Annotated in this window: 45 protein-coding genes, 3 tRNA genes, 3 rRNA genes, 1 pseudogene and 1 riboswitch (1 of these 53 cut by a window edge); of the genes and pseudogenes, 21 read left to right on the forward strand and 31 right to left on the reverse strand. The window is 45.2% G+C overall.

Going from position 1 to position 57,671, the window contains the following annotated elements; genetic code table 11:
- The first annotated feature begins 128 nt into the window (after positions 1 to 128).
- Entirely contained in the window at positions 129 to 1,079 is a 951-nt protein-coding gene (gene coaA / locus JK628_RS22260) for a type I pantothenate kinase (RefSeq protein WP_202287047.1), read from the forward strand.
- A 6-nt stretch (positions 1,080 to 1,085) separates the two neighbouring features.
- On the opposite strand, the gene birA is transcribed toward coaA, so the two are convergent.
- From birA to JK628_RS22305, 9 genes are all read right to left on the reverse strand, one after another.
- Positions 1,086 to 2,048, reverse strand: a complete 963-nt coding sequence (birA, locus tag JK628_RS22265) for a bifunctional biotin--[acetyl-CoA-carboxylase] ligase/biotin operon repressor BirA (protein ID WP_202287048.1) — start codon at positions 2,046 to 2,048, stop codon at positions 1,086 to 1,088.
- Position 2,049: 1 nt separating this feature from the next.
- The gene (murB, locus tag JK628_RS22270; protein ID WP_202289929.1) at positions 2,050 to 3,102 is read right to left on the reverse strand and encodes a UDP-N-acetylmuramate dehydrogenase; all 1,053 of its coding nucleotides are present in this window, start codon (positions 3,100 to 3,102) and stop codon (positions 2,050 to 2,052) included.
- Positions 3,103 to 3,185: 83 nt separating this feature from the next.
- Entirely contained in the window at positions 3,186 to 4,760 is a 1,575-nt protein-coding gene (locus tag JK628_RS22275) for a methyl-accepting chemotaxis protein (RefSeq protein ID WP_202287049.1), read from the reverse strand.
- 712 nt (positions 4,761 to 5,472) lie between these two features.
- Positions 5,473 to 5,549: transfer RNA gene (locus JK628_RS22280), tRNA-Asp, on the reverse strand.
- Positions 5,550 to 5,654: 105 nt separating this feature from the next.
- Positions 5,655 to 5,770 (reverse strand): 5S ribosomal RNA (rrf, locus tag JK628_RS22285).
- Between the two features lie 171 nt (positions 5,771 to 5,941).
- Positions 5,942 to 8,846: ribosomal RNA gene (locus JK628_RS22290) — 23S ribosomal RNA — on the reverse strand.
- A gap of 391 nt (positions 8,847 to 9,237) precedes the next feature.
- Positions 9,238 to 9,313: transfer RNA gene (locus JK628_RS22295), tRNA-Ala, on the reverse strand.
- 64 nt (positions 9,314 to 9,377) lie between these two features.
- Positions 9,378 to 9,454 (reverse strand) — tRNA-Ile (locus JK628_RS22300).
- An 89-nt stretch (positions 9,455 to 9,543) separates the two neighbouring features.
- Positions 9,544 to 11,086: ribosomal RNA gene (locus tag JK628_RS22305) — 16S ribosomal RNA — on the reverse strand.
- The 16S, 23S and 5S rRNA genes sit together here with 3 tRNA genes alongside, the layout of an rRNA operon.
- 741 nt (positions 11,087 to 11,827) lie before the next feature.
- Between JK628_RS22305 and JK628_RS22310 the strand changes: the two genes are divergently transcribed.
- Complete coding sequence (locus JK628_RS22310; RefSeq protein ID WP_202287050.1) at positions 11,828 to 12,286, forward strand: RNA recognition motif domain-containing protein; 459 nt, start codon at positions 11,828 to 11,830, stop codon at positions 12,284 to 12,286.
- A gap of 1 nt (position 12,287) precedes the next feature.
- Here JK628_RS22310 and murI read toward each other — a convergent pair whose 3' ends face one another.
- The gene (gene murI, locus JK628_RS22315; RefSeq protein ID WP_202287051.1) at positions 12,288 to 13,094 is read right to left on the reverse strand and encodes a glutamate racemase; all 807 of its coding nucleotides are present in this window, start codon (positions 13,092 to 13,094) and stop codon (positions 12,288 to 12,290) included.
- A 185-nt stretch (positions 13,095 to 13,279) separates the two neighbouring features.
- On the opposite strand from murI, the gene trmA reads away from it, so the two are divergent.
- A complete protein-coding gene (gene trmA, locus JK628_RS22320) occupies positions 13,280 to 14,377 on the forward strand; it encodes a tRNA (uridine(54)-C5)-methyltransferase TrmA (protein ID WP_202287052.1) in 1,098 nt (365 codons plus the stop codon).
- A 54-nt stretch (positions 14,378 to 14,431) separates the two neighbouring features.
- Here trmA and fabR read toward each other — a convergent pair whose 3' ends face one another.
- The gene (fabR, locus tag JK628_RS22325; RefSeq protein ID WP_202287053.1) at positions 14,432 to 15,046 is read right to left on the reverse strand and encodes an HTH-type transcriptional repressor FabR; all 615 of its coding nucleotides are present in this window, start codon (positions 15,044 to 15,046) and stop codon (positions 14,432 to 14,434) included.
- A 140-nt stretch (positions 15,047 to 15,186) separates the two neighbouring features.
- Here fabR and JK628_RS22330 point away from each other — a divergent pair, with 140 nt between their 5' ends.
- From JK628_RS22330 to mnmH, 3 genes are all read left to right on the forward strand, one after another.
- On the forward strand, positions 15,187 to 16,293 hold the full coding sequence (locus JK628_RS22330; RefSeq protein WP_202287054.1) for an acyl-CoA desaturase: 1,107 nt from the start codon (positions 15,187 to 15,189) through the stop codon (positions 16,291 to 16,293).
- Positions 16,294 to 16,443: 150 nt separating this feature from the next.
- Positions 16,444 to 17,481 (forward strand): selenide, water dikinase SelD, encoded by a 1,038-nt coding sequence (selD, locus tag JK628_RS22335; protein ID WP_202287055.1) that lies wholly within the window; start codon positions 16,444 to 16,446, stop codon positions 17,479 to 17,481.
- On the forward strand, positions 17,481 to 18,578 hold the full coding sequence (mnmH, locus tag JK628_RS22340; RefSeq protein ID WP_202287056.1) for a tRNA 2-selenouridine(34) synthase MnmH: 1,098 nt from the start codon (positions 17,481 to 17,483) through the stop codon (positions 18,576 to 18,578). The genes selD and mnmH overlap by 1 nt, the downstream gene beginning before the upstream one ends.
- A gap of 46 nt (positions 18,579 to 18,624) precedes the next feature.
- Here the strand turns inward: mnmH and JK628_RS22345 are convergent, their stop codons facing one another.
- The 3 genes from JK628_RS22345 to nudE form a co-directional block, all read right to left on the reverse strand.
- Entirely contained in the window at positions 18,625 to 20,286 is a 1,662-nt protein-coding gene (locus JK628_RS22345; RefSeq protein ID WP_202287057.1) for an MFS transporter, read from the reverse strand.
- A 98-nt stretch (positions 20,287 to 20,384) separates the two neighbouring features.
- Positions 20,385 to 21,200 carry a 3'(2'),5'-bisphosphate nucleotidase CysQ gene (cysQ, locus tag JK628_RS22350; RefSeq protein WP_202287058.1) on the reverse strand — a complete coding sequence of 272 codons (816 nt, stop codon included), beginning with the start codon at positions 21,198 to 21,200 and terminating at the stop codon, positions 20,385 to 20,387.
- Positions 21,201 to 21,241: 41 nt separating this feature from the next.
- Positions 21,242 to 21,796, reverse strand: coding sequence for an ADP compounds hydrolase NudE (gene nudE, locus JK628_RS22355; RefSeq protein WP_202287059.1), 555 nt, complete (start codon positions 21,794 to 21,796; stop codon positions 21,242 to 21,244).
- 366 nt (positions 21,797 to 22,162) lie between these two features.
- On the opposite strand from nudE, the gene yrfG reads away from it, so the two are divergent.
- On the forward strand, positions 22,163 to 22,840 hold the full coding sequence (gene yrfG / locus JK628_RS22360; protein ID WP_202287060.1) for a GMP/IMP nucleotidase: 678 nt from the start codon (positions 22,163 to 22,165) through the stop codon (positions 22,838 to 22,840).
- A 62-nt stretch (positions 22,841 to 22,902) separates the two neighbouring features.
- Here yrfG and JK628_RS22365 read toward each other — a convergent pair whose 3' ends face one another.
- The 12 genes from JK628_RS22365 to gspC all read right to left on the reverse strand — a co-directional run bounded on the left by JK628_RS22365 (position 22,903) and on the right by gspC (position 34,553).
- Positions 22,903 to 23,661: a type II secretion system protein N gene (locus JK628_RS22365; RefSeq protein ID WP_202287061.1), complete on the reverse strand. Its 759-nt coding sequence runs from the start codon at positions 23,659 to 23,661 to the stop codon at positions 22,903 to 22,905.
- 9 nt (positions 23,662 to 23,670) lie between these two features.
- Positions 23,671 to 24,147, reverse strand: coding sequence for a type II secretion system protein M (locus JK628_RS22370; protein ID WP_202287062.1), 477 nt, complete (start codon positions 24,145 to 24,147; stop codon positions 23,671 to 23,673).
- A gap of 1 nt (position 24,148) precedes the next feature.
- Positions 24,149 to 25,339 (reverse strand): type II secretion system protein GspL, encoded by a 1,191-nt coding sequence (gene gspL, locus JK628_RS22375; RefSeq protein ID WP_202287063.1) that lies wholly within the window; start codon positions 25,337 to 25,339, stop codon positions 24,149 to 24,151.
- A gap of 44 nt (positions 25,340 to 25,383) precedes the next feature.
- Positions 25,384 to 26,364: a type II secretion system minor pseudopilin GspK gene (gspK, locus tag JK628_RS22380; RefSeq protein ID WP_202287064.1), complete on the reverse strand. Its 981-nt coding sequence runs from the start codon at positions 26,362 to 26,364 to the stop codon at positions 25,384 to 25,386.
- A 14-nt stretch (positions 26,365 to 26,378) separates the two neighbouring features.
- Complete coding sequence (gspJ, locus tag JK628_RS22385) at positions 26,379 to 27,086, reverse strand: type II secretion system minor pseudopilin GspJ (RefSeq protein ID WP_202287065.1); 708 nt, start codon at positions 27,084 to 27,086, stop codon at positions 26,379 to 26,381.
- Positions 27,067 to 27,438, reverse strand: coding sequence for a type II secretion system minor pseudopilin GspI (gene gspI, locus JK628_RS22390; protein ID WP_202287066.1), 372 nt, complete (start codon positions 27,436 to 27,438; stop codon positions 27,067 to 27,069). Before gspI ends, gspJ begins: the two co-directional genes overlap by 20 nt.
- A gap of 44 nt (positions 27,439 to 27,482) precedes the next feature.
- A complete protein-coding gene (gspH, locus tag JK628_RS22395; protein ID WP_443019980.1) occupies positions 27,483 to 28,076 on the reverse strand; it encodes a type II secretion system minor pseudopilin GspH in 594 nt (197 codons plus the stop codon).
- A 1-nt stretch (position 28,077) separates the two neighbouring features.
- On the reverse strand, positions 28,078 to 28,512 hold the full coding sequence (gene gspG, locus JK628_RS22400) for a type II secretion system major pseudopilin GspG (protein ID WP_202287068.1): 435 nt from the start codon (positions 28,510 to 28,512) through the stop codon (positions 28,078 to 28,080).
- Positions 28,513 to 28,582: 70 nt separating this feature from the next.
- Positions 28,583 to 29,806: a type II secretion system inner membrane protein GspF gene (gspF, locus tag JK628_RS22405; RefSeq protein WP_202287069.1), complete on the reverse strand. Its 1,224-nt coding sequence runs from the start codon at positions 29,804 to 29,806 to the stop codon at positions 28,583 to 28,585.
- Positions 29,807 to 29,809: 3 nt separating this feature from the next.
- A complete protein-coding gene (gene gspE, locus JK628_RS22410; RefSeq protein WP_202287071.1) occupies positions 29,810 to 31,381 on the reverse strand; it encodes a type II secretion system ATPase GspE in 1,572 nt (523 codons plus the stop codon).
- Positions 31,374 to 33,551 (reverse strand): type II secretion system secretin GspD, encoded by a 2,178-nt coding sequence (gene gspD, locus JK628_RS22415; RefSeq protein WP_202287072.1) that lies wholly within the window; start codon positions 33,549 to 33,551, stop codon positions 31,374 to 31,376. The genes gspE and gspD overlap by 8 nt, the downstream gene beginning before the upstream one ends.
- 84 nt (positions 33,552 to 33,635) lie before the next feature.
- Positions 33,636 to 34,553, reverse strand: a complete 918-nt coding sequence (gene gspC, locus JK628_RS22420) for a type II secretion system protein GspC (protein ID WP_202287073.1) — start codon at positions 34,551 to 34,553, stop codon at positions 33,636 to 33,638.
- Positions 34,554 to 34,823: 270 nt separating this feature from the next.
- Here gspC and hslR point away from each other — a divergent pair, with 270 nt between their 5' ends.
- From hslR to JK628_RS22455, 7 genes are all read left to right on the forward strand, one after another.
- Positions 34,824 to 35,222, forward strand: a complete 399-nt coding sequence (gene hslR, locus JK628_RS22425) for a ribosome-associated heat shock protein Hsp15 (RefSeq protein WP_202287075.1) — start codon at positions 34,824 to 34,826, stop codon at positions 35,220 to 35,222.
- 15 nt (positions 35,223 to 35,237) lie between these two features.
- Positions 35,238 to 36,098: an Hsp33 family molecular chaperone HslO gene (hslO, locus tag JK628_RS22430; protein ID WP_202287077.1), complete on the forward strand. Its 861-nt coding sequence runs from the start codon at positions 35,238 to 35,240 to the stop codon at positions 36,096 to 36,098.
- Positions 36,099 to 36,306: 208 nt separating this feature from the next.
- A complete protein-coding gene (locus tag JK628_RS22435) occupies positions 36,307 to 37,863 on the forward strand; it encodes a phosphoenolpyruvate carboxykinase (protein ID WP_202287079.1) in 1,557 nt (518 codons plus the stop codon).
- A gap of 215 nt (positions 37,864 to 38,078) precedes the next feature.
- Entirely contained in the window at positions 38,079 to 38,504 is a 426-nt protein-coding gene (locus JK628_RS22440; protein WP_202287081.1) for a hypothetical protein, read from the forward strand.
- On the forward strand, positions 38,501 to 38,710 hold the full coding sequence (locus tag JK628_RS22445; protein ID WP_202287082.1) for a helix-turn-helix transcriptional regulator: 210 nt from the start codon (positions 38,501 to 38,503) through the stop codon (positions 38,708 to 38,710). Before JK628_RS22440 ends, JK628_RS22445 begins: the two co-directional genes overlap by 4 nt.
- Before the next feature lie 603 nt (positions 38,711 to 39,313).
- Positions 39,314 to 40,036, forward strand: coding sequence for a helix-turn-helix domain-containing protein (locus JK628_RS22450; protein WP_202287083.1), 723 nt, complete (start codon positions 39,314 to 39,316; stop codon positions 40,034 to 40,036).
- A gap of 188 nt (positions 40,037 to 40,224) precedes the next feature.
- Positions 40,225 to 42,087: a M14 family metallopeptidase gene (locus JK628_RS22455; protein WP_202287085.1), complete on the forward strand. Its 1,863-nt coding sequence runs from the start codon at positions 40,225 to 40,227 to the stop codon at positions 42,085 to 42,087.
- A gap of 74 nt (positions 42,088 to 42,161) precedes the next feature.
- Here the strand turns inward: JK628_RS22455 and JK628_RS22460 are convergent, their stop codons facing one another.
- Positions 42,162 to 42,965, reverse strand: a complete 804-nt coding sequence (locus tag JK628_RS22460) for a class I SAM-dependent methyltransferase (RefSeq protein WP_202287086.1) — start codon at positions 42,963 to 42,965, stop codon at positions 42,162 to 42,164.
- A gap of 258 nt (positions 42,966 to 43,223) precedes the next feature.
- On the opposite strand from JK628_RS22460, the gene JK628_RS22465 reads away from it, so the two are divergent.
- Positions 43,224 to 43,979: a hypothetical protein gene (locus JK628_RS22465; RefSeq protein ID WP_202287088.1), complete on the forward strand. Its 756-nt coding sequence runs from the start codon at positions 43,224 to 43,226 to the stop codon at positions 43,977 to 43,979.
- A gap of 1,107 nt (positions 43,980 to 45,086) precedes the next feature.
- Entirely contained in the window at positions 45,087 to 45,875 is a 789-nt protein-coding gene (locus JK628_RS22470; RefSeq protein ID WP_202287090.1) for a hypothetical protein, read from the forward strand.
- Positions 45,876 to 46,303: 428 nt separating this feature from the next.
- Here JK628_RS22470 and JK628_RS22475 read toward each other — a convergent pair.
- Both JK628_RS22475 and JK628_RS22480 read right to left on the reverse strand, forming a co-directional pair.
- Positions 46,304 to 46,561, reverse strand: a pseudogene (locus tag JK628_RS22475) (GIY-YIG nuclease family protein); the annotation flags it as partial.
- 11 nt (positions 46,562 to 46,572) lie between these two features.
- A complete protein-coding gene (locus JK628_RS22480) occupies positions 46,573 to 48,756 on the reverse strand; it encodes a S9 family peptidase (protein WP_202287092.1) in 2,184 nt (727 codons plus the stop codon).
- A gap of 139 nt (positions 48,757 to 48,895) precedes the next feature.
- Positions 48,896 to 49,152: riboswitch (FMN riboswitch) on the forward strand.
- A gap of 188 nt (positions 49,153 to 49,340) precedes the next feature.
- Between JK628_RS22480 and ribB the strand changes: the two genes are divergently transcribed.
- Positions 49,341 to 49,979, forward strand: coding sequence for a 3,4-dihydroxy-2-butanone-4-phosphate synthase (ribB, locus tag JK628_RS22485; RefSeq protein WP_202287094.1), 639 nt, complete (start codon positions 49,341 to 49,343; stop codon positions 49,977 to 49,979).
- 389 nt (positions 49,980 to 50,368) lie between these two features.
- On the forward strand, positions 50,369 to 53,590 hold the full coding sequence (locus JK628_RS22490) for an EAL domain-containing protein (protein WP_202287095.1): 3,222 nt from the start codon (positions 50,369 to 50,371) through the stop codon (positions 53,588 to 53,590).
- 92 nt (positions 53,591 to 53,682) lie between these two features.
- On the opposite strand, the gene ftnA is transcribed toward JK628_RS22490, so the two are convergent.
- On the reverse strand, positions 53,683 to 54,207 hold the full coding sequence (gene ftnA / locus JK628_RS22495) for a non-heme ferritin (RefSeq protein WP_202287097.1): 525 nt from the start codon (positions 54,205 to 54,207) through the stop codon (positions 53,683 to 53,685).
- A 382-nt stretch (positions 54,208 to 54,589) separates the two neighbouring features.
- On the opposite strand from ftnA, the gene moeA reads away from it, so the two are divergent.
- The 3 genes from moeA to JK628_RS22510 all read left to right on the forward strand — a co-directional run bounded on the left by moeA (position 54,590) and on the right by JK628_RS22510 (position 57,282).
- The gene (gene moeA / locus JK628_RS22500; RefSeq protein ID WP_202287098.1) at positions 54,590 to 55,834 is read left to right on the forward strand and encodes a molybdopterin molybdotransferase MoeA; all 1,245 of its coding nucleotides are present in this window, start codon (positions 54,590 to 54,592) and stop codon (positions 55,832 to 55,834) included.
- A 44-nt stretch (positions 55,835 to 55,878) separates the two neighbouring features.
- Positions 55,879 to 56,649: a molybdopterin-synthase adenylyltransferase MoeB gene (moeB, locus tag JK628_RS22505; protein ID WP_202287100.1), complete on the forward strand. Its 771-nt coding sequence runs from the start codon at positions 55,879 to 55,881 to the stop codon at positions 56,647 to 56,649.
- Between the two features lie 198 nt (positions 56,650 to 56,847).
- Complete coding sequence (locus JK628_RS22510; protein ID WP_202287102.1) at positions 56,848 to 57,282, forward strand: DUF333 domain-containing protein; 435 nt, start codon at positions 56,848 to 56,850, stop codon at positions 57,280 to 57,282.
- A gap of 169 nt (positions 57,283 to 57,451) precedes the next feature.
- Here JK628_RS22510 and JK628_RS22515 read toward each other — a convergent pair whose 3' ends face one another.
- Positions 57,452 to 57,671, reverse strand: partial view of a hypothetical protein gene (locus JK628_RS22515; RefSeq protein ID WP_202287103.1) — the 3' end only. The gene runs 503 nt beyond the window's last position; the window shows 220 of its 723 coding nt (coding positions 504-723); its start codon lies beyond the right edge, outside the window; its stop codon occupies positions 57,452 to 57,454.

The following is a 57,671-nucleotide window of genomic DNA, read 5'->3' on the forward strand; positions in this document are numbered from 1 at the left end:
TACCGCCGTAACGTTTACTTTTAAAGCGATCAAATTAATTTGATTAACATTGGCTAAAGGACTCCCCTGTTGCGGTTGTCGATAATAAATTCATAGTGTAATGTGCCCCCTTAATGGAGAACTTCGCAATGATGCAAAACAATCAAATTCATAAAGCACTTTATCTACCTTTTGAGCGCCAGCAGTGGGCTGAATTGAGAGAGTCGGTGCCTTTAACGCTCAGTGAAAATGATTTAGCTGACTTACGCGGTATCAACGAGAAAATATCACTGTCAGAAGTCACTGACATTTATCTCCCTCTGAGCAGATTGCTAAACCTCAATGTTGGTGCTAAACAGCAACGCGGCTTGGCACTTAATGAGTTTCTAGGTCGTGTTCCACCAAAAAGGCCTTACATTATCAGCATTGCTGGCAGTGTTGCCGTAGGGAAAAGCACAACAGCTCGTATTTTGCAGGCCCTGCTAAGCCATTGGCCCGAGCACCCAAAAGTGGATTTGATGACGACTGATGGTTTCTTACATCCGTTGGCGGAACTTAAACGCCGTGGCTTAATGCAGCGTAAGGGGTTTCCTGAGAGTTATGATATGAAGGGCTTAGTTGAGTTTATCTCCGCAGTTAAAGCAGGGGAAGCGGCTGTAAGCGCACCGATATACTCTCATATCACTTACGACAGAATACCCAATCAATTCCAATGGGTCCGCCAACCCGATATCCTCATCATCGAAGGTTTAAATGTATTGCAGACCGGGCAAGACTCTGCGGTAGACACTAGACGCCCCTTTGTATCTGACTTTGTCGACTTTAGTATCTATGTTGATGCAGAAGAGGAATTACTAAAGAAATGGTATATCGAACGGTTTTTACAATTTAGAACTGGTGCATTTAATGAAGAAAGCTCTTACTTTCACCATTACTCTCAACTAAGTGATGCCGAAGCGACTGCCATTGCATCGAAAATATGGGACAGTATTAACGGCCCCAACCTAACCCTGAATATCCAACCTACGCGCGAAAGAGCCCATCTTATTTTGCAAAAAGGACAAGATCACCTAATGGATCAAGTCCTATTGAGAAAGTAAAGCGGGTTAATTAAGCTTTCGCAGACTGATTTCACCGCCAATATAGCTTTTTAATCCCGCTGCTGTCTCCAGCACTACGGCACCCTGACGATCAATGCCTCTACAAATACCATGAACCTCATCCGCGCCTATGATTAACCTAATCTCTTGACCGTTAAAGAGATCAGCCTCTCCCCAGCGAGCTTGAAATGGCACTAACCCCTCGTGTTGAAATTTGCATAAGTCTTGCTGCAGTTGCTTCTGTAATAGGGCTAACAAAGCGGTTTTATTTGGCATACTTTCAAGTGAGCTCAGATCACTCCAGGGTTGATCAATCGATTTTCCTTGCTGTTCGCTCATCGCCATGTTCAAACCAATTCCGATAACAAGATTACACTCACTATCGGTCTGGCCACTCATCTCGATCAGCACTCCAGCTAACTTCTTACCAGCCAAGTAGATATCGTTTGGCCACTTAACTCCTATGTTGGCAACATTTAATTGCTTAAGCACTGACACTATTGAGCATGCAACCACCAAACTGAGCCCCATCGCCTGAGCCATACCCTGTGGGAACTGCCAATACATGGAAAAGTAAAGATGACAACCATATGGAGACACCCAAACACGCCCTCTTCTACCTCGGCCTGCGGACTGATATTCGGCAACACAAATATCACCAGAATCGAGTTCATCGGCATGCTTTAGGATGAAACCATTGGTACTTGTGATCTCATCAAAATAGAAACATCGCTGCTTTATCGCGTTTTTTAGCGTGCTTTCATCAACTAAAGAGAGTGGACTGCTTAACTTGTAACCCTTTCCCTTTACACTAAAAATATCAACGCCATACTCTTCCAATCCACTGATATGGTTAGCGACCGCCGTTCTCGACACTCCAAGTTTTACAGCCAACGCTTCACCCGACACAAAACACCCATTAGAAAGTTCCGCTAAGATGCTGCGTTTACGATTCCATTGCTCTGCCATACTATAAACTCCTTTCTCCAGTCGCGGCGATTATTCTAGGTTCAACTTCTAACTTCACACCAAATAGCGCTTCAACGCAATTAACAATATGCTTCGCCAACGCTAAGATATCATCACTAGTCGCATCATCTCTGTTTATTAATACCAGAGCTTGATTTTGGTGAACAGCCGCACCGCCAATTTGATACCCTTTTAAGCCTGCAGCCTCGATTAACCAACCGGCAGCGATTTTTGTATGAACCATCCCTTGTGGATATCCTACAATACCTGGGAACTTATCAACTAGAACACTAAATTGTTCGTTAGTAATCACCGGATTTTTAAAGAAACTACCAGCATTCCCCACCTTTTTAGGGTCCGGTAACTTCGCCATTCGTGTTTGGCATATACAGTCGAAGACTTCTTTCGGTGTCACATCGGTATTTTTCAGTGCTTTAAGAGGCCCGTAATCCAATTTAGGCTGCCATGCTTTAGCAACCTTAAATCCCACTTGAGTGATCACAGCTTTACCTAGTAATTGTTGCTTAAATATTGAATCTCGATAAGCAAACTCACAATCTTGTGCATTGAGTCGGATACACTCACCATTAGAGAGGTCTATGTACTCAACCCACTCACATAGATCATTTAGCTCAACACCGTAAGCACCAATATTTTGAATCGGTGCGGCGCCTACCTTACCCGGTATAAGCGCAAGGTTTTCGAATCCTGCGATACCTTGTTCTAAGCAAAAGCAAATCAATTCATGCCAATCTTCACCGGCTGCGACCGATAGAAGGTAATAACCTTCAATGGTAGTCACTTCAACTCCTCTCGTGTTGACCAGCACCACAGTGCCCTCGAAATCATCACAAAAAATGACATTGCTACCGCCACCAAGGACCAGCATAGGCTCTTTCGCTTGGTAAAGTGCTAAGCAGCAGGAGATTAACTGCTCAGTAGTTTTAACAACAATAAGCTCTCGGCAAGTATGTTCAAGGCCAAAGGAATTATGCGATTTTAGGGAGACGGAATGAGTCACGGAGGCAGTCTTTTTATCGGAGGAAAGGAGCATTGTAACGTAAACGGGTAGCACTCAGAAGCCCCTACCTCTCAAGTTAAATTCTTCCAATGAGAGATAGGACTGACGCATTGCCATTAGTTATTACGATTTATCGTTTTCTCCCAAAACTGTCGAGACAAAAAGCTTGTCTTATTCGCTAATCGATTCATTTGATCGCATTTTATCTGTGCCTCTTCGGTGCGTTGCAAGTTAACATTAGACAGGTCATTGATAGTCACAATCGATTGACTAATATCAGCAGCTACCGAAGTTTGTTGACTCATTGCTGCAGCATTTAACTCTGACATCTCATGGATCCGCCCTATAGAGTCACGTAATTTGTCAAACGCGCTATCTGCATCCCCAGCTAACGCCACGGAAAGATCCGCTTTCCTTTGTCCGGCATCCATCGCATTTGCAGCGATTTGAGTACTCTTTTGGAACTTGGTAACGATGCTACTAATTTGCGCTGTTGATTCACTGGTGCGTATAGAGAGCTGTCGAACCTCATCAGCCACAACGGCAAATCCGCGACCGGACTCACCAGCTCGTGCGGCTTCAATCGCTGCATTTAACGCCAATAAGTTAGTTTGCTCTGCGATCCCCTTAATTTCACTTAAAACGGAGGCTATAGCATGGCTATCTTGCTCTATAGAATCGACAACAGTAGAAAAATGCACGACTTCCTTGCGAAGTTCACCAATTGAAGTCACGACTTTTAATAGATGGTCATGGCCTAACTCTGCAGATTCAAGGCTGGTGTTAATCTCTTGTGCAGCCTGTTGAGTATTGTCATTTACCTCTGCAAAACTTGCACTCATCTCCTCCATGGCCGCTGCAACCTGATTAGTCTGAAGACTCTGGCTATCAGCACGATCGTGTGTTTCAACAATTGTTTGCATCAACGACTCACTTTCGGTGCTTATCGACGATGCAGAATCAGCCATCCTGCCAACAACCCCACCGGTTTCGGTGATCAAGTAATTAAGTGCCAGATCCAGTTTACCGATTTCATCTTGGCGTCCACAAAAAATGCTGCGTGCGATCGGGTCATCCATTATTTCAGTGGATTTATCCACAAGGTTTCGCAACGGCTTAGTCAAAGCGTAAATACCAAAACCACCAATCAAAGTCCCCAGAACAGCGACAACCACAGTTGGTAATATTATGGTCGCGAACGCACAGGTTATTGCAGTCAAAGCGCACCATATACTCAACCTAGCCACAAACCCGACTAATGGCATTTCAAGTTCTGCAACATTAGGACTTTGATTCAGTTTTGTGTATATCTTTTCTGCTGACGCAATTTGTTCAGTAGTCGGTTTTCGTCTGATAGATTGGAATTCGTGCAACTGCCCTTTTTCAAATACTGGCGAAATGTACGCATTAGTCCAGTAATATTTACCTGTTATGGTCCGGTTTTTTACCAGCCCCATCCAAGTCTTACCGGCATTAACACGTTGCCAAAGCGATTGAAAAACCGCCGCTGGCATATCTGGATGTCGAACAATATTATGCGGCTTGCCTCGTAGCTCACTTGCCTCACACTCTGACATGCTAGCAAAGACTTCATTAGCATATTTTATATTGCCTTTTAGGTCTGTAGTCGATAACAAAATGCAATCTTTGGTCATCGGTTGTTCAATATTAGATTCGGACTGCTGGCGCATTGCGATACCTTCCTTTATTGTTAGGATCGTATATTGACAAAACTAACAATGGGTTAGCTTGATTTAAATCAAATAAGTCACATCGCAGATCAGAGCTACATCTCAAATAGATAAATAATTAGACGTTGATTTGTACATTAAAAGCACTACAAACACCGATTGGAAACTGATAAATAGGATAAAAATAGTATTTTCTCTGTCTATTTTCGTCGATTCAATCAACTTCAGTTAGATATGGCAGTAAAAATACCCTAGACCCTAGGTTTATAATGTTGTCCTCTACATAATTAAAACCACCTTGCTAAAAACCCGAATAAAATGCTCAGGCACTTTTAAAATTCGCCACAAAAAATCCCCTACACTGCCGTAGAGGCTTTCGTCTTTGTGTTGGCGGAGTAGACGGGACTCGAACCCGTGTGCCTTCGGCACGCGAGACAGGCCACTTTCCGCTTAATAAAGAAGCTAACCAACTGAACTACGGCTCCTTTAGCTTTATCTTATCCAAACGAAAAAAGCCCCTACATTGCTGTAGAGGCTTTCGTCTTTGTGTTGGCGGAGTGGACGGGACTCGAACCCGTGTGCCTTCGGCACGCGAGACAGGCCGCTTTCCGTTTAATAAAGAAGCTAACCAACTGAACTACGGCTCCTTTAGCTTTATCTTATCCAAACGAAAAAAACCCCTACATTTCTGCAGAGGCTTTCGTCTTTGTGTTGGCGGAGTGGACGGGACTCGAACCCGCGACCCCCGGCGTGACAGGCCGGTATTCTAACCAACTGAACTACCACTCCTTTAGCAAATTGCCGAAGCATTTCACTAAATTCTTTATAGTCTCTGATATGTCACTATCAGTAGACTTTGACTTCACTTTCTAGAAAGTGGAAATCAAATTAGGCGCCTGGAAATGACCTACTCTCACATGGGGAAACCCCACACTACCATCGGCGATACTGTGTTTCACTTCTGAGTTCGGAATGGGATCAGGTGGGACCACAGCTCTATGGTTTCCAGACAAATTTGGTTATTACTTTCAGCTTTTAAAAAGCTAAAGGTAAAAAGTTTAGAAAGCTGTTACTCGCTACCGCAAGTAATATTAAATTATTGAGTCTTACACACACATTAAGTGCTTCTAATTCTGGTTTCTGTCGAAACATCAGTCTCATACAAAACCCATCAGGGTTGTATGGTTAAGCCTCACGAGTCATTAGTACAGGTTAGCTCAACGCCTCACAACGCTTACACACCCTGCCTATCAACGTCCTAGTCTCGAACGGCTCTTTAGAGGAATTAAATTCCTAGGGATGACTCATCTTAGGACTCGCTTCCCGCTTAGATGCTTTCAGCGGTTATCGATTCCGAACGTAGCTACCGGGCAATGCTATTGGCATAACAACCCGAACACCAGCGGTTCGTCCACTCCGGTCCTCTCGTACTAGGAGCAGCTTCCTTCAATCATCCAACGCCCACGGCAGATAGGGACCGAACTGTCTCACGACGTTCTGAACCCAGCTCGCGTACCACTTTAAATGGCGAACAGCCATACCCTTGGGACCGACTTCAGCCCCAGGATGTGATGAGCCGACATCGAGGTGCCAAACACCGCCGTCGATATGAACTCTTGGGCGGTATCAGCCTGTTATCCCCGGCGTACCTTTTATCCGTTGAGCGATGGCCCTTCCATACAGAACCACCGGATCACTATGACCTACTTTCGTACCTGCTCGACGTGTATGTCTCGCAGTTAAGCTGGCTTATGCCATTGCACTAACCGTACGATGTCCGACCGTACTTAGCCAACCTTCGTGCTCCTCCGTTACTCTTTGGGAGGAGACCGCCCCAGTCAAACTACCCACCAGGCACTGTCCCGAACCCCGATTCAGGGGCCGCGGTTAGAACATCAAAACTACAAGGGTGGTATTTCAAGGTTGACTCCACTTCATCTAGCGACAAAGCTTCAAAGTCTCCCACCTATCCTACACATGTAGGTTCAATGTTCAGTGCCAAGCTATAGTAAAGGTGCACGGGGTCTTTCCGTCTAGCCGCGGGTATACGGCATCTTCACCGCAATTTCAACTTCACTGAGTCTCGGCTGGAGACAGCGTGGCCATCATTACGCCATTCGTGCAGGTCGGAACTTACCCGACAAGGAATTTCGCTACCTTAGGACCGTTATAGTTACGGCCGCCGTTTACCGGGGCTTCGATCATGAGCTTCTCCGAAGATAACCCAATCAATTAACCTTCCGGCACCGGGCAGGCGTCATACCGTATACTTCCTCTTGCGAGTTTGCACAGTACTGTGTTTTTGATAAACAGTTGCAGCCACCTGGTATCTGCGACTGCCAACAGCTTAGGGAGCAAGTCCCATCACCGTCGGCAGCGTACCTTCTCCCGAAGTTACGGTACCATTTTGCCTAGTTCCTTCAGCCGAGTTCTCTCAAGCGCCTTGGTATTCTCTACCCAACCACCTGTGTCGGTTTGGGGTACGATTCCTACTAACCTGAAGCTTAGAAGATTTTCCTGGAAGCATGGCATCAACTACTTCAGTCCCTTAGGACCTCGTCATCAACTCTCAGCATTGCAATTTAATGCGTATTCCCGGATTTGCCTAAGAATACTGCCTACAGCCTTAAACGCGGACAACCAACGCCGCGCTAGCCTAGCCTTCTCCGTCTCTCCATCGCAGTTAGCAGAAGTACAGGAATATTAACCTGTTTCCCATCGACTACGCCTTTCGGCCTCGCCTTAGGGGTCGACTCACCCTGCCCTGATTAACATTGGACAGGAACCCTTGGTCTTTCGGCGAGGGAGTTTTTCACTCCCTTTATCGTTACTCATGTCAGCATTCGCACTTCTGATACGTCCAGTGTGGGTTACCCCTTCACCTTCAACCGCTTACAGAACGCTCCTCTACCGCTTGCTAGTAAACTAGCAAACCCATAGCTTCGGTGTATTGCTTAGCCCCGTTAAATCTTCCGCGCAGGCCGACTCGACTAGTGAGCTATTACGCTTTCTTTAAATGATGGCTGCTTCTAAGCCAACATCCTAGCTGTCTAAGCCTTCCCACATCGTTTCCCACTTAGCAATAACTTTGGGACCTTAGCTGATGGTCTGGGTTGTTTCCCTTTTCACGACGGACGTTAGCACCCGCCGTGTGTCTCCCGTATAGTACTCATTGGTATTCGGAGTTTGCAAAGGGTTGGTAAGTCGGGATGACCCCCTAGCCTTAACAGTGCTCTACCCCCAATGGTATTCGTACGAGGCGCTACCTAAATAGCTTTCGAGGAGAACCAGATATCTCCCGGTTTGATTGGCCTTTCACCCCCAGCCACAAGTCATCCGCTCATTTTTCAACATAAGTCGGTTCGGTCCTCCAGTTGATGTTACTCAACCTTCAACCTGCCCATGGCTAGATCACCGGGTTTCGGGTCTACACCTTGCAACTAAACGCGCAGTTAACACTCGGTTTCCCTACGGCTCCGCTATTCGCTTAACCTCGCTACAAAATGTAAGTCGCTGACCCATTATACAAAAGGTACGCAGTCACGGTCTCAAGAACCGCTCCCACTGCTTGTACGTATACGGTTTCAGGTTCTATTTCACTCCCCTCACAGGGGTTCTTTTCGCCTTTCCCTCACGGTACTGGTTCACTATCGGTCAGTCAGGAGTATTTAGCCTTGGAGGATGGTCCCCCCATGTTCAGACAAGATGTCACGTGTCCCGTCCTACTCGTTTTCACGTAAAGTTAGTTTTCATGTACGGGGCTATCACCCTGTGCCGCTGTGCTTTCCAACACATTCCACTAACACCCTCTACGCTTAAGGGCTAATCCCCGTTCGCTCGCCGCTACTAGGGGAATCTCGGTTGATTTCTTTTCCTCCGGGTACTTAGATGTTTCAGTTCCCCGGGTTTGCCTCACAACACTATGTATTCATGTTGTGATACTCACTTATGTGAGTGGGTTTCCCCATTCGGACATCGTTAGCTCAAATGCTTGTTACTAGCTCGCCAACGCTTTTCGCAAGTTACTACGTCCTTCATCGCCTCTGACTGCCAAGGCATCCACCATATACGCTTAGTCACTTAACCATACAACCCAAATAAGTCTCTATGAGAAATAATCGTTGCTTCAAGCGGGTAAGCTTAAAACAGTCGTATCGTAACTAATGGTTTCTACTTTCGCCAAAATTAGAATTTTTAACTCGTAACCGTTAAGTCACAAGCCAAGACACTTAATGTTTAAGTGTTTAGAACTCAATTTTTAATTTCGCGCTAATCCTATAAATAACAATACGATAAATCGTAGCTGCTATCCCTTTCAGATTAACACTATCAGCTTTCCAAATTTTTAAAGAACGGGCTTAAAAAAGCCAAAGATAAAGTTTTCGTTTATCTTTGGCATCTCTATCCAATGCATGCCTCACTTATCAGCTAGAAAAGTAAGTCTACTAAATCATCAAATGATAATTAGCAAAGTAAATGGTGGAGCTATGCGGGATCGAACCGCAGACCTCCTGCGTGCAAGGCAGGCGCTCTCCCAGCTGAGCTATAGCCCCATTTACATGCAGTCAAACAAAATACGTTAATACAAAATCTTCATTTAGGAGAAACAAAAGATTTTGGTGGGTCAGAGTGGACTTGAACCACCGACCTCACCCTTATCAGGGGTGCGCTCTAACCAGCTGAGCTACAGACCCAACGTATATTGCTCTTTCTTTATAACAAGCATATCTGTGTGAACACTCAAACGTATTTGCATACTTCAGATGTGAGTTAGTCGTATAGGTAAGGAGGTGATCCAGCCCCAGGTTCCCCTAGGGCTACCTTGTTACGACTTCACCCCAGTCATGAACCACACCGTGGTAAACGCCCTCCCGAAGGTTAAGCTATCTACTTCTGGTGCAGCCCACTCCCATGGTGTGACGGGCGGTGTGTACAAGGCCCGGGAACGTATTCACCGTAGCATTCTGATCTACGATTACTAGCGATTCCGACTTCACGGAGTCGAGTTGCAGACTCCGATCCGGACTACGACCGGCTTTGTGAGATTAGCTCCACCTCGCGGCTTTGCAACCCTCTGTACCGGCCATTGTAGCACGTGTGTAGCCCTACTCGTAAGGGCCATGATGACTTGACGTCGTCCCCACCTTCCTCCGGTTTATCACCGGCAGTCTCCCTAAAGTTCCCACCATTACGTGCTGGCAAATAAGGATAAGGGTTGCGCTCGTTGCGGGACTTAACCCAACATTTCACAACACGAGCTGACGACAGCCATGCAGCACCTGTCTCATAGTTCCCGAAGGCACACCAAAATCTCTTTCGGCTTCTATGGATGTCAAGAGTAGGTAAGGTTCTTCGCGTTGCATCGAATTAAACCACATGCTCCACCGCTTGTGCGGGCCCCCGTCAATTCATTTGAGTTTTAACCTTGCGGCCGTACTCCCCAGGCGGTCTACTTAATGCGTTAGCTTGAGAACCCAGTGTTCAAGACACCAAATTCCGAGTAGACATCGTTTACGGCGTGGACTACCAGGGTATCTAATCCTGTTTGCTCCCCACGCTTTCGTACATGAGCGTCAGTCTTTGTCCAGGGGGCCGCCTTCGCCACCGGTATTCCTTCAGATCTCTACGCATTTCACCGCTACACCTGAAATTCTACCCCCCTCTACAAGACTCTAGTTTGCCAGTTCGAAATGCAGTTCCCAGGTTGAGCCCGGGGCTTTCACATCTCGCTTAACAAACCGCCTGCGTACGCTTTACGCCCAGTAATTCCGATTAACGCTTGCACCCCTCGTATTACCGCGGCTGCTGGCACGAAGTTAGCCGGTGCTTCTTCTGCGAGTAACGTCACAGCTACTGGTTATTAACCAACAACCTTTCCTCCTCGCTGAAAGTACTTTACAACCCGAAGGCCTTCTTCATACACGCGGCATGGCTGCATCAGGCTTTCGCCCATTGTGCAATATTCCCCACTGCTGCCTCCCGTAGGAGTCTGGACCGTGTCTCAGTTCCAGTGTGGCTGATCATCCTCTCAGACCAGCTAGGGATCGTCGCCTTGGTGAGCCATTACCTCACCAACTAGCTAATCCCGCCTAGGTTCATCCAATCGCGGAAGGCCCGAAGGTCCCCTCCTTTCCCCCGTAGGGCGTATGCGGTATTAGCAGTCGTTTCCAACTGTTATCCCCCTCGATTGGGCAGATACCTAGGTATTACTCACCCGTCCGCCGCTCGACACCTCAGGAGCAAGCTCCCTTGTGTTTCCGCTCGACTTGCATGTGTTAGGCCTGCCGCCAGCGTTCAATCTGAGCCATGATCAAACTCTTCAATTAAAGTTTTTTGCTTTACTCGGTTAAGAGCAAAGCGGCTCAATGAATTATACTGTTTTTCAAATATCCGAAGATATTCGAAGTTTACATATTGCTATGGTCACTCAGTGGTTCATTGAGTTAATATTTTTGATTGCCGACATTCCGAAGAACAGAAGGCAATTTCGAATAACTCAACACCTGTGAGTGCCCACACAGATTTGCTTGTCATATTGTTAAAGAGCGTGACATCAATCTTTCAGATGTCGCCGAAGACGCTAGGTCGTTGGCTTGAGGAGGCGTATTCTACACTCTCCAGTGTCGGCGTCAAGAGCTTATTTTAAGAAGTTTTTCAAGCGATGATTTCTTAATCAGAAGTCATAACCCGAAGCCCTTAAAGCGCTTGTCACCTGAATCAAATCTCCGAAGAAGTTTAACTCTCTAACACTGCTGCAAGTCCCGTACAACCTAAGCTGTTGGCCTGCTGTGCCGTGTCAGTGGGTGCGAATTATAGGGAATTCCTGAGCAAGCGCAAGGGCTTTTTTAAAAGAAAATGATCGCTTGCCGATCTTTTCACCAAGACGTCCATTTATGTGTATAAATCGTGCTTTTTATGATGATAATTGCGCCTATAAAGGAGAAGAATGTAGATAAAGTTCATTTTTTCAGCAACACACTAGTGTATTGGTTAATAATTCATTACCATAAGCAAGTTATTAACAGTAAGTTATCGATTCATTCATTTACACTTCAGAGACTATATATATGCAGAAGTCATTCTTTATCGTTTTAGCCGTTGCCATTATTGGTGCATTAGCTATTTTTCAGATCGCTCCAGATCTAAACGCTGCCATTGCTTTCTTTACTGGCGCTATCATCGCAAGCGTTATCTTTTCTATTCAATCTAAATCAGGGACGTCTGCTGCTACCAGTAACGAACCTTACACTGGCCCTACTATGACTTTATATGTAGGTAACCTGCCATACCGTGTTCATGAAGGTGAAGTGAAAGCTTTATTTGGTGAGTATGGTCCGGTCAACTCTGTTCGCTTAGTCCGAGATCGTAAAACAGGTCGCCGTAAAGGCTTCGGTTTTATCGAGATGTCAGAAGCTGGCGCTAAGAAAGCTATGTCTAAGTTAAACGAATATGATTTTCAAGAAAGAACACTAAAAGTTCGTGAAGCTAAATCTCAAGATTCAGATAAAGCAGAAAGCCAGGCATAGCCTAGCTAAGGCGTGTTGAGGAGCGAGGTTCGACTTTAGTGAACCCCTCTTCAACTAACCTTGATCTCAGCCCCAGCGCAATATCGTCCGCTGTATACACCGCTCTGTAATCCGTATCCCTATTACCCTTTGATTTACTAGCCCTTACATCTACTAGTAAATACGCGACCCGATCTGCTACCGCTTTACCCGAATCTAGCAAAGCAATGTGATTACCCAACACCTGTCTAATTTCCGGCGCCAGTATTGGAAAGTGAGTACAGCCTAACACCAAGGTGTCGAGTGCAGACTCTCGGATAGGCCCGAGTAGTAAAGCAAGCTTTGCCATATCGACCCTTGCTCCAGCTAATTTAGCTTCCGCCAACATGACCAGTTCGGACGAACCGAATAGATCAACTCTGCACTCCTCAGCAAATGCTTCAATTAGCTCCTTAGTATAAGGACGTTTAATCGTACCTGGCGTAGCAAGCAATCCGATATGTCGCTGTTTTGACATTTTTGCAGCTGGTTTAATTGCCGGAACCACGCCAACAATAGGAATAGATAACTGTTTCCTTAGTATGGGAAGCACTAGGGTACTAGCAGAGTTACATGCAACGACGACTATAGCCGCGTTAATCTGCTTTGCTTGTTCGCAGATAAGCGACACACAGCCAGTGATAAGTTCTGACTCTTCTAACTCGCCATAAGGCAGACGCGCATTATCAAATAGGTAGCAGCAGTCATGATCAGGTATCACTTTTCTGATCTCATCCAGAATGGATAATCCACCAATTCCAGAGTCAAAAATAAGAATAGGTCCAGACAAATGCGTTCTCCACTATATATGTAAATGCGTTCATATCACTGCCAAGTAGGGTCAGTTTCGGCAGAATTGGCTATATTGGTTAGAATTTTCCCACAAGCTTGGCTAAATCGGAAGCGAGAAACTGGACATCCCTGCTATCTAGTATAATATTCCGCCCCTAATTTAATGCTCACGGTGATCAAAATATGAATTTAGCAGCAATGAATCCTTCAACCTATGATGTGCAACTCGAAGCCAAGCGCGTCAAGCTAAAGCAGCTATTTGCCGATTTTGATACTCCAGAACTAGAATCGTTTGGTTCTGAGCCTGCCCATTATCGTATGCGTGCTGAGTTTAGAATGTGGCATGAAGGTGAAGACCTCTACTACTATATGTTCGATAAAGAGCTTAATAGTAAAGTGCGTTGCGATCAGTTCCTACCCGCCAGTGAACTTATCAACAAAATGATGCCTGTTTTGGTTGAACTATTAAAGCCTAACACTATCTTGCGTCATCGCTTGTTCCAAATTGACTTCCTGTCGACTCTCAGTGGCGAAATCTTAGTATCACTGCTTTATCACAAACAACTCGATAGCGAGTGGGAAGAGCAAGCTAAAATTTTAAAGCACACACTAAGTAGTCAGTTTAACGTTAACTTAATTGGTCGCGCTCGTAAGCAAAAGCTAGTTTTTGATAAAGACTTTGTCATCGAATCTCTTACCGTTGCTGGCGAGCAGTTGCAGTATCATCAAATTGAAAATAGCTTTACCCAGCCTAACGGCAAAGTATCAGTCAAGATGCTTGAATGGGCGATTGATGCAACGAAGAACAGTAGCGGTGATCTCCTAGAGCTTTATTGCGGTAACGGCAACTTCTCTATCGCACTGGCACAAAACTTTGATCGAGTACTAGCAACTGAACTCGCCAAACCATCGGTGGAGTCGGCGCAATACAATATCAAAATGAACAATGTTGAAAATTTGCAGATTATTCGAATGTCTGCGGAAGACTTTACTGACGCTATGGCGAAAAAGCGTAGCTATCGACGCCTAGCAGGTATCGATCTTGATGGTTACAACTGTAATACTATTTTCGTTGACCCACCTCGCGCAGGACTGGATGACAATACGGTTAAATTAGTACAGGGTTATGAGCGTATCGTTTATATCTCATGTAATCCAAATACACTGTTAGAGAATCTAAAAGAGTTGAGTAAAACGCACAAAATCACTCGATTCGCCCTATTTGATCAGTTCCCGTATACCGATCATATGGAGTCTGGTGTTTTTCTAGAAAAGAGATAATACCCCTAACAAAAAACGGCACCCAATTGGATGCCGTTTTTGTTATTGTGCTCGCTACTTATGCTCTCTTTTACTCTGTAGCGCATCTGCACCTTTAGCAATCATATGCAGTTGAATCACTAATCGGTCAGCCAACACTTTGCGGTCTGTGCGTTTCATATCTAGTGCTGCAGCTCCAGCATTAAAAACCAAGGTAACCAATGCTTCGGCTTGCGCATGCGCTAAGTCAGGCGCTCTATTGGCTGTTGCTTCGGTGTAGTGCGCTAATTCAGAAATAAAGTGCTCTATCTCTCTCGCCACCGCGCCTCTAAATGGAGCTGAAGTACCAGAGCGCTCATGCAAAAGAATGCGAAACACGTTTGGGTTCGATTCCATCACTTCCATAAAGGTCTCAACCGAAATACGGATGACACTGCCACCCGCCTCTGCTCGTTGACGGCCTTTACGCATCATTTGTCGTAAAGTAAGTCCACCCTCATCAACCATGGTTAAACCAAGCTCATTCATATCTTTAAAGTGACGATAAAATGAGGTCGGAGCAATATTGGCTTCGCGCGCGACTTCGCGCAAACTCAGGCTAGAAAAGCTACGTTCAGCACTCAACTGATTAAACGCTGCATCGACAAGTGCGCGTCGAGTCTTCTCTTTCTGTTGTGCTCTTATGCCCATGTTGAACCTACTCACAAAAATTATGTTTCGAATAGTAACGCTTTTTCAGATAAAACGCAGCATCAACAAACTTGACCCCAGATGTTATCCAAGTTAAATTAGCGTACAGCTGTACGCTCAACTTGAGATTATAAACAATAATGAAAAAACCTCCTCTAATTTGGATGAATGTGAGTCTATTTAGCATCACATTCGCCAGCGCTGTAATATTCGTTCCTTGGTATGGGATCGCCCATGGTTTTGATGCCATAGAGTGGGTAGCCTTTATCGCACTGGCTTTTGCTAGTGGCTTGTCGATCACTGGCGGCTACCATAGACTCTGGTCTCACCGCACATACAAAGCCCATGCTTCAGTACGCTTCCTCTATGCCCTTGGAGGCGCTTTGGCGCTACAAAATAGTGCGCTACATTGGTCATCAGATCATCGAGTTCACCATAAGCATGTCGATAACAATGACAAAGACCCCTATTCCGCTAAAATGGGGTTTTGGTATAGTCATATCGGCTGGATGCTACGTGAATATCAATCTCAGCGTTACCATGACTACAAAAATGTGCGCGATCTACAGAATGACAAAATTGTGATGTGGCAGCATAAATACTACCTACCGTTACTGATCATCATGAATTTTGGCCTGCCTATTTTACTTGGTTGGTTAAATGGCGACATCCTCGGCATGTTACTCCTCGCGGGTTTGCTGCGCTTAGTGGTGGTGCATCATTGCACTTTCTTTATCAACTCGCTTGCCCACATTTGGGGGTCACAGCCTTATACCGATAAAAATACTGCACGTGATAACGGCTTTATCGCCCTACTAACCTACGGCGAGGGTTACCATAACTACCATCATATTTTTGAGAACGACTACCGTAACGGTATTCACTGGTGGCAGTATGATCCAACCAAGTGGTTAATTGATGGCCTAGCATTAGCTGGCCTGACCCATAGTCGACGTGTTGTGCCGCAAGAGCGCATTGAAAGTGCTCGCTTACAGATGCAGTTAAAGCGCACTCAAAATAAGGTCGCTCATCTACCAAATAGCGACGAAATAGTCGAAAAGCTACAAGCTGAATATGAAACACTTAAAGCCCATTTAGCTGAATATTACGATGCCAAAAAGGTATTACTCGAAGCCAAGCGTAAACAATTGGCTAATAGAGACCTTATGGCGGAAGTCAAAGCCCTCAAACTTCAATTTAAACAACAACAGAAGAGTTGGCACAACCTTACCGCAAGCTTTGGTTAACATTGAAGCCACTCTATCGAGTGGCTTTTTATTACACTTATGAGCAAGATACCCCCTCAGCATCAACTTCCCTAGCGACTTCATTGAAGTCATCGGGTGATGGGTCTATGATGATCGGCTAATTAGCTTCTTTTAGGGCGTTTCAAGCTCATGTCAGATCAACAAATCAAACTTACCGAGTATAGTCACGGCGCAGGTTGTGGCTGCAAAATTTCTCCTAAAGTGCTTGGCACAATACTAGCAACTCAATTGCCAGTATTTGACGATCCTAAACTGCTTGTCGGTAACCAGACTCGTGATGATGCCGCCGTTTACCAACTGAATGAAACTACTGGCATTATTAGCACCACAGATTTCTTTATGCCGATTGTAGATGATCCATTCACGTTCGGGCGCATCGCTGCGACCAATGCAATCAGCGACATCTATGCGATGGGCGGAACACCGATGATGGCAATTGCTATCTTGGGCTGGCCAGTCAATAAATTACCCGCTGAAGTCGCACAACAAGTAGTGGATGGTGGCAGACAAGCCTGCGCAGATGCAGGTATTATGCTGGCAGGTGGTCACAGTATCGATTCGCCAGAGCCTATTTTTGGCTTGGCCGTCACCGGACAGATACCGCTGGAAGAGCTTAAAAAGAACAATACCGCTAAGGTTGGAGACAAGTTATATCTAACTAAACCGCTTGGTATTGGCATTCTAACGACTGCGCAAAAGCAGAAGAAGCTGGCAGATGCAGATCTTAATACCGCTGCAGATGCTATGTGCCAGCTCAATATTCTTGGCCCTGCTATCGCCAAGATCCCTCAGGTCAACGCATTGACTGATGTTACCGGGTTTGGATTAGCTGGACATCTTCTAGAGATGTGTCACGGTGCAGATCTTGGTGCCAAAATTGATATCAGCCTGCTGCCACTATTACCGAATGCACAACAATATTTAGCAATGGGCTGTATCCCTGGAGGAACCCACAGAAACTTCGATAGTTATGCTGAGCACCTACCTCCGTTAACGGATGAGCAGAAAGCGATTATTTGCGATCCTCAGACAAGTGGCGGCTTACTGATTTCAGTTTCAGCTGACGGCGAAGCCGAGCTACAAAAATTACTTGGCGATAACGGCGTAGAACCTATCTGCATCGGCCAACTTGTCGAAAAAACAGCAACGACTGTGGAGCTTATCTAATGCCACTCAACATTGTGAGCGCAACTGAATACCGACGAATACTCGTCAGTGATCATCCTATAATGGATGCGCGAGCACCTGTTGAATTTGACAAGGGCGCTTTTCCAGCCAGTAGCAACCATCCGCTAATGGAAGATGAGGAGCGAAAACTTGTTGGCACCTGTTATAAAGCTAAAGGCCAAGAAGCTGCCATTGCGCTTGGCCACTCGCTAGTAACCGGAGCGGTTAAACAGCACAGGCTTGATGCTTGGCTGAGCTATTTTAGCCAAAACCCTAATGCTTACCTGTACTGCTTTCGTGGTGGCCTGCGATCTAAATTAACCCAGCAATGGTTGAAAGAGGCAGGCATTGATGTCCCCTTTATTGAAGGGGGCTACAAAGCGATGCGTCAGTTTTTGATTGAAACCATAGATAATGCACCAAGCCAAAAGCCGATGTTAATCCTAAGTGGGATCACCGGCAGCGGCAAGACTGATTTTTTATTGCAACGCAATGATGCCGTCGATCTAGAGGGTATTGCCCACCATCGTGGCTCAAGCTTTGGCCGTTACCATGAACCTCAGCCAACACAAATTAATTTTGAGAACGCACTTGGGGTAGCACTGCTAAAACATCAAGATAGCGATGCCAAACATCTGCTACTTGAAGATGAAAGTTTTCTTATTGGTCGCTCCGCACTGCCAAAGCCTTTCTATCATGGGATGCAAGCAGCTAGCATTGTGGTGTTAGATGAGCCATTAGAAGCCAGACTACAACGCTTGCTTAACGAGTATGTACATAAGATGCATAGCGGCTATATTGAGCGTTTAGGTGAAGAAGCGGGATTTAATGCATTCGCAGAATACCTTGCATTAAGTATTAGTGGTATTAAAAAACGCCTTGGCGGAAAACAGCATGATGAATTCCAAGCCATCATCACTAACGCACTTAACATTCAACAAAGCCGTGGCGATAGCACTGCGCATCTTGAATGGATTGAATTGCTGCTAAATAAGTATTATGACCCTATGTATCAATATCAAATTGATAAAAAAGCGCAGCGTATTCTATTTAAAGGCAACCACGCTGAAGTTCACCAGTGGTTAGATGCAATCTAAAAAGCATCAATCGGTTATCAGCCAAAGATTGCAGGTAACCGATTGCTCATACCGAAAAGCTCACTTCTATTTCTCCTCTTAGCCCACTGCCTGACTTATGTTCGATACTACACTTAATTGTTTTAGCGTTTTCTATGGAGGGCTGAGCTTGGACGCCCGCGATGCAGACCAATACTGGTGCAACTCCTGAGCATACAGCACCTTCCCACGGACGCTGATTAATAATGTAGCCCAGCAAACCGGTTTGTGGTGGGTTTTGTGGTTCGATCACGAAGTACACAGATCGATTAAACATGCCGTGAATAGCGAGTAAACTTTGCCAATTGAGTGAGACTGATTCGACAACTAACGGAATGCTTTTATCCTGCAGTAACGGGGTAACTTGAGCCTTATTAAACACTGTCACCCGATTCAACACGCGGCGCACAACATAACTCATTGCGCTGACCACAAGCTCAGGCCAACAAACAAAAAACAGCAAAAGCACCAACATATTACCCCAGGCAAGCAGTAAAAATAGTTGCTCTATATTCCACTGCAATACATTTAAGACTAGCATCGCAAAAATGGCTGATGTCACCATAAAGAGTGCATTGATGATGTTGTTACTGGCAATAGCTTGCGCGCACTCTGTTTCGTCAGCACGAGCTTGAATATAGGTATATAAGGGCACAATAAACAGACCACCGCCAATGCCTATCATGAATAGATCAAACATGAGGCGGTAATGGCTAACCTCGGCGATAAAGGCGCTGATATCAAATACCGGATCTGACGCTAAAACCACGGGTAACGCGCTATACAGATCAATACCAAAGTAGCCCAGCATAATAATACCGATAGGGGCGACACCTAATTCGACCCGCTTAAATGACAAACGCTCACAAACAAAAGAGCCGATGCCTATGCCTACGGAGAACAGTAGTAGTAACAGAGACACCACGGTTGGATCTGCATTAAGCGTGATTCTGCTAAAGTTGGGGATCTGGGTTAAATAGGTTGCCCCCACAAACCAAAACCAACTAATAGCCAAGATTGCAAACCAGATATCTTTGTTTTTTCTCACCTTACGAATGCTAGCAACTGTCGCCGAGATGATCGAAAATTTGGGTTTTACACTATTGTGCGTCGGCACATTTGGGATCATCCAACTGGCAAGCATACCAAGCAGAGCCAGCATCAAGACGCTGCCAGCTGCCCAATAAGTAGCATGATCACTCGCAACAATCAGCCCCGCTGACAACGTGCCGCTTAAGATGGCTAAAAACGTGCCCATCTCTACCCAAGCATTGCCCGAAACAAGCTCATTTTCTTGCAGGACACGTGGCAGTAATGAGTACTTAACGGGGCCGAAGTATGCCGACTGCGTTCCCATAAGAAACAGCAAAAGCAACATAATAAGAAAACTATGGGAGAGTATGGCGAACACAGCCGCCGACATAATCAAAAATTCGAGAGCCTTAAGGCGACGAATAAGTACCGCTTTATCAACACTATCGGCAACCTGGCCCGCATGAGCGGAAAATAGTAAAAATGGCAGAATAAACAAACCCGCAGCAAGGTTTACAAATAGATGAACATCTATCGGTAGAGCCTCCACTTGCGAGTAACTCACCATCAGTAACAGCACATTTTTAAATACGTTGTCATTTAGTGCCCCTAAGCACTGAGTCATAAAATAGGGCAAAAATCGGCGACTAAATAACATAACGTTCCTTTTGAAAAGACTGGCGCTATTTTAAGCTCAAATAGAACGCTTCCAATAAAAAAGCCATCACACTGTGATGGCTTTAGGCTACTGCTGACTTAGCTCTCAGCAGTTAGGATCTCGTCCCAGGCTAAATTCGGTGAACCCACAACAATAAAATTTGGATTTTCTAAACTTTCACGCTCATTATAGCTAAGGGGCTGCAGCTCAAGATCCATAATCTGTCCGCCCGCTTCCTCCACAATAATCTGCGCAGCACCTGTGTCCCACTCTCCAGTGGGGCCAATACGAACATAACTATCAGCGCGGCCTTCTGCCACCAAGCAACTCTTCAATGCAGCTCCGCCAAGCACCACAAGCTCACAGTGTTTATTTTGGTTAAACAACTTAATGACTGATTGAGGATCTTGGCGCCGACTTACCGCTAATCGCAACGGGCTATTATCATCTTTGTTGATCTGACGACTACTGATACGTAGATCATTACCTTTGACCCGCTTATAAGCACCTAATCCGGCGATAGCGTAATAACACACCTCAGTCATCGGCGCATACACCACGCCAACAATTGGACGGTTGTGCTCGACCAGTGCGATGATGACCGAGAAATCACCACTGCCCGCAATAAATTCACCGGTACCATCGAGTGGATCAACCAACCAATATCGTTGCCAGTCACAGCGCTCTGTAAAAGAGATATCCGCATCCTCTTCCGATAGCACCGGGATATCAGGGGTGAGCTGGTTCAACGCTTTGATAATAATATTATGCGCTGCAATATCAGCCGAAGTAACTGGAGTGTTATCTGACTTTATCTCGCGTTCATAATCACCTTGCTGGTAAATATCACGGATTTTCTTACCCGCCATAGTGGCGATTTCAATAACTTGATCGATGTAACTCTCTGGCTTCATAACTACTCCAACAGCCTCACTACCTGGATATGTTTGTTGAACTACTTTAGTTGTAGATGCTTTTGCGCCAAAAATAAAGCACTTACACTACGTGACTCAGAAAAATCCTGCTCTTGTAATAAACTCAACCACTGCTCAAGTGGCCATTTGACCAACTCTATCGGCTCGGGTTCATCCCCTTCTAGCTCATTTTGATAAAGATCTTCAGCCAGAAATATCTGCATTTTACTGGCAAAATATCCAGGCGCTAAGCTTAACTCCATCAAATGAGTCAGTTTTTTTGATCCAAAACCAATCTCTTCCTGCAACTCTCGGTTGGCAGCCTCCGCAGCGGTTTCACCCGGGTCGATGAGTCCTTTAGGAAAACCAAGCTCGTAACTGTGCGTACCCGCGGCATACTCTCGCCCTAGCAACAGCTGCTCTTGATCCAGCACTGGGACCACCATGACCGCACCACGGTTATTTCCTTTCATCCGCTCGTACTGACGTTCGACTTGGTTAGAAAACCTTAAATGCACCTGTTCAATTTGAAATAGTCTGCTCTTGGCGACGACTTCAGCATGCAATATTTCTGGTTTAACGTTCTTTTGAGTCATACACATCCCAGTGTTGATGCAGATAAATTAGCGAGATCAGCGATACCAATTCCAATAAGTATGTGGCCAATTCAGAGCTTTCTCAGGGCTTTCAATACTAGGCGCATTGCTGAAGAAATGGTTACTTCCTTTTGAGACAATGCAACGCTGGAGTGGACGTCCTGAGAAGCTCACATCGTGCGGGTTTTAAATCTCTTTATGCTGCGCAAGTGGCTTTCGAAATAGAATAACTATTAACAACAATCCACTTGCTTGCCTACTGTGATTTAAATTCCCGCTGAATGACCAACTATTTATTGGAATTGGTATGACAATATTACTATTCTATCCCCAATCTACAACCTGAATTTTTAGGATCAGCAAACTATGTTCCCATGGCGCGAAATTGATACCGTACTACTCGATATGGATGGCACCCTGCTTGACCTCCATTTCGATAACCATTTTTGGCTAAGCTTGATCCCCAAAGCACTCAGTGAACAGCGCAATATCTCCGAGAAAACCGCAATGGAATGGGTTGAGAAAAATTACCAAAACGTAGAGGGTACCTTAGACTGGTACTGCTTAGACTACTGGGAGCAGAAGATGGGGTTAGATATTATGACCCTACATGAAACACTCGTAGATAGGATCCAACTGCGCCAAGATAGCTTACCGTTTCTGTATGCTTTAAAACGAGCGGGTAAAAACCGTATTTTGGTCACCAATGCTCATCCTAAGGGCTTAGCGCTAAAACTGCAGCATACCGACTTAGCACTAGGGCTCGATGAGATGATCTCTAGCCATGATACGGGTTACCCAAAAGAGCATCCGCTGTTCTGGCAGCAACTATTTAGCCGTTTCAACTTAGATCCAAGTCGTTGCTTATTCATTGATGACAATGAAGCGATTCTGGCGGCCGCTAAACTAGCTGGAGTGGGTTATCAATTGGGTGTTGCCAATCCAGATAGTAACAAGCCCAACAAACAGTTTAGCGACTTTCCGGCCATAGCAGACTACCACCATCTGTTAGACGATTTACTTGCCGCTGAAAACCTTAATTAAGTGGGCTTATCCGATCAAAAAAAGGCACTTAAAAGTGCCTTTTTAATCATTAACAATACTGTTTAGATAGGTAACCGACCTTGATAAGTTATTGGGTAGTAGCCTTGGCTATCTTTTTTACCTAAAAACCCCAGTGCTTTTTTCAAATCATCCGGCTGAGTATTCACTTCTCGTATCTTGGCATTTACCTGCATCATCTTATTATCAGCTAATACGATGGTGCCATCTAACCCCAACCCATTAAGCTTTTCATCTGTGGCTAACTGCACATTGCCATCGATGCAACTTAAGCCTAATGCGATGTCACCGAGTGGGTAATTACCAAACTGATTGGTTACTTTTACCTTATTTAAAAACAGCTTACCAACTAACTGCTCGCACCAAGGTAATCCTTGACCAAAAGTATCAACTAACGCACTAACATCACCATTGATCTTGGTTTTAAACGGTAAACGTGTATTACCAAGTAAAAAATTACTTGGCGCTTCAAAACGTAAACCACTGACATCAAGCCCGCCAAACGAATAAGCGACAACAGCTTTGCCGTTAACAGCACTGCTACGGGTACCGATACTAATGTCTGCCTTAATCGCTCCAGTCAATAATGACGCGATACTTAAATCCCAATGAATCAGTTCAACTTGGCGCTTTTTCACGCTAAGCATATCAATGCTACCAGACCAAACTGTACCCGACACCCCGCTGATAACAATGTTTGCAGGGATTGGTGCCAACTTAACTGCCATACTCGCAGGAAACAAGACCACTAGGAACACCAAATAGATGAAAAAACCTAGCACTATTTTTTTAACTAATTTCACAACTACATCCTACTTGGATAACTGAATTCGGCGAACATTTACAAAACCAGGCGTATCAGACTCAGCCAAATCGAGACTCTCTAGAGACAACCCCTGATTTTGAACCAACTCACTAAGGTAGCTAAGCAAGGTGTCGAAAGGAACTTCGTCCATCCATACTTGGATTTTATTTCCTTGCGGCTGCATCCGGGTAATGGTCAAACCAAAACTGCCTGCAGTTTGGTTAACCGCGGCACTTAAGCTGCCCTTAAAAGCGCTAGCTTGACCAGTCTGTTTCAAGCCTTCGATACGGTTAGCTGTTTGCTTTACATAATTGAGAGTACTAAGTTGCCCTTCAAGATTACGCTGCGCCTCAGTTTCGGCGTTAGCGATTGGGGTCCAAATACCCCAATACAAAATGCCGATCAATAACACTACGCCACACGCACTGACCATCTGTTTTTCACGCAGAACCAGTCCAGCCCACCATACTTTAATGTTATCCATCTTATTTGCTCCTTATGGTTAAGGTGCTAGTGACTTCTGATTCACCGCTATTCATTGCACCGCCATCGAGCTTGTATGAGCGGGAAATTATCTCTTTAAACTTTTCAATCTGATCGTAACTCTTAGCCTTAACCTGCATGCGGATCTCGCTACGACCACTGTCAAAGCGTAATGAGGTTGGTTTTAAATCCGTGACTTGAGAAAATGCTGTTTTTGTTCCTTCCAGCATCGCAAAAAATTCACTACCACTGCCGCCACCTTGCATCTTACGTACATAGCTTTCCATTTGAGCACGCAGGTTAACGACGCGAGAACTGCCCGGAATAACCTGTTTATAGATCTGTTCGCTCTGCACCTTTACCGCATCAGCTTTAGTATTCATCTGATGGATATTGAGCCCTTTATTGACCAGCGCCAGCACCACCACAACAGCAAATACCACGACGGCATTGCGCCATAGACTCAAGTGCTTGCCATATTCGCGCTTAGGTTGATAAACGCCAGACAATAGGTTCATTGGCGCATTGAGTATACCTCGAGCGAGCACCAGCATAGGCAGATCGAGCGGCTGCTCTTTAACCTCGGCTCCTGTCAACGCCAATTCGGTATAACCAGCAACTGTGGTTGCCTCTGCACTATCGGCTAACAATAGTGGCAAAGCCAAATCTAACCAGTCTTTGTTTAGACTGACACCGCTACCCTCTCCCGTTCTAAGCAAAATATCTTGGCCAAAGGTAATCGCGGCCCAGTTACATTCCGCCAGCGGCAGTGCTAAGCAATCAGGTACGATACATTTGGCTTTAAGGCCTGCGTCGGCTAGCCATTCAATCCAATTTTGCATCTGCTCATGGGCGACAACCGCAATACTGAGAGCATCACCTTGACGTGGCCCGACAACAAAATGCAGTTCATCAACATCTTGTGCCAAATTTTCTTCCAGCATAAAAGGTAATGCTTTAATCGCTTGACGCTGCCCCTTTTCCGGCAGGTTTACCGTGGTTAATGTGATGCTAGATGCTGGGACTAAAACGTCAACCGCACGGTTACCCGCTCTTTCAGTAAGCGTTGACAGCGCACTGGCATCACTGAGCTCGCCAGAACCTATAATTTCTTGCTCCTGTTCAGACCAAATGAGCCACGAACATGGTTGCTCAAATGATTGTCCTAAACGGATGAATAGTCTTTCACTCACTGTTCTGTCTCCACGAGTCTCTTTAACTCATTAAAGGACTGTTGTTATTTTTGTCCGCCAAACTGCCGGGATAACACTTCTAATTTTTTGCTATCGCCTTTGAGCACACTTTCAAGCCTAAATACCGCGCTATCAACCTTGGCCCCCGCTTCCAGCAAAAAATAACTACTGGTCACGCCAAAGCTTGATTTTAGCTGTGCATCACTGGCTAAACTGGTGATAGAGGAGTTTTCCCAAAACTCATCTATTGTTTCAAAACCGTCACCAGGGCGCTGGTTAATGATGCTTTCGGCTTCACCCACCGAAATTTTATTATCGAGCATGCCAGCAATTAAAGCGGCGTGCTCGACAGGCACAGTATTAACATTTAGCACCTGGGTGTTATTACCCGGTACAGCACAAACGTAAGGCGCTATTTTCAGATAGATATCTTGAGTAAAGCCCATCACGGCGCGCAGTTCACTCTTGTGGCTCATCAAGGTATTAGCCGCGCGATAAGGGACATTACGCGACTCATACTCGGCATCTTCAGCACCGTATGGCCCAGCAGTCATATCCTCATCGATATAATCTTTCAAGGTGTGCGCTAAGCGCTCGGCGGCAAAATCATCCATACCCAATGCGACTAACAAGCCCTTAAACTGCACCGCAGGCAAAGGCATTTTGGGTTGACCATTTTCTACTTTCTTGGTCATTTGTGACAACGCATTTAGGTTAAAACATGACTGCATATCACTAATTTTACCGGCTATCTCACCCTTTTCAGCGGGGAAAATCACATCGGCTTGCGCCCAATACTGCTGCATATGCACAGTATCTGAATCGTCCAAATCTTGTTTCAGTACTTTCTTGGCTATCTCTTCGGCGGATATGGCGTACCAAAACGCTTGATCGTATTGCGCTAAATTTATCGTGCGTCTGACAGACAACTGGTTGCGAGAGGTGATATTGGTGGCAATAATTGCCACCATAGCCACAATCAATAACACCACAATGAGTGCAACGCCACCTTGTTTAGTCGGCATAGTAGATGACCTAATCAACCTTTTTTGCCCTCTTCGGAACTGTCATCGCCGTTGCTGCCATTATTTCCACCGCTGTTACCATTAGAGCCACTAGAACCACTACCTGCAGGCGCACCTAACGGCAGCAAAAACTTACGCTGCACCTTGCCTAGGTCTTCAAACTCAATTTCCATGGCTATCGCCTTGGGCAGATTGGTAGCGTCTGTCTTGCGCTCCCACTTATCTTCAGTGAAAAAAGCGTACTCCACAGAGATAACCTTTTCCATTATTACGGTTTTAATCGGTTCTGCACCTACTTCAGGTTCTGGGTAGGGGTAATACCAACGCTGCAGTTGCTCGTCAATCACCACATAAGCAACTGACTGCAAGCTGCCTCGAGGCAACATTCCATCTGGGTTGAGCCAGCCCAACCGGAAGAAAACCAATGACTCAGATTCGGAGTCGAGCATATTGTCACCGGCCTGAAATACTGTGGTAGCACGCCCCCCTTCGAGCAGTCTTGGCGTACGAGCCACCATCTGATTTAGATCGCGCTCAATGATCCCAAAACCTTGTTGCATCGCTTTTAATTTGCCCGCGAACTCGCGAGTCACAACGTCGTTTTGTAATACCGTGTGCAATACCGTATTTGCGGCAAGCCCTAACATGGCAAAAATTGCAATGGCGATCAGCATCTCTAGCAGCGTAAAGCCACGATTAGATCTAGTCTGATTTAAGGACATAACTGCTCACCTCAGCAATGACACGATCAAAACGCTCATCGTCACTGATGGTTATTCGTATCATTCTAAAATTATCATCGGTTGTCTTAACAACCTGTTTGCGCCAGTACCAATCTTTGCCCGCTAACTGTTCTTGACCATCTTTACGACCAATATCAGGAAACGTTGGCTCTAAACGAGCTTCAACCATTTGGTTATGCGCTACCCACTGTGCCATGGTGCGCTCTTCCAAGATCGGCATATTGGCCATCTGCTCGCCTAAACTCTTGGTAATTGATACCGCGGCAATAGAAAAAACCGCCAAAGCGACAATGACTTCAAGCAGGGTCATACCGCGCTGCTTATTAAACATAAGCACTTATGCTATTGCTAGTGTTTGTAAATTGCAGTGAATAGCTAGAGTTCATCATCTTCATGATCCAATTTTAATCTCCCCAACACATCGCCGACCACAACCACTTCGATCTCTTTATCCATTTCATTCTTAGTCACAAATGACAGCTCAAAGGCACTCATTTCGCCACTTGGGAACAGCAAGATTTGCGGCTCCGGATATTTCTTTTTATCGTCAGCTGACTTTTCAATCAGAGGTTCATCAAACCAGCTGTCATCCTCTTCGTCGTCTTGCACTAGCGGTAAACCATCCAGTACAAGATGCAACTCAATCCCAGGCTCCATCTGTTTTGCAGATAAAAGTCGGTCTTGCTCTAAGCGTTTCCATTTACCCTCTTCGTCGTAATAGACATATTCATAACTGTCTTTTTCGACCACAATGCCGATGAATTGGCCACTGAGTACTGTTTCATCTAGCACCATCTCTGCTGACATCATAAATTGCACCGCCAGACGTTCGAGCCCTTTCTGTTGGCTGGCGCCGCCCATACTTAAGGTCACAGCTGACGCCGCTAACCCCATCAGTAACACAACGAGCAACACCTCCATTAAGGTGAAGCCCGCTTGACGTGCTCGAGCAACGCGTGGCAATGTCATATTATTGGAAGTTCTGCAGATTCCAGTTACCAATATCATCTTCTGTACCGGCCTGACCATCAGGTCCTACACTGAAGATATCTAACTTACCATTTTCACCCGGACTTAGAAGCAGGTAGTCATTGCGCCATGGATCTTGTGGTAAACGCTTAACATAGCCATCTTCACGGTAGTTACGTGGCTCTGGCGACATATTTGGCTTCTGCACTAATGCTTCAAGACCTTGCTCTGTCGATGGATAGATACTGTTATCTAATCGATACATATCTAGCGCATTTTCCAGCGCGATAATGTCTGAAACTGCTTTTTGTTGATCGGCTTTATCTTTGTTGCCCATCAAGTTAGGCACAACCATTGAGGCCAAAATACCTAGAATAACGATAACCACCATCACTTCTAAAAGCGTAAAACCTTTTTGTTTACTACGAGTTTGCATTAAAAAATGTCCTTTAACTGAATGACTTAAATATCTCGCGATATGGCAATGCCAACATCGAAAATTTACGTTAACCACCGATAAGATTATTCAGCGCTAAAATCGGCTGAAGAATCGCTAACACAATAAATAGAACTACCGCTGCCATGCTAACAACCAACATAGGCTCAAAGACACCAAGAGCAATGGTAACATTTGACTCAAACTCACGATCTTGGTTATCTGCAGCTCGCTCCAACATCTGTTCGAGTTGGCCACTTTTTTCACCCGAGGTAATCATATAGAGCATCATTGGCGGGAAAAGTTTAGTATTTGCTAAGGCAGTACCCAAACTCGTGCCCTCGCGCACCCGCAGAGTGGCTTCTTCGACGGCGGCTTTTACTCTTACATTAACCAATACATCACTCGCAATACGCATGGCATCAAGCAGTGGCACCGAACTCGCGGCTAAAATACTTAAGGTACGCGCAAAACGAGCGGTATTTAAACTCTTACTGACTTTACTGATCACAGGCAAGCGCAATAATAGCGTATCGTATTTCATTCTATTGGCTGGTACCACGAGTAAGCGCTTCAATAACACAAACATTCCGATAAGCAGCCCAAGAACCAGCAAGCCGTAATCTCGGATGAAATCTGACGCACTAATGAGTAACTCAGTGGTCCACGGTAGCTCTTGCCCCATATGCTCGAACTGACCAACGACCTGTGGCACCACGGCCGCGAGTAAAATGGCGATCACGCCAACCGCAACAACCGTTAACACGACCGGGTAGATCATCGCTTGAGTCATCTTACTTTTCAGTTGTTGACGACGTTCGGTATAGTCAGCAAGGCGGTTTAAGACCACTTCTAAGTGACCCGATTTTTCGCCTGATGCCACCATAGCGCGATAGAGTTCATCAAAAATATGCGGAAACTCCGCCATGGAGTCGGCTAGGCTGTAACCCTCAACAACACGTGAACGAACCGCCATAATCATGCTGGCTAAACGATCTTTTTCACATTGTTGACCAACCGCTTTAAGCGCCTCTTCTATCGGCAAACCCGCGGCGACCAAGGTGGCAATTTGACGGGTAAGCAGGGCCAATTCAGACACAGATATGCCGCGTTTAAAAAAGCTCGCGCCAGCAGATTTAGCTTTACTCTCTTTTTCTACCACTGGTGTTATTTCCAGCGGCATCAAACGTAACTCTCTTAGTTGGCCTCGGGCATGCCTCGCGGTATCAGCTTCAACAACACCTTTTTGTTGCTTGCCGGCCTTATCTAATGCTTTATATTCAAATGCTGGCATCGGTTATTCCTCGCGAGTAACACGCAGCACTTCTTCAAGGGTCGTTTTCCCTAGCAGTACTTTACTCATACCATCATGACGAATACTTGGTACCGTTTTGCGAATATGCTTCTCAATCGCTAACTCGCCGCGACCGGTATGGATCAATTCACGCACACTATCATCGACAGTGAGCAGTTCATGGATCCCCGTACGACCGCGATAACCATTATGACCACACTCTTTACAACCTTTAGCGCGGCAAATGGTGCGTGGGTCATCAAGTGCAATACCCAGCAGCTCTCTTTCACGCTCGTCAGGTACATGCTCCTCTTTACAGTGCTTACATAAGGTTCTAATCAGTCGCTGCGCGAGTACGCCCAGCAAGCTCGACGACACAAGAAAAGGCTCAACACCCATATCTTGTAAACGTGTAATAGAACCTGAAGCAGTATTGGTATGCAGTGTTGATATCACCATGTGACCGGTCAACGAAGCTTGTACTGCAATTTGTGCCGTCTCTAAATCTCGAATTTCACCAATCATCACCACATCGGGATCTTGACGCAAGATAGCACGCAGACCGCGAGCAAATGTCATATCAACTTTGGTGTTGACCTGCGTTTGACCAATACCCTCTAACTCGTACTCAATAGGATCTTCGACAGTTAGAATATTGGTATCAATGGAATTGAGTTCAGTTAGGCCTGCATACAGGGTGGTACTTTTACCCGAACCTGTAGGCCCTGTGACCAAGATAATACCGTGGGGTTTGCGGATAAGTTCATCGAACTGCACTCGGACATCTTCAGTCATACCCAGCTGAACCAGATCTAAATTACCGGCATTTTTATCGAGTAGACGCAGCACCACACGCTCACCATGGCTTGATGGCATGGTCGATACACGAACATCGACTGCACGGCCTGCGATACGCAGTGAAATACGACCATCTTGTGGTACCCGTTTTTCAGCAATATCTAATCGTGCCATGACCTTAATACGCGATACTAACAGTGACGATAGTTTGCGATTTGGCTTTAGGACCTCTTTTAAGATACCGTCGACACGGAAACGCACGACCAGCTGCTTTTCATAGGTTTCGATATGGATATCGGAAGCTTCTTCTTTAATGGCTTCCGACAGAAGTGCGTTAATCAGTTTAATGATCGGTGCATCATCGTCACCCTCTAGCAAGTCCTCTGTTTGAGGTAACTCTTCAGCCAGGGTAAACAGGTCCATCTCGTTACCAATATCTTCCATCATCTGCTGCGCTTCTGATGAATTGGCTTGATAAGCTTGGGTTAAGCGTGTTTCAAACGCTGCCTCCTCTAGCTTGATCAGTGGTAACGACTTGCCGCTGTATCGACGAGCTTCCAACAGCGCCGATAAAGGCGTACCTGTTGTATGGTAGAGCGATAAAACACCATTCTCATCTTTATCTAATGCGGCATTAAATCGATGCGCAAATGCAAAAGGCAGCCGCTCCTTGCTGGTCGAATGAAAAACTTCGTCAGCTTCCGCTTCAGACACCAATCCAAGTTCATTTGATACTTGTGCTAGCTCATCAGCCGCTTGGATATTATTCTCACTCATCTGCTGAATCTTCATCAGTAGTTTGTTCTACTTCAGCTGCCTCGTCTGTGGTTTCGGCTTTCTCTGCGTCAGCATCTTTGCTCTCAGAGATACGCTTTAAGGCAGGGTCGGTTTCACGCATTTTAGTATCTAGCCCCTTGCCTGCTTTATAGCGATTCAGCACTTCATTCACCTCTTCAGGTAGATACGCCTCTTGATCCCACTCTTCTAGAATTGGTACATCGGTATTTGGCATTAAGTTAACACCACGTGCTTGCTGTTCAAGTTGCAGCGCACGGAAGTAGTTATACTTACGGCCTGCGATGCCTTCCATGGTGATACCGTCACGAATAATCGTTGGCTTAATAAACACCATTAAGTTGGTCTTTTTCTTGCCACTTGAAGATGACTTAAATAGATGACCAATAATAGGGATATCGCCCAAGAATGGCACTTTTTGCACCGACTCTTGTACCTCTTCTTTAATCAAACCACCCAGTACCACTATCTGGCCAGAATCAGCCATTACGGTAGTGGTTAAGCGGCGAGTAGCAAACGTTACATCGACACCTGTTTTACCGTTAATACCTGAGACCTCTTGTTCGATGGTGAGCTTAACCGCATTACCTTCGTTAACTTGAGGGATCACCTTTAGCTTAACACCGACCTCTTTACGCTCAACGGTTTGGAATGGGTTACTGTTGCCATTACTAGAGTTTTGGCTGCCCGTAAGGATCGGCACCTCATCACCGACAATGAATGAGGCTTCTTGGTTATCAAGAGTAGTAATTGACGGTGTAGCGAGTACATTGGACTTGGTATCACTCGACACAGCTTGAACCAGTGCACCAAAGTCGCCCATTGCCACGCCCCAAGCCATACCATTCACTTTACCTAACGCTTGTGCCAGCAGGGTAATATCACCTTGTGTATCTGGGTTATCAGTACAGGTTTGAGTATCACCAGAGCCTGTACATGTTTGCGATGCTTTTTCAGGCTGCGCCTGCCACACACCGGCGCCAATCTCACCAATGGTTGGGCCTAAGTTGTTAAACTGTGTTCCACCGCCGGCGGCTGTTGCCCACTGCACACCGAAACCAACATCATCACCTTCGCCGACTTCAACAATAATCGCTTCAACCAATACTTGCGCACGGCGGATATCTAATTGATTGATCACACTCTCGATGGTCCGCATCTGATCAGGTTCAGCACTAATAACCAGTGCATTGGTATCGTTATGCGCCATGATATTGATTTCATTACGACGCTTGCTACCACTTTGAGCTGAGCCGCCTTTCTCTGCAACGAGTTGATCGGCAAAACCGGTTAGCACTTCAACCAAATCTTCCGCTTTGGCGTAACGCAAATAGCGAACTTTAGTATTGCCGGTACTTGCTTGCTCGGCATCCAATTGTTTAATGAGTTTAACCACACGTTGACGACTCTTTTCGTCGCCACTGACGATCACGCCGTTGGTACGTTCATCAGCAACAACTTTAGGCGCCTGACCAGGCATTTGTGCTTGATTAGCCGTTGAACGATAAAGGGTGTCGATTATACGGACAATTTCGCCCGCTGAAGCAAATTCTAGTTTGACCACTTCAACTGCGGTATCACCTTGCTTGTCGACCCGACGTACAATTTCAACTAACTTATTAACAACAGCGGCACGACCTGAGATCATCAATACGTTTGATGGGTCGTAGTTGACAACATTACCACCGCCGGCATTATCATTCAGCTGACGCAGGAGTGGTGCGAGCTGCTTTGCTTCTGTGTTATAAAGTGCAACGATGCGGGTGACCATCTCATCACCCAAGCCAGGTGCATTATCATCTGCGACTCGAATAGATGCTGTTTTAGCATCTTTATCTTTGATGACCTTGATGATGTTGTTGTCCATTTCAACAACGGCATAACCATAGACTTGCAGTACGTTGAGGAAAAATTGATAGTATTGATCGTCATCTAAAAGATCATAACTTCTAACATTAATTTTGCCGCGAACGGTAGGATCGACAATAATAGTGCGATTCAAATTCTTACCAACAATGTTGATAAACTCTTGAATATCTGTGCCCTTAAAGTTAGCCGCATATTGCTCAGACCAGGCAAGCTGTGGCGCTAATAATGACGCTCCCATAACCATACCGGCGATTAGTCTGCGTCTAATCCTTTTATTATTCATTGTAATACGTCCCCTAAAACCTTTAATTGCGGCAAGCTCAATTAATTATTGCAGCAGCCTTTATTGTTATTGGTTGCTACTCTTTTATTGCGGCAAGCTAAACATAATTTCAATCAGTTGACCTTCACGCTCAACCATTAAGGCAACTTCAGTCATTTCTGGTAGTTGCCCCATAACCTCTAACGCCTGACTCATATTAGTCAAGTCGTAACCATTAATCGACTTTGCCAAATCATTGGGTTTGAATCCTGCCTCGATAAATAATTTTCTGTCTTTACCAGGGTTGAGTCGATAGCCCGCAAGCTCTCCACCACTTTTAACTGGAGAGATCGATAAATAATCGGTAATTTTGCTGGGATCAGCCAAGATCTGCTCGCGTGATGCACCTAACTCACGGGCCACTTCACGGTTTTGGCGTTGATCTATCCTTTTACCCTTAGGTAAGCTCTTGGCTTCTTGCAGTTGCTGATTAGCGTTGCTGTTGGTGTTGTACTCAAATCCATCCAACATAAGGGTTTCGTATCGTCCACTGTTAGTGATGATAATACGATCGGCATAGACCTCTTTTAATGAAGCCGATGTGCCTTTAATTTTATCGCCTAAGCCGTAGGTATCTTGACTACCACCAGATGCAATGACCGCTAAGCCCTTTTGCTCAGTCGTTGACGCGACGACACCAGTCAACTGAATTGACAGTGAGGTTTTAGGTGCATCGGTAATCACTTCTACTTTAGGAGCCACTTTAGGTTTGGTTGAAGCACTATCGGCGCGCCCAAACAACCCTAATTGTTGCAAAGCAGAAATATTTACCGCACCCGAGGAAGTCGAAGAGGCAGGCGTCGGCGTCCAGCGAGAAACTGCTGAATTATCAGGAACTAACTTCCATGTGATCTGTGCCAATAGCAACAGCACTAGCACAACACCTAGACCAAATATCGCTGAGCTAACGGGTTTTTGAGGCACACCCGCCGCTTTGGTTAAAAACTTATCTAATAAATCCATATTTATGTGGACCCTCTGCACAGGCCTCTGTTCTGATTATGATAATTTAGCAAATCCTGACTCATGCTAACCCACACTGCACCCTGCAACAAGCCCATAACAGCAGCAATGTTGGCGGTATTAGGCCAAATATGCTAACTTTACGCGCCTTAAAAGGGTGTGAAGCTTGCCACTCTTTTGCGAGTAGAGGCGTAAAGATTTGTATATTAATACTCAGCTTGTGAACTTCCCCCTACTTTAATAAAGGTTAATCTACCACTGGAGTCGCTCATGAACGGCAACGAGCAACAAGCATTAAAAGTCCGCTTAGACAAATGGTTATGGGCTGCACGCTTTTATAAGACTCGTGCCATCTCAAAAGAGATGATTAATGGTGGTAAAGTACACTACAACGGCCAACGTACAAAATCGAGCAGATATGCCGAGGTTGGCGCCACCATTAGATTAAGGCAAGGGTATGACGAAAAAGAGATCGTCATAGTAAAAATATCCGAACATCGCCAGAAAGGGTTAATCGCGCAAACCCTTTATGAAGAGACACCGCAAAGTATAGCGAAACGTGAGACATACGCCGAACAAAGACGCTTGAATATTCTTCATAATCCGGCACCCGACCAGAAACCGGATAAGAAACAGCGTCGCCAAATAATGCGCTTTAAAGAAAGTTAACACTGGAATACCGAAATGACTAAAGACAATTTATATCGCTACCTGTTTGAAAACGCCAGCGTGCGTGGTGAACTGGTACAACTAGAAAAGAGCTACCAAGAAGTGATTGCCGCCCATGACTATCCGTTGGCAATTCAACTTCTGCTGGGCGAATTGATGGCAGCAACATCACTACTAACGGCGACCTTGAAGTTCAGTGGCGATATTAGCATTCAATTGCAAGGTGATGGCCCAGTATCGTTAGCCGTAATCAATGGTAATAACCTGCAGCAGTTGCGAGGCGTGTCTCGCTGGACTGGCAACATTGCTAATGACACACCAATACAAACCCTGTTTGGCAAAGGACACATGGTTATCACCTTAACGCCAGATGACGGCGAGCGTTATCAAGGTGTGGTAGCACTCGATAAAGAAACACTAGCCGAATGCTTAGAAACATACTTCGAACAATCAGAGCAGTTACCAACTAAAATAAAGCTGTTTGCCGATACCCAGCAAGCAGCGGGAATGTTCCTGCAGGTGTTACCTACTGACGGTGACCATAATGAAGAGTTCGAACACTTATCTGTATTAACTGAAACTGTTAAACAAGATGAGCTCTTTTCGCTTGAAGCAGAAGAGGTACTGCATCGCCTCTATCACGAAGAGGAAGTACTACTATTTGACCCGGTTGCAATTACATTTAGTTGTACTTGCTCAAAAGAGCGTAGCGCGCAAGCGATTCGCACCGTCGCTAAAGAAGAGATTGATTCGATTATTGCCGAGCAAGGTAAAATCGAAATGGGTTGCGAGTACTGTAACAGTAAATACATTTTTGACGCCATAGATGTTGAAGCAATTTTTGCCAATGCAGCAAGCAGTGACGTCACTCAGTAAGTATTAAATCTATTAAGGCGCTCATTGAGCGCCTTTTTTATGATTAAACTCTTATATCTCTTTATCGAAAAATGCAGCATTAGTCGTCCCCCCATCACTTTTTGAGCTTTTTTTTGATCTTGTGCACATATTCAATTGCGCATACGTTACAATCGCTTCAAACAAAATAGCTGGCGCCATAGACCGGCATACCCAAACGACCCTACAGATGGAGACCTTACACATGGCGGATGGATCTAACCGCGAGTACCTTAACCTTTCTACAGGCCAATTAGTCGAGCTTGCGCTAGCGCGTGGCGAAGGTGAATTAACGGCAAACGGTGCTTTAGTTGCAAAAACTGGCGAGCGATCTGGTCGTTCACCCAATGACCGTTTTATCGTCAAAGAATCTAGTTCAGAAGCTGATATAGAGTGGGGAGCAGTCAACAAACCATTTGCAGCTGACGCATTTACAGCCCTTTGGAATCGTGTTGAAGCATATCTAGCGGATAAAGACACCTTTGTATCGAATCTAGAAGTTGGTGCAAGCAAAGAGCACTATCAGCCTGTGACTGTAACGACTGAATATGCATGGCACCAGCTATTCGCCCGCAATCTTTTCATCATTCCAGAAGAGTTTAATGCGGCAGATAAGCCGACTTGGCAGATCATCAATGCACCGGGGTTTGAGTGTGTTCCTGAGCGCGATGGCACCCATTCTGATGCAACCGTTATTTTGAACTTTGCTGAGCGTAAGGTACTGCTTGCAGGCCTTAAATACGCTGGTGAAATGAAAAAATCTATGTTCTCAGTGCAAAACTTCCTTCTACCAGCGAAAGGTGTATTACCAATGCACTGTTCGGCTAACGTAGGCACTGACGGCGATACCACGCTGTTTTTCGGTCTATCTGGCACAGGTAAAACCACACTTTCTGCCGATCCTAAACGCTTCCTTATCGGTGACGATGAGCACGGCTGGGCACCCGGTGGCGTCTTCAACATTGAAGGCGGTTGCTACGCTAAATGTATCGACCTTAGCGAGAAGAACGAGCCGGTTATTTGGGATGCGATTCGTTTTGGTACTGTGCTGGAAAACGTCGTGACTGATGAGAACCGTGTACCTGATTACACTAACTCTTCATTGACAGAAAATACTCGCGCTGCCTACCCGCTTGAGCACATCGCTCAACGTAAAGAGGAGAACTGCGGTGCAGAACCTCATGCCGTAGTGTTCCTAACTTGCGATGTGTCAGGCGTGTTACCGCCAGTGTCTAAGCTGACTAAAGAGCAAGCTGCATACCACTTCTTGTCAGGCTATACCGCTAAAGTCGGCTCTACTGAAATGGGCTCAACAGCAGCCATTCAGTCAACGTTCTCAACTTGTTTCGGTGCACCATTCTTTCCACGTCCTGCTGGCGTATACGCAGAGCTGTTAATGAAGCGTATCGAATCCTTCGGTAGCCAAGTTTACTTGGTTAATACCGGCTGGACAGGTGGTCCACATGGTATCGGTAAGCGCTTTGATATCCCGACGACTCGTGCCATTGTCGATGCGATCGTCAGTGGTGAGCTAAAGGATGTTGAAACTGAGTATCTTGAAAAACTAAACCTACATGTACCAGTCGCTATTCCTGGTGTAGACAGCAACTTACTCAACCCAGTTAATACATGGGAAGATAAGCAGCAGTATGCAGAGTTTGCACAGCACCTAGCTGAAAGTTTCCAAAAGAACTTTGAAAAGTACCAAGTGCCTGATTCTATCAAGAATGCAGGACCAAATGCTTAACGCTAGCCTCTAGTATAAGTACTTAAAAATCCCAGTTTAGCTCAGCTAAATTGGGATTTTTTTTACTCTAGATCTCCCTTACTTAACAGCTAATGACAGTCCCAATAAGTAAAGCTTAGCGAACTTTAAGTAAAGCAAGCTTGACTTTGATATCAAACAAGCCTAACTTTAAGTCAAGCCTGCTTTACATTGAAATCAGAAAAGGAACTGTAGCGATGAAAAAAATATTAGACACAATCTGCGTCAAAGGGTTGCCAAAACGTGATATTAAAAATGCTAATCTGGTTAACTTATTAGCACTGCTGTGGGCCGTCTCCCTTTTGATTGGCACCTACCTTGCTGAAGAAGGAGTACTAGATAGCCCTATCACCATAGCTATCGCCTTTGGAACACATACCATCATCGGCATCGCCATGCTGCTATCTTATAAGCGCTTTCTAATCCAACTCGATGAAATGGAACGTAAAGTACAGCTAGGAGCATTAGCACTTGCTGTCGGCGTGGCCATCATTAGCTTTTCCAGCTATTCAATTTTAGAAAGCGCAACGACTCTACCGCCTTTACAAACCTCTTACCTTATAGCGCTTATGGCCTTAGCCTATATCGTTGGTATTATTAAAGGAAGGTTGGCTTACCGATGAAAAATCGCTTAAAAGTACTCCGAGCCGAAAGAGACTGGACCCAAGCAGATCTGGCAGACAAGCTTGAAGTGTCACGGCAAACCATCAATGCGATAGAGAAGGGGAAATACGACCCCAGTTTGCCTCTCGCGTTTAAAGTCGCCCGTCTATTTGAGATCCCGATTGAGGCCATCTTCGAAGATGAAATAGAAGTCGAAGTGGGCTAAGTCAATAAGTCCTCTTAATTGGAGGACTTATTCATTGAGGCCATGGATGTCTCACTCTTTAGCTGAAGATATCTCGCTTTTCCCCTTATGTTGGGCGAGACCTAGTTCAAGCGTGTATTTATGGTTCCAATGACCTGCTGTGGTGCTGGATAGGATTAGAAAGCACCGAATTCCTCATTAATAACGCGAGCGCCAAAATTCAACCAAGCCTCAAACAAGATTTAGCTAATATTCCTTGTTATGCTGTAATATTCCACTTCATATTTATCCATGAATAGCCAAGAGTAGTCACTGTTTCACTAACTAAATCACTTGATATGGATAACAAAGGATTATATACCCGCTCTACTTCAAAGTGCATGTTTCAGAGCAGCCTGAGCGAATTCAATTCAAGGCGCATAGTTTTAACAATGGTCGTTCCCTTATAAGACAATGCAACACAGAAGTGGATACGCTCAGGAGCTCCCGCTGGGTGGGCTTAAAAGTGGTTTATACGACGTTACAGACCTTGATAATAGGCCAGCTATTACACATCGGTCTAGGCCTCGTCTAAACCACTTTTAATTCCCACTGAAATCACGCATCTTGAGGTAGAACGGGTTTATGACATTAGGTAATCAAATTAAACAGTGCCGTACAGCTCGAGGCTTCAGTCAGCCGGAGCTGGCTGAAATGGCGGGAATTGAGCAATCCTATCTATCAAAACTAGAGAACGATAAGTCCGCCCCCTCCAATGATGTGTTTCGTAGTCTACTTAGCGCCTTATCAATGAGTTCTTCTGAGTTTCTTCGCGGTATTGATACCCAAAAATACCGCCAACAATTAAACCAGATTGCCGACATAGAAGCCTTATTGTCTAATAGGGATAATCTAAAAATCCGCTCACTACGCCGCTTCCTCTATGCCGCCTGTGCATTACTCATACTTGGTATCACTTTCTTCTATACGGGTTTCAGTAAGCAGGTCTTCTCAGAAAACCAATATCAGTATCAATCTCTTGGTGTAGTACAGTCAGGTGAACCACTCGATATCTATTCATCTTGGAGCCGCACTTTGGATGCCACAGTTGAAAATAGCCACTCTATTAGAGAGCAGAAAAGGGTTGAAATTGCTAAGCGCAGAGATGACCACTACCTGCTAACGACTGACAACAGAAGCCAAAGATTTAATATTGACGTTGATGGGGGAAAAAGGATGTACTCCCTCGATAAAGAGGTGTCAGTACCACGAGCAATAAATGCATGGCTGCAGCTATTGGGAGTGCTGTTTTTTGCTGCTGGCATTGTCGGCTTTGGCTTAGAGCGACGTTTATATAAACTGCAGTAAAGCCATACACAGAATATCTACCAGTAATCGTCCATCTTTAGCAGCGTAATACCAATGAAAATGCGGACAGATTCAGTCGAATCTGTCCGCATAATTCGACACAGTTATCTAGTTGCACTTGTTAGCATTTTGATGAAGTATAACCCTTATAATAATTCTAAATTTATATAAAAGATGGACAATCTATCATGCGCCTAACACCTATATTGACTCGGAGAGCAGCCCTTACAGCTCTAGTTGCTCTTGCGACCAGTGCCACCAGCTTGAACACCATTGCCACAGAACACGATGCCACACCTCAATTGGCGACCACATACGTGAATGACGCCATTTTGCCGCCGATGATTGAATGGCACGGCAAAAGCGAATCGCTATTGGCCGCACCGGACAGTGAGTGGGCGACTCCTTTTGAAAAGAACGGCCTTAAAACAAGTCCAAACTATGACGAAACATTCATCTGGTTAGATAAGCTTATTGCTCAAAGTAATATGCTCAAAAAAGTCAGCATAGGTAAGAGTCCACAGGGACGCGATATTTGGATGATTGTGGCCTCTAAAGAGGGTGCCGAAGACGCTACGACTCTACTTAAGGGTAATAAGCCAAGTGTATTGGTGCAAGCAGGGATCCATTCAGGCGAGATCGATGGTAAAGACGCGGGCATGATGCTGCTACGCGACATGGTATTTGGCAATAAATCAGCATTGCTTGATAATGCCAACTTACTGTTTGTACCGATTTTCAGCGTTGACGCCCATGAGCGTTCAACTCAATTTAATCGCGTCAATCAAAGAGGGCCGGTTAATATGGGCTGGCGTACTACCGCCAACAACCTCAACCTCAATCGTGATTACGCCAAAGCAGACACCCTCGAGATGCAACACATGCTGCGCGCCATCAATATCTGGCAACCCGACCTATACATTGATGTGCATGTTACCGACGGCATTGACTATCAGTATGACGTCACCTTTGGCTACAACCTCGCTCAAGGTCTTAGTCCGGCAAGCTATAAGTGGTTAGAGCACAGCTATCGCCCCGCAATTGAATCCGCACTCACCGATGAAGGACATATCCCAGGGCCATTAGTTTTCGCCATCGATAATACTGATATCACCAAGGGCATGTCGTTATGGAATGCTGGCCCACGCTTCTCCAATGGTTACGGCGATGCCCGTCACTTGCCGACTATTCTAATTGAAAACCACAGTCTAAAGCCGTTTAAGCAGCGCGTACTCGGCACTTATGTGATGCTCGAAGCCACTTTGAAGACTATTGGCAAAGATGCAACCAAGCTTAAGTCGGCGATCCAACAAGATAAATACCGCTACTCATCACGACTAACACTGACCTGGAAACAGGAGCAACAAGCTCAAGGTTGGGACTTTAAAGGCATCGGTTACTCGATGGATCAAAGTCCGATAAGTGGCAACGAGATTGTCCGTTGGAATGGCGAAGCTAAGCTATACCCGAACCTCCCCGTGATCGGTGGTACTAAAGCAGATATTAAAGTGAATCGCCCAACGGCCTACTTTATCCCGCCGCAGTGGACAGACGTGATTGAACGCTTAAGTGTGCATGGCATACGCATGACGACAATCAGCAAGCCAAGAGAGCAGAAACTACAGCAGTATCAGTTTTCCGAACCTAAATTTTCGACAGCTGATTATGAAGGCCGGCAACGTGTTAGCGCTGATATCAGCAGCCAGCGAATCGATACCACTTTAGCTGTCGGTACAGTGCGTATCGATACCGATCAACCACTAGGCGATCTCGCCATACTGCTGCTTGAGCCGCAATCGCCCGATTCACTATTTCAGTGGGGTTTCTTTAACCCTATTTTCACTCGCACCGAATATATTGAAAACTATGCAGTTGAACCGTTGGCAGCACAGATGCTAAAAGCGGATCCTGCACTGCAAGCCACATTCAATGAAGCGCTAAAAGATAAGGACTTTGCCGCTAATCCTCAAGCGCGCCTACGTTGGTTCTATGAGCGTAGCCCGTATTATGATAACCAATACCAGATGTACCCCGTGCTAAGAAGCAACTAAAAACAGTTGCGCTTCATGAACAAAAAACAGCGCCAAAAGGCGCTGTTTTTTGTGATGACGGCATGATATTGCTCTTAAGCCTTTTTGATCCCGGATATTGCATAGGTTAGCGGTAGACGTTGGCCTTGCTGCTCAACAAAATAACGCTCACATTGGGTGTTGCCTGTCGCGAGTTCAACCTCAACAACCTCTTTAGTGAGTCCGTCAAAACAGTCATATGGGCTAAAAGGGTACTCATTGAATGACTCTATTTCGATGCCTGCACGGATCAATGCATTAAGCACATCAGACAGAGAATGCGACCAACTGATAAAGGTCTCAGTCTCATCACCGGCGTTCTCGGTGTAAGTCGGTTCATCTTCAACATCGGGTTCATCTTGGTGGAAGTAGCTATAGCCTTCAAATACTGCTTGTGCAGGATGAAACTCCACCATATAAAACTGACCACCAGCCTTGAGTTTACTCGCTATAGTCTGTGCCCACTTGTCTAAATCAGGTAGCCATACGATGGCGCCATAAGAGGTGAATACAATATCGAACTGCCCCGCTACCTGCTCTGTCACCTTATAGACATCGGTACAAACAAAATCAGCATCCAAACCTGCTTGGGTTGCCAATGAATCAGCTTGTTCAATAGCCGCAATAGAGAGATCCACACCAGTGACCTTGGCTCCAAGTCTCGCCCATGACAATGTATCTAAACCAAAATGGCATTGTAGGTGTAATAGACTTTTGCCTGCTACATTCAACGCCGCAAGCTCTATCTCTTGCAAAGAGCTGTTACCCTTTAAAAAACCAGTCACATCGTAGAAGTCTGAAGTGACATGGGTTTTCACACGGCGATCCCAACCCTGTTGGTTAACTGATAAATAATCCATAAGCTTGCTTCCATTCCAATTGCGCCAACTGATTTGGCTATTCGCTATCAAACCCTTGAGTAAAATCACTAATAATGTCGATTCTGGCCAAATTGATGAGCGAATTCACCACTAAAGATTAAGGTAACAATAAAACATCATAATTAAAACAACTAGATAACCACTTGGCACGTTACCTGCAAACATTAGAAGCAAAGCAGTACGACTCAATATTGGTCACAAAAATAGAAAACAAAACAATAACAAGGACACCGTATAATGAAACTACTCTCTAGCCTTTTTGCTGCAGCGATTGCACTCACTCTCTCTGGTTGCATCATCAATGTTAATGGTGCCCATGCAGGACCTATGGATCACCAGAAGAAGACCATTAAGATTGAAGCCGCTGGCATCGACACACTTGTTGCTGACACCGGTGCTGGAGACTTGAAGATCCAAGGCGTTGTAGGGCTGACTCAAATCACCGTTATTGCCGACATATATACTTACGGCGATATCAAAGCTGATTTAACCTTAGATAAAAAGGGCAGTAACGCAAAATTGGTTGCTGAGTTTGACAGCAATATCAATTTCAGCCGCTCTCCTTACATCGATCTAACCATTCAAGTTCCTGCCGATATGATGCTAAAGCTTGAAGATGGCTCTGGTGATATTGAGATTAGCAATGTCACTGCAAATATCCAGCTTGAAGATGGCTCAGGTGACCTTTCGATTCAAGGCGGTAATAACCTCAACATCATCGATGGCTCAGGCTCGGTATCGATTAGCAACACCACAGGCACACTGACCCTTGAAGATGGTTCTGGTTCAATCAACTTAAACGGCATCGGCGGCGATACCAACATCGATGACGGTTCTGGCGACATGACAGTAACCAACGTCAATGGTCACGTAGTGATTGATGATGGTTCAGGCGACATCGAAGTCGACAACACCAAAGGACTTAGCATTGTCGATTCAGGTAGCGGCGATCTGAGTGTCGACAATATCAATGGTTCAGTGAGCATGAACTAGCCTGGCATTGAGTCGAGTTGCTTGTGCAAGTAAATCACTCAAATTCACTTTTTTAACCCATTTATAAAATTTATTCTAAAATTAACTCAAGGATGAGTAATCCTTCCCGGCGCAGGTGCTGTTGTCGATTAATGTGCTAACGGTCAGTTATGCTGACCTTAAGCACACTAGAGTACAGCAGCGTCCTGCCCACCCTTTCAGGATCTCAGCTGGATTATCAGCTGGATTATCAGCTGAGTTTCGACAATTTCCTTCCTTTTTATCGTTACTCTGTCATCCGAAGTTAACTTCAATATTGGTGGTTCCAATTTCCTTGAATTGGCGCTCATCCCCGTAGTTTTATAGTTGCGATTTCATTTTTATAAACCAAAGTCAAAGTCGTGGTGCTTCGCCCACACCAGAGCCAAGGGGCAAAGCGCTTGCGCCCCTTGGCAATCCCTCAGCGCCCCGGCGAAATTTCTGAGAAACGAAACTTCCAACGGGGAAGATTACTGCCTGCAAGTTTGGCTAATTAGGTTTTACTATCGATATTCACTGAAGTGAGATGTACATAATCTCAAAAGCTTTTACTGGTAACTTCAAACACAGATAGTTTACGCTTTAATAATTCAGTACAGATACGGCTGAGGCCGTTGAAAACAAGGTGAGAGATAGCGCAGTGATCAAGCTTTCGAACGAGAGGCATGGATGCCGAACTGGCCTTTAAATAAGGATATTATTTGTTTTTGTTGAACTTACAAGCCCAAATATGTTCTATTCAGAATCTGGCATTTCCTCCATCCCTGGAGGTCAGACATACTAGCAGCGAGCCTCGATAACGTCTGCACATAAGGTCGTTCAATTTGATCACGACATTCGGACATCCTGTCCAGTACCACCGCAGGCAATTGGAACCATTAGATATAACAGAGTACTCTGCACTGAATCGTACACAAAAAGTACCCACGGAGCTTAGCCACAGATAATTCTGTAACATTTGAGAAAAGGCACATAAATTAATGTGGCTGTGGCAGCAGCCAAGTCCAACAAGCGATTTACACCTTGCAGATAACACAACACATAAATACTAAGACGTTAAGTAGCAATCTATAGGTCGGAGGAAAAGCGATGGATGAAGATTTGGAATTGGATTTCAGTGAGTTCGAATATCTATTCAACAAAGAATCTGATCTTTTTAAATTTGGTGGAATCTTAAGAGCCGAAATAAATATTTCTGAAAAAAAAGTAAGAAATAAGAGAGTTGAAATTGATGTCCGAAAAAATCAAACTGGTACAAAGAATAAGCGTGCATACAGTCTCTCAAGTCATCCTAGAGAAAAGACTAGCTTTGAAAAAAAGGCTTGTTTATTAATTGACACCAACAAATCCAATGATTCTTGGTTAACGACAGCCTTGTATATTACAGAGCAAGATGGCTTTATGAACCATGAACTTTTTGTACACCTATGGGATGATAACAGAACGAAAACTCAGTTTAAGGAATTGAATATATGCAAGGAAGTCGTTGGTATATACCTTGAACTGTCATTTCTCATCAATGTTTTTGGGATCGAGAATACTCTGATCAGAGTGCTTAACGATGCAAACCTTGCTCAGCAAGATTTAGTTAGGGAGTTTCTAATGACTACGATCTCTAAGCAGGAACGAGGTTTAAGAGGAAATGACTTCGATATTTGCTATATAAATGATAGAAACAAAAGTAGGCATAAGGCTAATGCATTGTTTTATCGAATTGATGAGCTGCATCGTAAAATCAAAAGTGGCGCTGTTACCGACATGAGAGAAGCTGTTGCATGGGTTTTAAGTAAAGATATATCCGAGCTACAAGATTTAAATCCCAAGTTACTTGAAGATATAAGAGTAATTCCAGTGAATGATGTGCTGATGCATGCCTAATCGGGTAGCCGGAGGTATCTAACCTCCAGCCCCACCCTGCATACGGTTCCGCGCACGACTGAATGGATTCAGGAGACAGAGAAACGGAGAAGCGGTTACCGAGGGCGGTTCATTGTGAGCGCCTAATTTAAAATTTCTTAAGATAGTCTTTGCATAAGAAAAAAAGGCAGGGCGGCCGTATCTTTCTATCGAGTCTCTATTTCAAACTCATATGCCGAATTAATGCATTTTCCAACCTTGTGTAGATACGGTTGAGACCACAAGGCCAATTATGTTCCAGACAGAATTTGGCATTTCCTCCGTCCTTGGAGGTCAGATGTGCTTGCGGCGAGTCTCAGCAGTGTCTGCACATACGGTCGTTCATTCACATCCGTGTGATCACGACATTCGGACATTCTGTCCAGCACCACCGCAGGCAATTGGAACCACTAGGCCAACTCCCCTGCTATCAACGCCAGTTTCTTAATCCTTGGCCACTTCTTTAACGCGATCTCACGCTTAAGCGCATCACTGCGGCTGCCTACCGTTTCCGAATAGGCTAACGTCAGTGGGCCTTTACCCCGCAGAAACTTGGCTGACTTGGCACTATTACTCTGATGCTCTTTAAAGCGCCGGGTCACATCGGTGGTGACGCCTGTGTATAGGTGGCCGTTGGCACAGCGCACCATATACAAAAACCAGATTGACTCAGTTGCCACTATTTGGCAGTTACCTTATCTACACTTTTAGCCAAGCCACTATCTAAGCCAAGCAAGCCGATGAAGAAGGCGTACTCTTGCGCTTTGTCTTCATAGCGGCGATAACGGCCACTCTTACCACCGTGCCCCGCTTCCATATCGGTATCAAACAGCAGTACATTATTGTCGGTCTTCATATCGCGCAGCTTAGCGACCCACTTAGCAGGTTCAAAGTATTGAACTTGTGAATCGTGTAAGCCGGTAGTGACTAGCAAATGCGGGTACTCTTGCGCTTTAACTTGATCATATGGCGAATAACTTAGCATGTAGTCAAAATAGACTTGCTCGTTCGGGTTGCCCCATTCGTCATACTCGTTAGTCGTGAGCGGGATTGATTCATCCAACATAGTCGTTACCACATCAACAAACGGCACGTGCGCTGCAACGGCAAAGTAGCTTTGTGGTGCTTGGTTTATCACCCCGCCCATCAGCAACCCACCAGCACTACCACCTGCCGCGACAACCTTGTCTTTATCTCCATAGCCTTGTGCAACTAGTTCCTGGGTTACGTCGACAAAGTCATTGAAGCTATTTTGTTTATTGAGCATACGCCCATCGTCATACCAACCACGTCCAAGCATTTCCGAGCCACGTACATGGGCAATCGAATAGATAAAGCCACGATCCAGCAAGCTCAAGATAGAGGAGCTAAAGTCAGGATCAACCGTGTAGCCATATGAGCCATAGCCATATTGGTACAACGGGTTAGTCCCATCTTTGTTGAACATGTCTTTGCGGTAAACCAGAGTCACAGGAACCTCTTCACCATCACGCGCTTTGACAAATAATCGCTCTGCTTGGTAAAGCGTGGCATCAAAGCCACCGAGCACTTTTTCTTGCTTCAGCAGCTCACGTTGATTGGGCTTTGCCAAATCATACTCGTAGACAGACTCTGGCGTGGTCGGGCTAGAGTAATACACTCTGAGTTTGTCGCTATGCTGGCTAGCATTCACATCAAAGCCAACCACATAAGCGGGATCATTGAACTCAAGTTCAAAACCCGCAGCCATATCAAAATCTTGCCCCTGCAATGGATACACATGAATACGACTGATGCCACGTTCACGGGTTTGCACCACCATGTATTGGTCTAGTAACAGTACATCTTCAATTCTTGATTGTTCATCGTGGCCAATAACATCTTGCCAAGCTTGCTTGTCAGCAGCTTTATCTACCGCGACTTTCATTAAGCGAAAGTTACTCGCCTGCCAGTTGGTTAAGATGTAATAGCTGCCAGCCAATTTAGAGACCGAATACTCATGCCCCTCTTCTCGTGCCAATATTGGCTTAAACTCGCCTAACGCCGCATTAGCATCCAGCATTGATACCTCACTGGTAATGGTACTTTCTGCGTACAGGGCGATTGAGGTTTCGTCGAGTGATTTACCCAGGCCAATATAAAAGGTGTCATCTTTTTCTTCATACACCAGTACATCTTCAGTTTGTGCTGTCCCCAGTTGATGGCGAAACACCTGATAACCGAGCAAGGTTTTGGGATCTTTAGCGATATAGAATAGATGTTGATTATCATTGGCCCATACGACGTGACCGTCAGTACCTTCAAGCTGATCTTCGATTAGCTCACCTGTATTAAGATCTTTAAAGTAGAGGGTATAGATCCGGCGACTGAGTAGGTCCTCACCAAAGACTAATTTACTTTCATCAGGGCTGACCGATATGCCCCCTAAACCGTAAAAGTCATGACCTTTAGCGCGATCGTTGACGTCAAGTAGCACTAACTCATCGCTACTTTTTAACTCAGTTTTCCTAGCCACTACCGGATATTCAAAGCCCGCTTTGTAGTAGCGGTAATACCAATGATTATGCCAAAAATAGGGCACGCTCGATTCATCCTTATCAAGTCTGCCGATCAGCTCTTCAAATAGCTGCTTTTTAAGTGCGTCGTAAGGCTGAAATTGCACCTTGGTATAGTCATTTTCAGCATTAAGGTGAGCAATGATCTTAGGGTCTTTACGCTCGTCATCACGCATCCAGTAATAGTCATCGATACGAGTTTCACCATGCAGCTCCATAATGTGAGGAATTTTGTCAGCTTTAGGTGGCTCAATTTGCGTTGTTGCGGTCATATTAGTACATCCGAGTAGCATTACGCTGCTTAGTGTGAAGGCGAAAAGTAGTTTCATTTTGCATATCCTTATGAGCAAAAATATAGCGGCGAGACGGTTCATCGCCATGGCCACATTTCTGTATGCTGCAGCTTGTCATTTTAATCAAATTGACGCAACATAGCGGCGCTTATCTCGTCAACAAACGTTAGATAAGCTTAATTCTCAGGGCGGGGTGTAACTCCCCACCGGCGGTAAGTTATGCATGATGTCGTTTTACATCGTCATAAAAGCCCGCGAGCGCCTACCGATACAACAAGATGTCCACTGGTAGGGTCAAGCAGATCTGGTAAACACGCCTTAATGATGACGCCCGTCATATTGAGGTTGCACCTATTCCAGAGCCGACGGTAATGATTACTGCTGCGTACTATGTGTGCGGCGTGTACTGAGTCCGGATGAAAGAGAATATAAGATTGAACAATGCTGCCTGCGCAGCAGTATCATAGTGTTTTGCCGAGTGCTAAGCACCTAATACTGCCTGTTATGCCACCATTGATTTCAGCTCTTATTAAGCACCTGCATTCATCATGAATGTAAGTGTCATTTTCTGTACGCCCTGATTCTGGCAACCCAATGTAGTTTATTTAAGGATGTTAACCATGAATCAGTCTTTACTCGCGCCTTATGGCAATGCTATCGAACGCGTCAATGCCGCACTTACTGCCCTTCGACAAGGGAAAGGGGTGTTAGTTGTTGATGATGAAGATAGAGAAAACGAAGGCGATCTTATCTATAGCGCCGAAACCCTTACCAATGAGCAGATGGCGCTACTTATTCGCGAATGTAGCGGTATCGTTTGCTTGTGCCTTACTGATGAGCGAATTGCGCAGCTAGAGCTGCCGCCTATGGTCGTTGATAACAACAGCCAATACGGCACCGCCTTTACCGTCAGCATCGAAGCTAAAGTGGGTGTTACCACTGGCGTATCGGCAGCAGATAGAGTGACCACGGTAAAAGCGGCCATTGCAGATGGCGCCGTTGCTAATGACCTTGCCCGCCCAGGACATGTCTATCCTCTACGTGCTCGCCCGGGGGGAGTATTGGAGCGTCGCGGCCATACCGAAGGCACTGTCGACTTAATGAAGCTGGCAGGATTGAAACCTTTTGGCGTTCTGTGTGAAGTGACGTTACCCGATGGCACAATGGCACGCCTGCCTGAAATCGTCAGCTTTGGGCAGCAGCATGATATGCCAGTGCTAACGATTGAAGATATTGTGGCTTACCGTAATTCGCAGTAAGGCAATTGAGTCAGAAAAAAGTCAACAGGCCACATTTTATATGCGGCCTTTTTGTTTATACCCGCTTTACCTCTAAGAATAAATAAATGCCGAGTAAGCAATAGCCACTAAGCCAAAGCTACAATGATGTTATTTAGCAAAAACGCATTTATCACTATTTCAGGTGATTGACAGCGTCAAAAAAAACCTAATAAGAAGATAGTTTTAGTCACACTTTTGACACTAGTCGCTAAATTCGTGACCTAGATTAGACTTTGGTTAATTAACTGAGACACCACAATCTTGATATGGTTATTATTTGGCGCAATTTTTTAATCTTCTATCTTCACTTTTAAGATTAAACCAACAATGTTAACAATGAGATTGTTACGCTAAAGGGTTGTCGCCGAATGTTAAGCCTGTTAAGCCATTTGAGCTTAAAACAAAAGCTATTCTTATTTGCCTCATTGCCAATGCTAATATTGGTGGTGTTTGCAGTGCTGCATTCAATATCACTATCTAAGCAGTATCAAAATGCCTCCGCTAATGCGTTAACCACTCAAGTCACACTCGGCGTCGAGAAGGTTATTTTCGAACTACAAAAAGAGCGCGGCTTATCAGCGGGCTATGTGAGTAGTGACGGCGAAGAGTTTAGCGCAGAGCTGCAACAGCAATGGCAAACAACCGATCAAGCATTGCAAAGCTTGCTGCAAAACGGAGCACTAAAAAAGGTATTAGCAGGCACCCAAGATGACTACCCGTTATTTATTGCGTTACAGGAGCGAATTGGCCGCAGCAGCGCTGAACGAGAACGACTAACACAATTTCGTCACCAGGTGCTCAGCCTAGACAGTAACCGATATTTTAACTATTACTCGCAACTCAACCAAAAGCTGATCAGTTTTATTTCGCAACTGCGCTTTAAAAGTGAAAGCTCCTATCTGGTCATAGTTCAATCCGATCTTGTAAACGCCTTAAAAATCCAAGAACTCGCGGGACAAGAGCGGGGTTTAGTCAACCAACTCCTCGCAGCAGCAACGATTAACCTTGACTCATTCGATGCGATTTCAGATATCACCGAGCAGCTCACCAATACTGTCAACAACGCAAGCTCGGTGATGACCAAAGAGAATCGTGCCAAGTTCAGTGCATTTGGGGATAGCCTTGAACAGCAAGAGATCGAAGCGCTTCGACGGCAATTACAGCAACAAATAGCCCTCATCGAACATGCGTATCGTGTTAGTAAACTCGTGGGCTATGATGGCTTAATGCACGACTTCAATAGCTATTTGATGTCCGCTTCTCCTCAGCATAGCATCAGTTTTGAGCAACATTATTTTGAAATTGGGGTTGCACTAACAGAGATTGAACGTCAGCCGAACTTAACTGAACAGCAGCTAGAACTTATTGCAGTCATTAAACGTACTGTCGATAGTTACGCTGACTATCTGCAACAGATTAAAAGCAGTAAGCAGCCTTTGCCACCAATGACTACGCTGGCAGGCAAATATGAAGTCATGCATCAAGCATTACTGCAATTGCAACACCAAGCTCCGCTGATTAGCAGTGCACATTGGTGGTCAACGGCGAGTGCAGGTGTTGAGTTGATGTATCAAATGAACATTCAACTGACAGAAAAAATTGCGCGCCAAAGTGATATCGAGAAGCAACAAATTTTGTCCTCTCTGTATATCAGCCTACTCACTGGCATGTTGTTTTTTTACATTCTCTTTATCTTAGGCAAGTACATCTGCAATCACCTTATCGATTTGATCACTACCATAGTGCAAGATGTCGAAGAGATGGCTAAAGATCCTAGTCTACAGCTACAAATCGACATAAAAGGCAGCGGCGAGCTAGCGCAAATATCCACCGCACTGAATCAGATGCTAAGCGAGCGCATGCTGGCCAAAAACTCAATGCTGCAAGCATCAGCAGTATTTGAACACTCATCTGAAGGCATTATGGTGACCGATGCGGATAACTGTATCGAATTGGTTAACCCCGCTTTTACCAAAATCACCGGCTATACCCTTGACGAAGTTAAAGGCCATAAACCAAGCATTTTAAGCTCTAATCACCATCGTCCGGAGTTTTACCGTGCGCTTTGGCAGTCATTGGCTGACACTAACCATTGGGAAGGCGAGATCTGGAATAAACGAAAAGATGGTAACGTCTATCCAGAATATCTGTCGATCACAGCAGTAAAAGATGCCCAAGATAATATTTGCCAGCACATAGGTTTGTTTCTGGACGTGAGTAACCACAAGCAGTATGAACAAGACCTGTGGTACAAGACTAATTACGATTCACTAACTAAGTTGCCAAATCGTCATCTATTTTCATCACGATTACAGCATGCGATTAATACTGCTAGCCAGCATCAAGCTCAAGTCGCGGTTTTCTTTATCGATTTAGATCGTTTCAAATTTATTAATGAACTGCATGGCCATGCTGCAGGTAACGATATTCTCAAGCAATCAGCCCTGCGCCTTGCCGACGTGCTCGGGCCTGAAGATTCTATTGCCCGTTTTGGTGGCGATGAATTTGCAATCATTTCACCGCAACTAAATACCAACGAAACGGCTGAGCAACTGGCACAAAAGCTGACTGAAGTGTTGGTACATCCGATAAAATTGGGTGCGATTGAAAGCAATATTTCTGCTAGCGTCGGCGTGGCCTTCTATCCAGAAGATGGTCAAGACATAGAGATGTTACTGAGAAATGCAGAAACCGCCATGTATCAAGCCAAACGAGATGGCCGAGCACATTTCCAGTACTTCTCACCTGAGATGAACGTCGAAATGTTAGAACGGATGCGACTCGAACAGCGATTACGAAAAGCAGTAAAACAGTCTGAGTTTTACTTGGAGTATCAACCTGTCGTTGATATGCAGCACGGCACCGTTTCAAGTGTTGAAGCGCTTATTCGTTGGCGAGATCCTGAGTTTGGCATTATCTCTCCAGCGCTATTTATTCCCATCGCTGAAGAGACAGGACTTATTGAACCTTTAGGGGAGTGGATTTTAGAGCAAGCCCTTACCGATCTGGCACAGTGGCACTCACAAGGTCATATGCTTAAAATCGCCATTAACGTGTCTGGCCGCCAATGTATCAACTCTCATGGTCGCAGTTTTTATGAGATTCTCAAGGAAGCACTTGAGCGTCATGGTATTGCGCCGCTGTATCTACATGTAGAAATAACGGAAAGCATGCTCATTGAGGATAAACCTTACAGCTTACAAATTCTTGAATCCATAAGGCAATTGGGAGTTGATATTTATCTCGACGATTTTGGTACAGGCTATTCAGCACTTAGCTATCTTAACCAGTTCCCGATATCCGTCATAAAAATTGATAAGAGCTTCATCGACAACGCCACGGTTAACCAGTCTGATGCCAAGCTCGTTAAAGCCGTAGTAATGATGGGGCAGAGCCTAGAAATGCCACTGGTTGCAGAAGGCATAGAAACCGAAGAGCAGTGGGACTTCTTACAAGCGCTCGGCTGCGACTACGCTCAGGGTTATTTAATGTCCAAGCCGTTATCCAGTGAAAGACTGGTCACCTTTCTTGAAAATGAAACAGCTATTAATCGCATCATTAACCGTAAAGCACTAACAGCGGTAAAGTAGATCTGGCGACTTAAGAACACTCATTAAATCGTAAACTATCCCCATAAAAAAAGAGCAGACTAGCTGCTCTTTTTTATCTGCTCACTTACTTATTAAGCAACGCTTGTCATCACGCTAGCAGATTCTTCAACCGCCATTTGTGCTAAATCTTTATCGACGAAGAATAGTGCTTTACCGTCTTCACCTACCAAACGAATTTTATCTACGATTGATTTGAATAGCTTCTCTTCTTCATGCTGCTCTGAAACATACCACTGCAGGAAGTTGAAGGTGGAATAATCTTGGTTACTGAATGCTGCGTGAGCAAGTTCGTTAATCTTTTTAGTGATCAACTGCTCGTGCTCATAAGTGTATTCGAATAGCGCCAGTAACGAAGGAAAGTCAGCTTGCGGCGCTTCAATCGTCCCCAACAGCGGCATGCCACCTGTTTCGCTGACATAAGTGAACAAACGATGCATATGCCCCATCTCTTCAGTTGCATGGGCACGCATAAATTTAGCCGCGCCTTCAAAACCTTTATCTTCACACCATGCACTCATCTGTAAGTACAGGTTAGAGGAGAAAAACTCCATGTTGATCTGGTCGTTTAACTGGTCAATCATCTTCTGGGCCAACATATTAATTCCTCAGGGTATTCCATTTATAGGCGCTATTGTTATCAAGCTGGCTTGTAAATGCAATAAAATTTACTTAAGTGGTTGTTTAATAGATAGTAATGGTTTTCATTTACACAGGTAAAGCAATTGCTAACATTACCGATACATGACTAAAAACCTCAAAAGAATCAGCCCTTAACTTAAGCTTGTACCTGAGCAAACTATCGATATAAAGTCTAATCAAGCGCTGGTATATTTGCCCTGCTATAGGAAAAATAATCATAAAGCCGCGACCGGCTGTTAAAACTGCCATGCAGATCATAGTCATCTGTAATCACCGTGGCATAATGCGCTATATTCGTTTTTACTTAACGTACCCTTATTCAGCCTCAAGGATAGATAGATGCAGACTAATGCAGACCCATGTACTCAACCTAGCCTAATGCATCCCACGCTAGCGATTGTTAAATTACTCGAGCAAGTGCAACCCGTCACAGATTCAGAAATTGTCACGCTGACACAAGCCTTAGGGCGCGTCTTAGCCGAAGACCTCGCTTCTCATGTCGACTTGCCTCCTTTCGACAACTCAGCAATGGACGGTTACGCTTTTAACTTTGATGATCTTGACATCACTAAGCCGTTAACACTAATTGGCGACTCTTTTGCGGGTCATCCGTATACAGGCCAATGCGTTAAAGGTGGTTGTATCCGCATAATGACCGGTGCACCCGTTCCCGCTGGTTACGACACCGTGCAGATGCAAGAAAAAGTCACTGTGGAAGGTAAAAAGATCAGCATTGAGGCGCCAAAAGCAAAAGGGGCAAACGTCCGCTACCGCGCAGAAGAGCTAACAACAGGCACTAAAGTCCTCACGACGGGTACACTTATCGGTGCTGCAGAGATGGGGGTTCTCGCTACCATTGGCGCCAGCCAATTACGAGTTTTTCGTCCGCTAAAGGTCGCTTTCTTCTCAACGGGCGACGAATTACGCCCCGTGGGCAGCGAGCTTGGCCCAGGCCAAATATACGACTCTAACCGCTACAGCATTCAAGGATTACTTAGCCGCGCTAACGTAGAGTGGATCGACCTTGGCGTTATTGAAGATGACAAAGAAGCCATCCGCCAAGCCTTTAAAACAGCTTCAACCCAGGCCGACATGGTACTAACATCAGGCGGTGTCTCTGTTGGCGATGCCGACTATACCAAACAAATCCTCGATGAAGAGGGTGAGATCACCTTCTGGAAGCTGGCGATTAAACCGGGTAAGCCATTTGCGTTTGGTCACTTAGGGGATGCTGTGTTCTGTGGTTTACCCGGAAATCCAGTGTCTTCAATGGTGACGTTTTATAAGCTTGTTTGGCCATTACTGCAAAAAATGCAGGGGTTACCGCAAGTTAAACCAGTGACATTCAATGCCACGCTAACCCACAACATTCGTAAGTTCCCGGGCCGAGTAGAATATCAACGAGCGGTACTTAGCTATAACGAACAGGGTGAAGCACAAGTCGCCGTCACTGGCGGACAAGGCTCTGGCATGCTGACATCAATGACCTTAGCCAACTGCTTTATCATCTTAGAGCAAGACTGTGATGGCGTAACGGCAGGCAGCAAGGTCACCGTTGAACCATTCAACAGTGTACTTGGTTAACTCACGCTAATGGCCGCAAGCAACAGATTGAAGAGAGCATTTTGATGTCAATTGAACCAACTGACACGGACGAGATATTAACTGACGCGGAAATATTGCGTTATAGCCGGCAAATATCCATTAAGGCGATGGATTTCGAAGGGCAAGAAAAACTCAAGCAAGCCAAGGTACTGATCATCGGTGCCGGCGGTTTGGGCTGCGCTGCCAGCCAATACTTGGCGGTAGCAGGGGCTGGCTTAATCACACTCGTCGATTTTGATACGGTTGAAGTCTCTAACTTACAGCGGCAAGTATTGCATCAAGACGCCAATGTAGGCCAAGCCAAAGTCGACTCTGCTAAAGAGACGTTAACCGGCTTAAACCCACACATTCAGGTTGATACGATTAATGCCGTGTTAGATGATCATGAGATTGAAGCGTTGGTTAAACAGCACTCAATCGTGATGGACTGCACCGACAATGTCGCCGTACGTGAGCAACTTAACCAAAGCTGCTTTACCCATAAAGTGCCTTTAATCTCAGCCGCAGCCATTAGAATGGAAGGCATGGTGACGGTATTTGACTATCAAACCGACACTCCTTGCTACCACTGCTTTAGCCAGCTGTTTGGTGAGCAACAGTTAAGTTGTGTTGAGTCAGGTATTCTCGCGCCAGTAGTCGGCATGATAGGTTGCTTGCAAGCCGTTGAAGCGGTAAAAGTGATTACCGCTATGGGCCGCACTTTAGCCGGACGCGTATTGATGATCGATGCCATGACCATGGAGTTTCGTGAAATGAAACTACCTAAGCAGCCAAGCTGTAAAATCTGTAGCTAGCTTTAGTACCATCCACAGGCATCCAAGCCGAAGTATTTAGTCATCACTGAATACTTCTGGCTTAATTGTCTTATTATCCCAACTCAGCCTCTGCTAGAAATTTGCCTATAGTTACCTTATATATTTAGCCCGTATATAACCCTTTTTGGAGTTTTTAACGTTATTACGGGTAATAATATCCATAGGAGAGATTGCCCCATGAACAACATAAAACTAAGTCTCGTTATTGCGTTGGCTTTACTACTCAATGCTTGTGAGCCACAGTCAAAAGAGCAAGTTACACCAGCCAAAGAAAAACCAACCGCAAATAAGATTGGTCTAGCCAACCCTGCCTCTACCTACTGTATTTCTCAAGGCGGCACTTTAGATATACAAACAGAAGATGCGGGTCAAGTGGGCTACTGCATTCTGCCCGATGGGCAACGTATCGAAGAGTGGCAACTGTATCGCTCAAGCAAGCAAACTCCTATTACAGCGCCAGTCAGTAAACCCAATCCGGCTGCCGAGTATTGCAACCAGCTTAATGGCACAGTCAGTTTAGTCGGTGGTATATGTACGCTACCCAATGGTGATGCTATTGATCAGTGGCAACTGTATAAGCGTGATCTTCAACAATCTGCAGAGGATCATTGAAATACTGCAAACAGCTTGTCCAGCAACTCTATATTGTTTAGAGATAGGCGGTGTTGCTGATGGCAGTTGCACCTTGCCAAGTGGAGAGGAGCTCGAGCAATGGCTACTGCTCCTAAAAAACATAAATTAATGTCGAACTGAGCTTGGCTAGGAACAGCACCAAAGCCAGTTAGTCAACAGAACGGGCGGTTGCCATCAACAGCCCTTTTTCGACCCAAATCGAAACTGCAACGCCGCGCACCACCAGCTCTGTCGGTTGCTCTCCGCGCTCTAATATCGGTAGCACGCCGTAGAGGCTGGGATCATATTGCACCTCGTATAGGGTGACATGCTGCTTATCGTTGTCGCTAAAGCGTATTTGCGCTGCTGTCAGCCCTTGTATAGAGCAG

This window comes from Shewanella sp. KX20019 (assembly GCF_016757755.1).
GTDB lineage: Bacteria > Pseudomonadota > Gammaproteobacteria > Enterobacterales > Shewanellaceae > Shewanella.

Bases quoted from the DNA above. Each gene is read 5' to 3' on its own strand.
- fabR (WP_202287053.1), bottom strand. From the start codon at position 15,046: ATGGGCATAAGAGCACAACAGAAAGAGAAGACTCGACGCGCACTTGTC.
- JK628_RS22510 (WP_202287102.1), top strand. From the start codon at position 56,848: ATGAACAACATAAAACTAAGTCTCGTTATTGCGTTGGCTTTACTACTC.
- selD (WP_202287055.1), top strand. From the start codon at position 16,444: ATGTCAGATCAACAAATCAAACTTACCGAGTATAGTCACGGCGCAGGT.
- mnmH (WP_202287056.1), top strand. From the start codon at position 17,481: ATGCCACTCAACATTGTGAGCGCAACTGAATACCGACGAATACTCGTC.
- trmA (WP_202287052.1), top strand. From the start codon at position 13,280: ATGAATTTAGCAGCAATGAATCCTTCAACCTATGATGTGCAACTCGAA.
- ribB (WP_202287094.1), top strand. From the start codon at position 49,341: ATGAATCAGTCTTTACTCGCGCCTTATGGCAATGCTATCGAACGCGTC.
- JK628_RS22450 (WP_202287083.1), top strand. From the start codon at position 39,314: ATGACATTAGGTAATCAAATTAAACAGTGCCGTACAGCTCGAGGCTTC.
- coaA (WP_202287047.1), top strand. From the start codon at position 129: ATGATGCAAAACAATCAAATTCATAAAGCACTTTATCTACCTTTTGAG.
- JK628_RS22310 (WP_202287050.1), top strand. From the start codon at position 11,828: ATGCAGAAGTCATTCTTTATCGTTTTAGCCGTTGCCATTATTGGTGCA.
- JK628_RS22275 (WP_202287049.1), bottom strand. From the start codon at position 4,760: ATGCGCCAGCAGTCCGAATCTAATATTGAACAACCGATGACCAAAGAT.
- murB (WP_202289929.1), bottom strand. From the start codon at position 3,102: ATGCTCCTTTCCTCCGATAAAAAGACTGCCTCCGTGACTCATTCCGTC.
- JK628_RS22460 (WP_202287086.1), bottom strand. From the start codon at position 42,965: ATGGATTATTTATCAGTTAACCAACAGGGTTGGGATCGCCGTGTGAAA.
- moeA (WP_202287098.1), top strand. From the start codon at position 54,590: ATGCAGACTAATGCAGACCCATGTACTCAACCTAGCCTAATGCATCCC.
- gspG (WP_202287068.1), bottom strand. From the start codon at position 28,512: ATGCAAACTCGTAGTAAACAAAAAGGTTTTACGCTTTTAGAAGTGATG.
- JK628_RS22480 (WP_202287092.1), bottom strand. From the start codon at position 48,756: ATGAAACTACTTTTCGCCTTCACACTAAGCAGCGTAATGCTACTCGGA.
- gspK (WP_202287064.1), bottom strand. From the start codon at position 26,364: ATGCCGACTAAACAAGGTGGCGTTGCACTCATTGTGGTGTTATTGATT.
- cysQ (WP_202287058.1), bottom strand. From the start codon at position 21,200: ATGAAGCCAGAGAGTTACATCGATCAAGTTATTGAAATCGCCACTATG.
- JK628_RS22440 (WP_202287081.1), top strand. From the start codon at position 38,079: ATGAAAAAAATATTAGACACAATCTGCGTCAAAGGGTTGCCAAAACGT.
- birA (WP_202287048.1), bottom strand. From the start codon at position 2,048: ATGGCAGAGCAATGGAATCGTAAACGCAGCATCTTAGCGGAACTTTCT.
- nudE (WP_202287059.1), bottom strand. From the start codon at position 21,796: ATGACTCAAAAGAACGTTAAACCAGAAATATTGCATGCTGAAGTCGTC.
- JK628_RS22445 (WP_202287082.1), top strand. From the start codon at position 38,501: ATGAAAAATCGCTTAAAAGTACTCCGAGCCGAAAGAGACTGGACCCAA.
- hslR (WP_202287075.1), top strand. From the start codon at position 34,824: ATGAACGGCAACGAGCAACAAGCATTAAAAGTCCGCTTAGACAAATGG.
- JK628_RS22435 (WP_202287079.1), top strand. From the start codon at position 36,307: ATGGAGACCTTACACATGGCGGATGGATCTAACCGCGAGTACCTTAAC.
- gspE (WP_202287071.1), bottom strand. From the start codon at position 31,381: ATGAGTGAGAATAATATCCAAGCGGCTGATGAGCTAGCACAAGTATCA.
- gspI (WP_202287066.1), bottom strand. From the start codon at position 27,438: ATGTTTAATAAGCAGCGCGGTATGACCCTGCTTGAAGTCATTGTCGCT.
- JK628_RS22470 (WP_202287090.1), top strand. From the start codon at position 45,087: ATGGATGAAGATTTGGAATTGGATTTCAGTGAGTTCGAATATCTATTC.
- gspD (WP_202287072.1), bottom strand. From the start codon at position 33,551: ATGAATAATAAAAGGATTAGACGCAGACTAATCGCCGGTATGGTTATG.
- hslO (WP_202287077.1), top strand. From the start codon at position 35,238: ATGACTAAAGACAATTTATATCGCTACCTGTTTGAAAACGCCAGCGTG.
- JK628_RS22370 (WP_202287062.1), bottom strand. From the start codon at position 24,147: ATGGATAACATTAAAGTATGGTGGGCTGGACTGGTTCTGCGTGAAAAA.
- JK628_RS22490 (WP_202287095.1), top strand. From the start codon at position 50,369: ATGTTAAGCCTGTTAAGCCATTTGAGCTTAAAACAAAAGCTATTCTTA.
- JK628_RS22345 (WP_202287057.1), bottom strand. From the start codon at position 20,286: ATGTTATTTAGTCGCCGATTTTTGCCCTATTTTATGACTCAGTGCTTA.
- gspC (WP_202287073.1), bottom strand. From the start codon at position 34,553: ATGGATTTATTAGATAAGTTTTTAACCAAAGCGGCGGGTGTGCCTCAA.
- ftnA (WP_202287097.1), bottom strand. From the start codon at position 54,207: ATGTTGGCCCAGAAGATGATTGACCAGTTAAACGACCAGATCAACATG.
- gspJ (WP_202287065.1), bottom strand. From the start codon at position 27,086: ATGTCCTTAAATCAGACTAGATCTAATCGTGGCTTTACGCTGCTAGAG.
- gspH (WP_443019980.1), bottom strand. From the start codon at position 28,076: ATGACATTGCCACGCGTTGCTCGAGCACGTCAAGCGGGCTTCACCTTA.
- yrfG (WP_202287060.1), top strand. From the start codon at position 22,163: ATGTTCCCATGGCGCGAAATTGATACCGTACTACTCGATATGGATGGC.
- moeB (WP_202287100.1), top strand. From the start codon at position 55,879: ATGTCAATTGAACCAACTGACACGGACGAGATATTAACTGACGCGGAA.
- JK628_RS22465 (WP_202287088.1), top strand. From the start codon at position 43,224: ATGAAACTACTCTCTAGCCTTTTTGCTGCAGCGATTGCACTCACTCTC.
- JK628_RS22330 (WP_202287054.1), top strand. From the start codon at position 15,187: ATGAAAAAACCTCCTCTAATTTGGATGAATGTGAGTCTATTTAGCATC.
- gspF (WP_202287069.1), bottom strand. From the start codon at position 29,806: ATGCCAGCATTTGAATATAAAGCATTAGATAAGGCCGGCAAGCAACAA.
- JK628_RS22455 (WP_202287085.1), top strand. From the start codon at position 40,225: ATGCGCCTAACACCTATATTGACTCGGAGAGCAGCCCTTACAGCTCTA.